Source organism: Agrobacterium tumefaciens str. B6 (genome assembly GCF_001541315.1).
GTDB classification, from domain to species: domain Bacteria; phylum Pseudomonadota; class Alphaproteobacteria; order Rhizobiales; family Rhizobiaceae; genus Agrobacterium; species Agrobacterium radiobacter.
The window spans coordinates 1-57,671 of the sequence record NZ_LMVK01000016.1 but is presented as its reverse complement, the minus strand read 5'-3'; the positions used below and the strand labels follow the sequence as shown (position 1 = coordinate 57,671).

Genomic DNA, 57,671 nt, shown 5'->3' with positions numbered 1-57,671 from the left:
CTTCCGCGAGGATTTTCTGGGCGTCACCGTAAAGCGCTTCCTGCTGGGCCGCATCCGCCGTCTTTTCAACGTTGCCGACGACCTCGTTGAAGGCCGGGTTCCTGTAATTGAAATAATAGGGATCGCGCGCATAGATATCGATATCCATCGGCTCCGCATGGGCAACGATGGTCATGTCGTAATCCGCGCCCTTCAAGACATCCGCCACCCATTTGGCCGGAAATTCGGTCGTCTCGATGGTCATCGTCACGCCGATTTCGGCAAACATCGCCTGCAGAATTTGCGAAGTGCGCTGGGCATAGGCCATCTGCGGCGCCTTGATGGTGAAGCTGAACCCGTCAGGGTAACCCGCTTCGGCAAGCAGCGCCCTCGCCTTGTCGACATCGTAGGAGTGCACTCCTGTCGTATCGATGTAACCGCGGTCATTCGGGGTGTAATGGCTGCCAATGGCCGTGCCGAAACCGGACCACGCGCCTTCGATGACCGTGCCGCGATCCACCGCCATCATCAGCGCCTGACGCACGCGCTTGTCATCAAAGGGCTTGCGGGCATTGTTCATGCCGGCCACGACCTTGAGCTCGGTATTGCCGACGAAGGTGCCAAGGCGCTTATCGCCATCAAAGGAGGTCATCAGCTCCGGCGCGCCGAATTCCGGGAAAGCATCGATATCGCCTGACTTCAGCGCCGCGGCCTGCGCCTGCGGATCGGAGACGAAACGGAAGGTCGCCTTGTCGAGCTTCACCGCCACGGCCTTGTCCCAATAGGCATCGTTCTTCTGCAACTCGACCTTGTCGCCCTTGGCCCAGTTCACGAATTTGAACGGGCCTGTGCCGACGGGCGTGGTGCGGTTATTGTCAGCACTTTTCGGCGCCACCATCACGGATGCCGGCCAGCCGAGCCAGTAGAGAAGGCTGCCGGCTGGCTGCTTCAGCTTCAGCACCAGCGTTGCGGCATCCGGGGTCTCGATACTGTCGATGGCCGCGAAGAAGCGCTTCTGCGGATTGACCGAGCTTTCGCCGCGCGCCCGATCCAGCGAAAATTTCGCAACGGAGGAATCGAAGGCCTCGCCGTCATGGAAGGTGACGCCCTTGCGCAGCTTGAATGTATAGGTCTTGCCATCAGGGGAAATTTCCCAGCTTTCGGCAAGCTGCGGCCTAACCTTGCCTTCGCGGTCGATCGTCACCAGACCTTCGAAGATATTCTGCCAGGTGACCTGGCCGATGGCGACGGGGGCGGCAATGGTCGGATCGAGCCCGGCGGGCTCGACGGCCATGCCAAGCGTCAGCGCGGTTTTCGGCGCGGCATCCGCCGCCGTTATCGAAAGCGGCAGCCAAAGCGCCGTGCCCAGTGCGAGGCTCAGCGCGGCGCGGCGCGAAAGCGTTGCCGCCTGCGAAAGATAAATGCGTGGCATCATTGTCCCCTGTCTGGCGGCCGGGGCATTTTTGCCCTTCCAAAGACCACCCGTTGCAAAAAGAGTGTCATGTTGCAGGCGCACACACAATCTCGATTTTTGTGTGCTCCGTGTAGCTGAAATGGCTACACGGAAATGCGGATGGAAATCAACCTCCCGGGCGGAAAGGCCAAACCGTCTCGCTTATCCCGCCGTCGCCTCGCGCATGAAGCGCTCGATGAAATCGGCAAGCTTGGAGGCGGCGAAGGACAATTGCCGGTCGGGAGCAACACAGAGATCGATCTGGGTGTGGATGCCCTTCTTGCCGGAGAGCGGAACGGCGACCATCTGGCCACTGCGGATTTCACGCGCCACCGAAAGCGCCGGCAACAGCGTGGCGGCGACGTGGCCCAGCACCAGTTCCTTCAGCATTTCCAGCGAGCTGGTGATGAAGACAGGGTCAAGTTCGATGCCCGCATCGGCAAACAGCGTATCGAATGCCTGACGCGCAGCAAAACTCTTGTCCGGCAGCGCAAGCGGCAGGCCCGCCAGTTCCTTCAGCGAGACTTCCGGCTGGGCGGCGAGCGCGTGGCCAGTGGGGAAGATGACATCATAACTGATGCGGGTGCGCGAACGCACCTTGACGCCTGATAGTTTTGGCGCAAACAGGCTGACGACAAGGTCCGCTTCCGCCGCACCCAGCGCCTCCATCGCCTGCCGGGCGCTGGTAATATGCACCTCGAAACGCAGTTTTGGATATTTCAGGCTGAACTGCGCCAGCACCGGCGCCAGAAGGTTCGCCACCGTGGCGCCATTGGCATAGACAGTGACCCGGCCACGCTGCAGACCTTTGAGATCGTCTATCAGCTGGTGCACATGGTCGAGTTCGCGCAACGTCTTGCCGGCGCGGGCGGCGAGCAGCTCACCCGCTGCCGTCAACTTCACGCCCCGGCTGGAGCGCTCCACCAGCGGCGAACCGAAATAATATTCGAGGTTTTCAATCTGCCGGCTCACCGCCGTCGGCGCAACATTCAGGTTCTCCGCCGCAGCGCGCATGGAATTGGTGCGGACGAGTTCGTCGAAATACATCAAGGCGCGCAATTGCATGGGGTGGGTACCTGTTGCGGAAATGCCGGTGTGGCGGTTCACCATATCATCGCAGCGCGATGAGAGAATACTTCGCCCGGGAAGATCACCTGTGGAACGAACGCGCGCCGCCTGTTTCTTCTCCCAGGCGGGGAGAAGAAACAGGCCGCACCGTCTCGCCAATCAAACGCGCTTGAAACCCTCGCTCGCCACCAACAGCTGGCGGGTATAATCCGCGCTGAATTCCCGGCTTTCCAGCGCTTCCGCCTCCAGCATTTCCACCACCTTGCCGCTCTTCATCACCGCCAGGCGATCACACATATGGCTGATGACGCCGAGATCGTGGCTGACCATGACGAAGGTAAGGTTACGATCCTTGCGGGCCTGTTCCAGAAGGTTGAGGATTTCCGCCTGAATGGAGGCATCGAGCGCCGAAGTCGGCTCATCCAGCAGCAGGATTTTAGGCTCGACGATCAGCGCACGGGCAATGGCAATGCGCTGCCGCTGGCCGCCGGAAAGCTGGTGCGAATAGCGGAAACGGAAGCCTGAACCGAGGCCGACTTCATCCAGCGCGCGGGCAATACGCTGCTCGCGATTGTCGAGACCGTGGATGACCAGCGGTTCAAGCAGCAGCGCATCCACCGTCTGGCGCGGGTGAAGGGAGCCATAAGGGTCCTGAAACACCATCTGCACGTCGCTGTAGAAGCTCTTGTCGCGGTGCTTGCTGGAATAGGAGCGCCCCGCCACCATCAACGAACCTTCGTCGAAATGGTTGAGGCCGGCAATGGCGCGCAGCAGGGTCGACTTGCCGGAACCGGACTCGCCGACGATGCCGAAGGATTCACCCTCGGCCACATCGATGCTGACGCTGTCGAGCGCGATGTAACCGTCGAAATCGACCACCATGTCTCTGATAGAAAGAGCTGTGTTCATGCGCGCCACTCCGGCTTGCGTTCCAGAACCGGCAGCGGATGCCGGTGGCCGCCAATTTCCGGCAGGCAGTTCAAAAGCCCCTGCGTATAGGGGTGTTTCGCTTCCTTCAGATTGGCGGAAAAAAGCTCTTCCACCACCTTGCCCGCATACATGACGAGAACGCGGTCACAGAAGGAGGAGACGAGCCTCAGATCATGACTGACGAAGATCAGCCCCATGCCGCGGTCGCGCACCAGCTTGTCGAGAATGTCGAGCACTTCCAGCTGAACCGTGACGTCGAGCGCCGAGGTGGGTTCGTCGGCGATCAACAGTTCCGGGCCACAGACCAGCATCATGGCAATCATAACGCGCTGGCCCATGCCGCCGGAGACCTCGTGCGGGTAAAGATCGAAGACGCGCTCGGGATCGCGGATCTGCACCGCTTCGAGCATCGCAAGCGTGCGTTGGCGCGCCTCGCTGCCGCCGATCTTTTCATGGGTGCGCAAGGTTTCCATGATCTGGCGGCCGATGGTCATGACCGGGTTCAGCGAATATTTCGGGTCCTGCAGGATCATGGCCATGCGCTTGCCGCGCATGATCCGCCGCTCCTTTGCGGACGCCTTGAGCAGGTCGATATCGCCGAAACGCAGGGCATCGGCCTCGATGCGCGCACTTTTCGGCGTCAGCCCCATGATGGCGCGGCCGGTCTGGGACTTGCCGGAGCCGGATTCGCCGACAATGCCGAGACGCTCACGCCCGAGCGTGAAGGACACGCCGCGCACGGCTTCCACCAGCCCGGTGCGGGTGGGGAAGGAAACGCGGAGATTCTGAACGGTCAGAAGCGGCGCACTCATTGGCCCGCCTCCTTGGGATCAAGCGCATCGCGCAACCCGTCGCCCAGCAGGTTAAACCCGAGGCTGACGATGAGGATCGCCACGCCGGGCATGGCCGCGACCCACCATTGGTCGAGAATGAAACGACGCCCGGAAGCGATCATCGCGCCCCATTCCGGCAGCGGCGGCTGTGCGCCGAGGCCTAGGAAGCCGAGACCGGCGGGGGGGAGGATGATGCCCGCCATATCCAGCGTGACGCGCACGATGAGCGACGACATGCAAAGCGGCATGACGTGTTTCAGGACGATGCGGAAGGGCGACGCGCCCATGAGCTTCACCGCCGCGATGAAATCGGAATTGCGGAAGGTCATGGTTTCAGCGCGCGCGATACGCGCATAGGGCGGCCAAGAGGTCACCGCGATGGCGAGCACGGCGTTTTCGATGCCCGGCCCAAGTGCGGCGACCAGCGCCAGCGCCAGAACCAGCTTTGGAAAGGCGAGGAAGATATCGGTGATGCGCATCAGAACCGCATCCCCCCAGCCGCCGGCATAACCCGAGACGGTACCGACGATGAGCCCGATGGGGGCCGCGATGATGGCCACCAGCAGCACGACAAAGAGGGTCAGCCGCGAGCCATGAATGAGACGCGAGAGAATATCACGCCCCTGATCGTCGGTGCCGAGCAGGTAACCGGCAGTACCGGGCGGCAGAAGCCGGGCATTACGCAGATCGCCCTGCACCGGATTATGCGGCGCCAGCACATTGGCAAACAGCGCAACGAACAGTAGCGCAACAATGATGCCGAGACCGAGCAGCGCCAGCCGGTTTTCCGAAAAGCGCCGCCAGATGACATAGGCCCGGCCAAGACGCGCCTGCCTGCGCGAAGCCGGCCGGTCGGAGAGCAGCCATTCGCGGCTGTAAGGTTTCAGTGTATCGGTCGAAATCGTCATCGGCTGCGCGTCCTTGGGTCGAGCGTCCGGTAAAGCAGATCGGAAAAGAGATTGATGCCGACGAAGATGGCGCCGATCACGATCGTGCCGCCAAGAACGGCATTCATATCCGCATTCTGCAGGGAATTGGTGATGTAGAGGCCAAGCCCCGGCCAGGCGAAGATGGTTTCGGTCAGCACCGAACCTTCGAGCAGACCGGCATAGGACAGCGCAATCACCGTTACCAGCGGCACGGCGGCGTTGCGCAGCGCGTGGAACCAGATGATGCGGGTTTCCGAAAGCCCCTTGGCGCGCGCCGCAACGATATATTCCTGGGCGAGCTCGTTCAGCATGAAGGAACGCGTCATGCGGCTGATATAGGCCAGCGAAAAATAACCGAGCAGAGAGGCGGGCAGGATGATGTGGCGGAACAGGTCCCACAACACGTCCCATTGCCGCTGCCAGATCGCGTCGATCAGGAAAAAGCCCGAGACCGGCGTGAAGGTGAATTCATAGACGATGTCCATGCGGCCGGGATAGGCGACCCATTGCAGCCGGGCGTAAAACACCAGCAGCGCCAGAAGGCCGAGCCAGAAGATCGGCACGGAATAGCCGATCAGGCCGATGACGCGCACCACCTGGTCGGCAAAGCTGCCGCGCTTGACGGCGGCAAGCACGCCGAGCGGTATGCCGAAGACGGCGCCGATGATGGTGCCGATCGTCGCAAGCTCTATGGTTGCCGGGAAAACCCGCTTGATATCCTCCATCACCGGATTGGTGGTGAGGACGGAGATGCCGAAATCGCCCGAAAGCGCCTGCTTCAGATAAAGAAAGAACTGCTGCCAGAGCGGCAGGTTGAGGCCCAGCTGCTCACGCACGCGCTCAACCACATGGGCAGGCGCGCGGTCGCCGACGATCGCCAATGCGGGATCGATCGGCACCACACGGCCAATGAAAAATGTGACCGCCATCAGCCCCAGAAAGGTGGTGATGACGGTGACGGCGAAGCCGAGAACGGCCTTCACACGGGCGTTGGCACGGCGTTTGCCCTGCCTCGCCCGGCTGTTCGTTTCAACGATGCTCAAGAGACCGATCCTTCCGGATCATTCCTTGGAGATCGTATAGACGTAGTTGGTGTCGAAGCTCGGCCCGAGCTTCAGGCCCTTTAGCTTGGCGGAATAACCGGCCACTTCCGTCTGCTGGAAGATGATGACGAAGGGACCCTTCGCCAGAACTTCCTTCTGCAGGTTTTCATAGATGGCGGCGCGCTTGGCGCTGTCCTTCTCCAGCAGAGCCGACTGGGTTTCCTTGGTCAGATCAGGAACATCCCAGGCATTGCGCCAGGCGAGTGTCTTGTTCTTGCCCTCATCGGAATTGTCGTAGTTGATGGTGAAGGTTTCGGCATTCGAGTTCGGATCGAAATAGTCCGAACCCCATTGGCCGATGTAGATATCATGGGTGCGGGCGCGGTACTTGGTCAGCGTCTGCTTGCCGTCGCCCGGAATGATTTCCAGCTTGATGCCAGCCTGCGCCAGCGTCTGCTGTACGCTTTCGGCAATGCCGGTCACCGGCTGCGTGTTGCGCACATCCATGGACACGGTAAAGCCGTCCTTCAGGCCGGCCTTGGCCAGAAGTTCCTTCGCCTTGGCGACGTCGAGCTTGTAGGGGTTCTCGTTGAGCGCACCCAGCTGGCCCTTCGGCAGGAAGGTCTGATGGACTTCGCCGATGCCCTTGATGATCGTCTCACCGATCGCGTCATAATCGACGAGATATTTGAACGCCTCGATGACCTCGGGCTTCTTCAGGTTCTCGTTCTTCTGGTTGAGGCTGAAGTAATAGACGGTGCCCTTTGGCGCAGAGGTGACGGCAAGGCCTTCCTTCTTGGAAACGGCCTCCATGTCGCCTGGCTCAAGGTTGCGGGCAACGTCGATATCGCCGTTTTCAAGCGCCAGGCGCTGGCCGGAGCTTTCCTTCATGTGACGATAGACAACGCGCTTCAACTTCGGCTTCTCGCCGTAATAATTCGGGTTGGCCTCCAGAATGACCGCCTCATTGGCCTTCCAGCCGAGGATTTTGTAGGGGCCGGAACCGGCATAACCCGTCTTCAGGAACTCGTTGCCGAAATCGGTGTCGTATTTGTAATCGGCGCTCGGCGTGACCGACTTCGCCTTTTCGGTGATGAGCTTCTTGTCGACCACCGACGCAACGGTTGCGGTCAGCACGTTCAGCACGAAGCTCGGCGCGTAGGGCTTGTCGACCGTCAGAACGAAGGTGTTTGCATCCGCAGCCTTCGCCTTTTCAGTGACATTGTCGCCCTTGAGGCCGAACTGCGTCAGCAGGAATGCGGGCGACTTGTCGAGCTTGACGGCGCGTTCGAAGGAGAAGGCAACGTCGTCAGCGGTGACCGGATTGCCGGAGGCGAATTTCAGGCCGGATTTCAGCTTGAACGTATAGGTCAGGCCATCCTCGGAGGTCGTCCAGCTCTCGGCGAGATCGCCGATAACCTTGGACGTGTCGTTGAGATCGATGGAAACCAGCTTGCTGTAGGTGTTGCCGGTGACTTCAGCGGCGGACAGCTCGAATGCCTCGCCCGGATCGAGCGTGATGATGTCGTCGATGGCGAAACCTTCCACCAGCGTATCGGCCGGCGTGGCGGCAAAAGCGTGCGGCGCAGACAGCATCATCAGCGACAGGGCAGCACTGGTGCTGAGAATACGCATGGATTTGTTGAGCGATTTGATCATAGGATCTCCCCTTTTGTTATAAGATTGATTTCGTTCGCTTTTATGTGTTCTCAGGCGGCCTCATGCCAGGCCTTGGATAAGACGCGCAGCCAGTTTTCCCGGCATATTTTAGCAAGTTCTCCATCACCGTAGCCCGCCGATTTCAGCGCCGCAACCAGATTGTGATTGCCGCTCGCATCAGCAACGCCGACGGGTATCGTCGCGCCGTCGAAATCCGATCCCAGCGCCACGCAATCGATGCCCATGCGCTCCACCATGTAGTCGATGTGGCGCACCATGTCGGAAAGCGGCGTGTCAGCAATGTCGCGCGCATCCGCCCTGAGCATGGTCACGGCATAGTTGAGGCCGACTAGTCCGCCGCTCTCCTTGATGGCATCCATTTGCCTGTCGGTGAGATTGCGGGCAACCGGGGTGAGCGCATGCGCGTTGGAATGGCTGGCGATCAAAGGCTGGTTAGTGGTCTTGGCCACATCCCAGAATCCCTTTTCGGTGATATGCGCGAGATCGATGAGAATGCCGAGCCGGTTGCACTCCTTAACCAGCGCAAAACCGGCATCGGTGAGGCCGGGCGCCGTATCTGGCGACATGGGGTAAGAGAAAGGAACGCCGTGGCCGAAAATATTGTGCCGGCTCCAGACCGGGCCGAGCGACCGCAGGCCGGCGGCGTAAAACACCTCCAGCGCGTCGAGATCGGCGCCGATCGCCTCACAGCCTTCCATATGCAGCACCGCAGCGAAAATATCCTCGGCAAAGGCCTTGCGAATATCGGCCGTCGAGCGGCACAGCCGCCAGGCGCCGGCGCGATCGAGCCTCAGCGCAATCGCCGCCTTCTCCATGGCGATATCCAGCGAAGGCAGGCGCTCCAGCGGAGCGGCGAGCGGCGTGTTGTAATGGCCGCTTTCATCCGGTTCCTGCAGAATGAGGTCGCCGGAAGGGATATAAATGGCGCAGATGCCGCCGCCGAGACCGCCTGCCCTTGCACGGGGCCCATCGATATGGCCTTCGCGCGTACCATTCTTGAATTCGGCCACCGGATCGGCACCGGCCTTGCTGTTGCGCCACAACCGAAGCAGCACATCATTATGACCGTCGAACACTGCATGCATGGGAAGAAATTCCAGTCATCGGAAAGAACAAAACAGGGGCGGGCAGACGCCGGGATGACACCGCGCGAAAGCAAACCGGCGCATTATTCGCCGACCGCTATTGTCTGTCGGAGCCGATCTTAGGACGATCTCTTCGAGCTTCGCAAGACACAAATTAGGCAGCGGTGAAATTATCACCACTTGCCTTTTGCCGGAATTTGCGCTTCGTCAGGCGCGCCACCCGTCTTCCGCTTTGGTGAGCAGCGGCGTGGCGAAAACGCCCCTCACCCGCTCCGGCCATTCCGGCCCGAAAGCGGCGATTTTTTCCCGCCAGCGATCCGATTGCAGCATGGCCGCACCGATAACGGCGGGCCGGATGCCGGACGCGGCGGGAAGCGCAAGACCTGATACGATGGAGCTGCCGCTGGAGATCACATCACCCACCAGCGCCACCCGCCTGTTCTCGATGAGCGGCAGCATGCGGGGATCGATATAGAGCCGTTTTTCCTGCCGGGTGGTGATGGAGGACATCGGCACCGACAGTTCCTCCAGATACCAGAATTTGCGCGAGGTGCCGAGCGGCACGTAACGGGAATGGCCGAGATGCCGAGCAACGGCGGCGGCGAGCGTCAAGCCCAGCGTCGGCAGGCCGATAACGACATCCGCATTGAAGGTCGCGAGCTTGGCGGCGAGATCGGCGGCCAGCGCCTCCAGCACCGCGAACGACGCCTGATTGACGATGAGCGATGCCAGCGCGTGCTCCCCATCCGCAAGCGGCCGGACGGGCAGGCAGATCTGCCTTCCATCATCCAGTTCCGCCGGAAAAAAGCTGGAATGCGGACCCGCCGTACCGAAGGTGGCCGGCGGAAGAATATCCTGCCAGAACTCATGCGGCGCGGCGGGAGAATGGGCGGCGGGCGATGCGGATGGCGGCATCGGTTTTCCTTTCAGGATCGGGATCGCGCAAGGCGGACGCGGTTTTCGGCCGCGCCGATCCCGTTCGGCGCATCAGGCATTTCAACAACCGCGAATATGCGGCGGGTTCATTTCATTGGCTTTTTCCGCTAGAACGGAAACAAAGCAACAGGCATTCGGACAAACCCACCTATGACGCGGGTTTTTCCCATATTCAAGGACAAGCTTCCCATGAGACTGCTGGATCGCATCGGCGAGGATCTGCCATTCCTGACGGAGCTTCGTCATGATCTGCACGCGCATCCGGAACTGGGTTTCGAAGAGGAGAGAACCAGCGCCATCGTCGCCGATCTTCTCGAGCGCGCCGGGCTGAAGGTACATCGCGGTCTTGGCGGCACCGGTGTGGTCGGCACGCTGCAGGTGGGTAATGGCACCCGCAGCATTGGCCTGCGCGCCGATATGGATGCGCTTGCCATGCCTGAGGCGCCCGACCGGCCCTATAAATCGAAATTTCCCGGCAAGATGCATGCCTGCGGACATGACGGCCATACCGCCATGCTGCTTGGCGCCGCGCGTTACCTCGCAAAGACCCGCGACTTCTCCGGCACCGTGCATTTCATCTTCCAGCCGGCCGAAGAAGGCCGTGGCGGCGCGAAGAAAATGGTGGAGGACGGGCTTTTCACGCTGTTCCCCTGCGATGCGGTCTATGGCCTGCACAATATGCCGGGGCTTGGGCTCGACGAGATGGCCGTGGTGGAAGGCCCACAGCTGGCCTCTTCAGACAGCTGGCGCGTCACCTTCAAGGGTATCGGCACCCATGGCGCCAAGCCGCATCTCGGCCGCGACCCGGTAACGGCGGCGGGCACCTTCCTCGCCTCGCTGCAAACCATCGTCGGCCGCGTGGTCGATCCGCTGCAGCCCGCCGTGGTCAGCGCCTGTTCGGTGCAGGCGGGTGACCCGAAGGCGCTCAACGTCATTCCCGATCTCGTCGAAATCGGCGGCACGGCGCGCGCCTATGCGCCCGAGGTGCGCGACCAGCTGGAAGCGGAAATCGACAGGCTGGCAAAGGGCACGGCGGCGATGTTCGGCATAGAGGCGCATTACGAATTCATCCGCCGCATTCCGCCAGTCATCAACGAGGCGGATGCGACAAAACGGGCGCTGCGCGCCGCCAAAACCGTCTTCGGCAATAAGGCCCGCACCGCCTTCCCGCCCTCGACCGCCGGCGACGATTTCGCCTTCTTCGCGGGCGAAGCTCCCGGCTGCTACGTCTGGCTCGGCAATGGTCCGGCGGTGGACGGGGCGCTGCACCACAACACCTCCTACGACTTCAACGATGCGGCCATCGTGCCGGGCGTCGCTTTCTGGGCGACGCTGGTGGAGCAGGAACTGGCGGCGGAGTGAAACCTCGGCGATGGCCGCTCAGGCGCGCCGCGCGCCCGGACTGGCAAGGCTGGCTAAAATTCCGGCAAGCGCGCAGCCGGCGGTGATGGCCATGATGCCGGGCCAGCCGGCATGGATCCAGAACCAGCCGCCGATCCAGCCGGTGATGCTCGCGCCGCAATAATAAAACAGCAGATAAAGCGCGGAAGCATGGCTTTTGGCGCTTCCCGCATTGGCGCCCACACCACTGCTGGCAGCCGAATGCCCAATGAAAAATCCGACGGTTATCGCCGCAATCCCCGCCACGATGAGGATGATGCTTGAGGCGAAGGTCAGCAGGATACCGGCAAGGATGGTGGAAAAGGCAACCACCAGCATGATCCGCCGGCTGAACCGGTCGACCAGAGCACCGCCATAGGAGGAAGCCACGATACCCAGGGCAAAGGTCAGGAAGATCATGCTAACGGCGGTGCGGCCCAATTCGTAAGGCGGCGCGACGAGGCGAAAGGCGCAATAGTTGAAAACGGTGGTGAACACGCTCGTCAGCATCGCGCCGAGGAAATAGAACCGCCGAAGTTCAGGATTTCCAAGATGTTGCGCCCATATTCTCAGATGATTTTTCAGCGGCATATGCTGCGGCCGGAAATTCCGCGAGGGCGGAAGAAGCAGCAGGAAGCCGATGGCCGCGAGGATGCAGACCGCCCCCAGCGCATACATCGCCACCTGCCATGAGGTATAGGCGGACACCAGCCCCATGCCGACACGTCCCGCCATGGAGCCGAACGCCGTGCCGCCGACATAAAGCCCCATCGCCTTGCCGAGACTGGAAGGTTCGATCTCCTCGGCAAGATAAGCCATGGCGACGGCGGGAACGCCGCCGAGCACGAAGCCTTCCAGCGCGCGGGCGGCAAGCAGCCATGCCCAACCTTCCGTGCTTGCTGCAATGATATTGGCGATGGCGGCCAGCATCATCGAAACGAACATCAGATTTCGGCGGGTGAAGAGCTGGGCAAAAGCACCGCTGAGAAGAATGGCGAATGCCAGCGTTCCCGTCGTCAGCGACAAAGCGAGCGATGCGGTTGCGGGGTTGATGCCGAATTCCGCCGGAAATTCCGGCAGCAGCGGCTGCACGCAATAAATCAGCGAAAAGCTGGCAAAGCCGGCCAGAAAGAGCGCCCAACTCGCCCGGCGAAACTGGCGGCTTCCCTGCCGGATCCAGAGCACATCCGGCGGCTCCTCCGTCATGACGATCGGCGGGGTGAAATCCTGTTTTTTGAGCTGGCGCATCGGGTTTGTCCTTTTCGCTCCCAGCTATAGCGCAGCTCTGTCTTTCATTCTAATATATGGAACGCGTTCATGCCATATCTGGATCTAATATCATGGAACTCAGGCACATCCGCTATTTTCTGGCCATCGCCCATGAAGGCAGCTTTACGCGGGCAGCAGAACATCTGGGAATCGCGCAGCCGCCGCTCAGCCAGCAGATAAAGATTCTGGAACAGGAAATCGGCGTGCGGCTATTCCGGCGTCTCGCGCATGGCGCGGAACTGACGCCTGCGGGTCATGCGTTTCGCATCGCGGTGACCCATATTCCGCATCAGGTGAGCGAAGGTATCCGGCTTGCACGCAGGGCGGCGGCCGGTGAAACCGGTATCCTGAGAATAGGCGTTACCGGCACGGCGGCGCTCAACCCTCTGGTTCCGGCCTGCATCCGCACTTACAGACGCAAATACCCTGACGTGGAACTTCAGGTGATGGAGGCAGCTGCTCTCGCGCTGACACCGGCCCTGCTTGAAGATCGGCTGGACGTGGCGCTGCTGCGCCCCTCACAATCCGACCCTGATACGTTGCTCGAGGAAGTGCTCACTGACGAACCGCTTCTGGTCGCCCTGCCGGCATCCCATCCACTCGCGCGGCGCGGAACCGCCATAGACCTGATAGAACTGCGCGAAGACCCTTTCATTCTGACGCCACGCAGCATCGGTACCAGCCTTCACGATGCATCGATAAAAGCCTGCGAGGAGGCTGGATTCACGCCGCGTCTCGGGCCGGCTGCACCACAAATCGTCTCGATATTGTCGCTGGTCGCGGCCGAACTCGGGGTTTCCCTCGTTCCGGAATCCGTCGCGCAGGTCAAAATGCACAACATCGTCCTGCTGCCCTCCAGCGGCCCGCCGCCACAGCTTTCAATATCGCTCGCCTATCGGCGCGGAACGACATCGCCCGTGGTGAAGAATTTCGTGATGGCAGCGCGCATTGCCGCGCGTGAAACACAGACGCCTGACGGGCCCAAGGTGGAATAAATCGCAGCGCGCAGATGCGAACCGCCGCTATTCGAGAACGGCAATCACCGGGCTTTCCATCACCTTGCCCGTAAGCACATCGGCAATACCCATATCCGTCTGGTGCGGGCCGATATTGCAGGCGAGCGTGGCGCCGAAGCAGGCCTTGAAGACGAGATAGGGCGGTTGCCATTCCACCACCCTGCCGACGGCGGCGCGTAATTCCGCGAAAGCCTTTGCCACGTCTTCAAGCGGCGCATCGGAAACGAGGCCGGAAAGCGGCAGCGGGAGACGTGCGGTGACCTTGCCCTTGGAGGCGACAGCCATGCCGCCGCCTGCCGTTATCACCGCATTGGCGGCGAGCGCCATGTCCTCGGCATTGCCGCCGAAGACGGTGAGGTTGTGGCTGTCATGCGAGACGGTGGTGGCGAAAGCGCCGTCCCAGTTTCCCCAGCCGGTGAGGAAGCCGGTCTTCGTGACAGGCTCGGCCTTGCCGTGACGGTGGGTAACGGAAATCATCGTTGCGCCTTCGGGCGGAACGATGAAACCGTCCTTCACATCGGCTTCCGCTTCGCCCCATTGCGTGAAGCGCGGGCGGTCGATGGTGGCGAGACGCACCTTTACACCTTCGGAAGCAACCCGAAAATCATTGACTGCGCGCAGCGGCAGCTTCATCGAACCTTCAAGCGCCGTCGCATCACAGGCGGGAACCTCGATGAGCATATGCCCGCCTTCCGCAACCGCCCTGCCCTCGGCCAGGACGTGGCGGGCGGCAAAGCCGCTCAGATCCTCGAAGACGACGATATCGGCGCGACGGCCGGCGGCGATAAGGCCGAGATCGGAACGGCCGAGCCTTTGGGCGGCATTGAGCGTTGCGGCGCGCAGCGCCCATTCCGGCTTCAGGCCATAACGGACAAGGCGGCGCACCACATCATCGAGCCCGCCGCCCTGCAACAGGTCATCGGGGAAGACATCGTCGGTGCACAGCGTCACCGTCTGCGGCAGATGGCCGAGCGTATTCAGCGCCTCGACGAATTCCGGCAGCAGATGATCGTGGGAGCCGCGCAGCTCGATGGTCATCCCGGCCCGCAGCTTCGCCATCAGGTCTTCACCCGAGACCAGCTCGTGATCGGAAGAGACGCCCGCCGCCATGAAGGCATTGAGATCGACGCCCTTCAGGCCGCGTGCATGGCCGCAGACCAGCTTTTCCGAGACAAGCCCGGCCTGCACGATGCCGCTCATGCGCGGATCACGCTCGATGACGCCGCGCATATTCATGATTTCCGCAACACCGCCAACCTGCGGCCATGACAGGATATCGGCGAGAACGGCGGCATCGAAATCCGCGCCGCTGCATTCCAGCCCCGGTGCTGACGGCACTGAGGACGGTGCGAGCAGAATGGCGCGGAGCGGCAGGTTTTCGATAGACTTCGCCGCCCATCGAACGCCATCGACACCATGCACATTGCCGAATTCATGCGGGTCCCAGACGATGGTGGTGACGCCGCGTGCGACGACCGCCGCCGCATAGGCGGCCGGTGTAACCATCGAGCTTTCGATATGCATATGCGTGTCGATCAGACCCGGCGAGACATAGGCGCCGGCCGCATCGATGATTTGCGCAGCGTCGCTGCGGCTTGCCGGTTCGTGAACACTGCCGATCAGCGGACCGACGATGCCGATATCGGCGGCGCGAAGCTCTCCCGTAACCACGTCCACCAGCGTTCCGCCAAGGATGAGGACATCAAAAGGCGCATCGCCGCGCGCGGCGGCAACCGCGCGGGTGCGCAGCGCATTGTCGTTGAGATCGCCAGGCTCGCGTGTCGGGAATTGCGCACTCATCGGGCGGCCTCCCGGCGCAGCGCCCCAAGAACCGCAGCCTTTGCCGCTTCGGCATTCACCGTCTCGGCGAAATGCGCGTTGAATCCCTTCGCCTTCTCGGCCCGTGTCTCGACCACGGTTCGTCCGCGCGTCAGCGAGGCGTAAAGTTCGACATCGATCCTTGCCTGCCGCCAGCCAAGAAACTCGGAGGTGAAGCCGACAGCGGCGACGGGATCGTAAAGCGCCATGGCCGGTCTGCCGCGTCTCGTGGCGATGCCGATGAAACCTTCCAGCAGATCGGCAATCAGGCCGGCGTTTTTACCGCCGGCATTGCGGATCGGCAGTACATCGGCCGGCGAAGCGGTGACTTTGCGGCAGGCGTCCAGATCGACCATGCGTAGCGGCAGGCCGTGGGAAAGCACGATGGCTAGCGCTTCCGGATCGGCGAAGGCATTGAATTCGGCCGAGGCCGTGTGGTTGCCGCTCGTCACGCCGCCCCCCATCCAGGTGAGGTCGGAAATTCTGGCGGCAAGATCGGGCCGGGCGAGGCAAAGTGCGGCAATATTGGTGAGCGGACCGAGTGCGAGAATGCGCTTCTCGCCTGCCCCCTCCAGCCAGCCGCACAGGGCGGCGAAAGCATCGCTCTTCGGCAATGCTGGCGCATCCGGCAGGCTTTGACCGACAGTCGGAATGCCGCTATCGCCGAGGATAGACTGGGCAGTTTCGAGCGCACCGAGCACCGGCATCTCACGACCCTGATGGATCGGCATAGACCAGCCAAAGGCAGCGACGGCCCCGGCGGCATTGAGGCAGACCGCCTGAAGCGTCGAGTTGCCGAAGACCAGCGAAATGCCGTCAATGGCAAGGCCTGCCGATTGCACCACCATGATGGCGGCGATATCGTCAAAGCCCATATCGGTATCGATCCACACACCCATGATCAGCCAAACACCTTGAGGCTTGCCGCTTTTTCGACTGGCAGGTCAAAGGCGAGCGTATCACCGATCGTATGGGCGGTCAGCGCAGCGTCGGTTTCCGCCTTGATGGCGCCAAGCGGCGTATCGAGCAGATATTCGCGAGTATTTCCGGCAAAGGATGTGCCGCGCACGGTTCCCTGGAAAGGACCTGAACCGAGGGTTACCATGCGCGGCCGCCAGGCCAGTCCAGATGCTGAAGGGACTGGTCCGGAAAGCGGTGTTGTGCCGTTTGCGGTTTTCAGCGCGCCGCCTTCCAGCGCGAAGATGTTTTCGAAGCCGACGAAGTCTGCCACGAAGGACGAAACCGGTGCGTTATAAATCTCTTCCGGCGTGCCGATCTGCTCAATCTTGCCGCCCTTCATGACGACAATGCGGTCGGCCAGCGCCAAAGCCTCGATCTGGTCATGGGTGACGAAGATCATCGTCACGCCGGTTTCCTTCTGCACGCGCTGCAATTCGGTGCGCATTTCAAGGCGCAGGCGGGCATCGAGGTTGGAGAGCGGCTCATCGAGCAAAAGCACTTTCGGCTCCATGACCATGGAGCGCGCCAACGCCACGCGCTGCTGCTGGCCGCCTGATAGTTCCGCCGGTTTGCGCGAGGCGAAGTTGGACAGGCCCACAGACTTCAGGCCGGAGGCGACCTTGTCGTCCAGCGCCTTGCCGCTCATGCCCTTGAGTTTCAGGCCGAAGGCGACGTTTTCATAGACCGTCAGATGCGGGAAGAGCGCGTAGGACTGGAACACCAGCCCGACGGCGCGCTTGTTGGCGGCCACACGGGTGATATCGACGCCATCGAGATCGATACGTCCGCCCGCCACCGGCATCAGTCCGGCAATGGCGCGCATCGTGGTGGTCTTGCCGCAGCCGGAAGGCCCGAGCAAAGCCAGAAGCTCGCCCTTGCGGATATCAAGGTCGAGATCCTTCACGGCGACATTGCCGCCATAGGCGAGCAAGACTTTTTGGAGCGAAAGGTAATTTGCGTCAGACATAACGGGAGAACCCCAGAAAACGTTCGGCCATGAAAACAATGCCGATGGAAAGGAAGGCGAGCAGCGAGGAGAGTGCGGCGACGGACGGATCGAAGACGATTTCCATATAGCCCAGCATGTCGATGGGCAGCGTGCGCACGCCGGGGCCGGACAGGAACAGCGACACCGGTACCTGGTTGAAACTCGTCACGAAACCGAGAATGAAGGCGGAAAGAATACCGCCGCGAATATTGGGCAGCACCACGCGAAAAAATGCGCCGAGCCGCGACGAGCCGAGCAGCACCGCCGCCTCCTCGATATCAGAACGCAGATTATTGAGGCTGGCCGAAACCACCCGCACCGCATAGGGCAGGATGAGCGCCGTGTGGGCGAGAAACAGGGCAAGCGTGATGCCGATGCCGAAGGGCACGACGAAATAACGTAACAGCGCCAGACCAACGATGATGCCGGGCACGATGATCGGCGCGGAGACGATGGTGCGCACCGTCTCGCTGAACGGCAGCTTGTAGCGCGACATGGCGTAGGCGGCGGGAATGCCGAGGATCAGCGCCGTGAAGGTGCCGCCGATGGCAAGGAACATCGACATCGCAAAGCTTTCGCGGAAGCTTTCCACGGTGAAGACCTTGGCGATCCATTTCAGCGAAAAACCCTGCGGCGGAAAGGCGAGCGTATCGCCAGCCGAAAACGAGGCCGCGACGATGATGAGGAACGGCCCGATCAGGAAACCGACGACAAGAAGGAGCGTGAGCGGAATGAAGAGCTGCCGGGTCATTTCTTGCTCCTTGCGGTGGCGATGCGCTTCAGCAGGATATTGGCGGCAAAGCTCATGACGATCAGGATGAAGGCGATGACGCTGGCGGCGACGAAATTGTTGGAGACCGTCACCTGCTGGTAAAGCAGGGTTTCCAGCATCAGCACCTTGGAGCCGCCAAGAATGGCGGGCGGGATATAGGCCGTCAGCGAACCGGTGAAGACCAGCGTGCCGCCGACGACCAGCCCTTCCTTGGTGAGCGGCAGGATGACCTTCCAGAACACCTGCAACCAGTTTGCGCCGAGAACGCGGGCAGCCGCGATCGTATCCTTCGGCATATTCTCCAGCGCGCTGATGAGGGAGATGATCATCAACGGCAGGAACAATTGCAGAAGGCCGATGAAGACGGCCGTTTCGGAAAACAGGATGCGGATCGGCGCGTCGCTCAACCCCACCGCCTGCAGCGCCTGGTTGACAATGCCGGTTCTGCCGAGAATGACGATCCAGGCATAGGTACGGGCGACGGGCGAGATCATCAGCGGCAGCACGACGAGATTAACGACGTGTCCCTTCGATCCCGGCGACAGGTTGACGATGGCGAAGGCCGCGGCATAACCCACCACGGCCGAAACGGCGGTGACAAGTGCGCCAAGCTTCAGTGTGCGCAGGAAAACGGTCTGGTTCAGCGGATCGGAGAAGAAATCGGCATAGGCCGACAACGTCCAGCCGTCGGCGGTGCGGAAGCCCTCCGATAAAAGCATGAAGACCGGCACGAGAAAGACCGCCGCCGCGAAAATTGCGGCGGGCAAGGCAAGCGCCAGCGCTTCGGCCCGGTTCTGAAACATGGGTTTATTCCCTGAACGGCCTGCGGGCCGGTTGTTTTTTGGCCAGACGCGCCAGCCTGCGAGATTGCGGGGTGGAAAAGCGGTCAGGGGACGACCGAACCGCTTTTCCCGGAATGGAGCCGTCCTCACGGACGTTTCGATGCCCCATTCCAAACGGTGAAAGGACTTATTGGCCGACCTTGGAATTCCACTCCGACAGCCACTTGTCGCGGTTATCAAGCGTCACGTCGGAGGGGATGAGCTGCAGGCTTTTTGCGGTTTCGTCGCCATAGGTGATGTTATTCGCCACCTCGTCGGAAACCTTGACCTCCCTGTTGGTCGGGCTGTCCACCAGCTTTTCGGCGAGCGCCTTCTGAACATCGGTCGAAAGCCAGAAATCCATGAACTGCAGCGCGAGATCTTCGTTCTTCGTACCCTTGGGCACGACGAGCACGTTCATGCCGCCGGTCTGGCCTTCCTTGGGTGTCGCCCAGGCGAGCGGCAGGTCAAGCTTGGTGAATGGCGCCCAGGAGAAGCGGCCGATCGGCGCTGCCCAGATTTCTTCCTGCTGCATGAGCTGCACCAGCTGCGAGGACTTGACGTAGAAGGTGACGATATCGTCCTTCTTTTCGCCCACGGCCTCGATGGCGCCGGAAAGATCAGGCGTGTCCTTGCCGATGGCCTTGCCGAGCATATAAAGCGCCGGCGGGCCCTGATTGGTGGTGACATTCGGGAAGGCGACGTGATCGACGATACCGTCCTTCAGGAGATCGGCCCAGCTATCGATCTTCATCTTGTCGGTACGGTAGACGATTGATGTGGCGTAGAAATTGACGCCGACGCTCATGCCGTCGCCATTCGGATCCTTGGCGATGTCATAGAGCTTTCCGATATTCGGAACCTTGGCGGCGTCGATCTTCTGGATCAGGTCCTTGCGGGTGGCGGAAAGTGCATCCGCCATGGAAACGATGGCGAGATCGACCACCGGATTGGCCTTGTTGGCCTCCATCTTGGCCAGACGCTCGACGCTGTTGCCGGTCTCGACGACCAGCTTGCAGCCGCATTGCTTTTCGAACGGCGTATAGACCAGTTCCTTGAATTCGTCCTGCGCGAAGGCGTAGACAGAGATCGTCAGCGTCTTGTCCTGCGCCTGCGCTCCGCCCATCGTCAGCATCAGGGTGGCGCCCGATGCAAGAATGATCTTTTTCATGGTGTGAGTTCTCCTGCTGTCGTTTTTTTGGCTTCAATCGCGTCATGCTTTGCCTTGCCGGTGGAACCGCGCATGATCAGCGCCATCGGTACTTTCGAGATGTCCGCCGTCACATCGACAGCGACGCCGTTTTCACCCGCGCCGTCGATTGCGCGCAACAGCGCGCCGACGGCCAAATCGGCTATGCGGCCCATATCCATGCGCATGGTCGTCAAGGGCGGGGTGACCACCGCGGAAAAAATGAGATCGTCGAAACCGGTGACGCTCGCCTCTTCCGGCACCTCGATGCCCTCACGCTGCAATTCGGTGAGCGCGCGTAGCGCATGCAGATCGGATACGGCAGCAAAGGCGGTGAACCCTTCGGAACCCCTGTCGGCAAGCCCAAGCCGGCAACCCGCGCCGTCCGCCTGTTCAATGGCGTCCACCCAGAGCGTCTGCGTCACGCATGCCTTGCCAAGACCATCGCGAATACCGCCAAGACGGTCGTTCTGCACATTGGAATCCCGGTTTTTGCCCACCAGCACCACCTTGCGATGGCCAAGCCCCGCCAGATATTCGCCAACCTGCCGGCCGCCATCCCAGTGGTCGGCGGCAACCGTGTTTCCGGGAGTCGAGGGACTGTCGATAACCGCAACAGGACAATCGACATCGGCAATGCGCGTGCCACGGCGGGGGACAACCACCATGCCATCCACACCGCGCTCGATCAGCCGGTTGATGGCATCCGTCTGCATGGCGATTTCGCCGCGCGCATCGGCAATCAGCACACCGTAACCGGCAGAGACCGCCGCCTTTTCGATGGCCTGCGCGATCTGCGGGAAAAGCGGATTGGCGATATCGGGCAGAACCAGCCCCAGAACACCTGATCTGCCGGTGCGCAGCGCCCTGCCCGCCGAACTCGGCACATAACCAAGTTCGCTTGCGGTCTTGCGGATGCGCTCCACCAGCTCCGGCGAAACACGACCCTTGCCGGACAGCGCATTGGACACGGTTGCCACCGACACGCCGAGTGCCGCTGCTATCGCGCTCAGATTGGTGGCAGGCCGTGAAGACGCCATGATGGTCCGAAGAGGCTGATTAAACGTTTAATCACGATAATCCAGCTAAGCTCTCCTGTCGAGTCCGCAAGACGGCAAAACACGGCGAAAACCTGGGCATAAAGTCTAAATGCCCGAAAAAAGTGCGATTATTTTTATGAGGCTGTCATGCTCGCCGCACGATAGGCCTCAACCTGCCGCACCAGCCAGTCGCGAAACAGCACGACCGGAACGTGATTGGCACGCGAGAGCGGTGCTACCGCATAATAAGAGCTTGGACTTTTGGCCTGATGATCGAAGGCTTTTATCAGTTGCTTCGATTTCAGCTCGTTATCGATCAGGAAAAGCGGCATCAGCGCCACACCGAGGCCGGCTATACAGGCCTGCGCCACGCTGGAAAACTGCTCGAAGCGCATGCCTTGCGGCAAGGCAAGCGACAGGCCGAGGCTTTCGAACCAGTGGCCCCACGCTCCCGGCCGCGAGGCCATGTGCAGCAAAGGCAGGGCGGCGATGTCCTCTCCCTTTTCGACGGGATGAGCGCTGAGGAATTGCGGGCTGCACACCGGCGCAACCATTTCATGCATCAGAAAGGTGCTTTCCGCCCCCGGCCAGTCCGCCTGGCCGATATGGATCGCCATATCCAGCTGCTCGCGCTCGAAATCGAACTGGCCGATGCGGGTGGCGAAATTGATGGTAATTTCGGGGTGGTTTGCGACGAAATCCGGGATACGCGGCAGAAGCCAGCGGGTGCCGAAGGTGGGCAGCATGGCGAGGTTCAGCGTATTGCCATGCGTTTTGGTCATGATCTGCAGCGATGCAGACCGTATCTCGCCGAGGGCGGAGGCAATCGATTTTGCATAAGCGCGCCCCTCCGTCGTCAACGCCACGCCGCGCGCGCCGCGTTCGAACAGGCGCACGCCAAGCTGTTCTTCCAGTGACATAACCTGCCGGCTGATCGCCCCTTGCGTCAGCGCCAACTCCTCCGCGGCAGCGGAAAAACTGCCGAGCCTTGCAACGGAATCGAAGGCGGCGAGAGCGCTGGTGGAGGGCAGAAGTTTACGGCTGAGAGACGTCATGAGCCATTACTATATGTAATGCAAAAATGAGTAAACATGGCTTGTGCGTGCGCGTTCCAATACGAATAATCCGGCCAGCAAATCCGGAGGCATAAAGTGAGTGAACACGCAGCATTCAATTGGCAGGACCCTTTTCTGCTCGAAGACCAACTGACAGACGACGAGCGGATGATCCGCGACGCCGCCGCTGCCTTCGGCAAATCGGAACTTTTGCCGCGTGTCTCCGAGGCCTATCTTTCCGAGACCACCGAACCGGAACTGTTCCGCCTGATGGGCCGGCAAGGCCTGCTCGGCGTGACCCTGCCGGAAGAATATGGCGCGGCCAATGCGAGCTACGTTGCCTATGGCCTCGTCGCCCGCGAGGTGGAGCGCATCGACAGCGGTTACCGCTCGATGATGAGCGTGCAGTCCTCGCTCGTCATCCACCCGATCTTCGCTTATGGCTCGGACGAGCAGAAGAAGAAATACCTGCCCGGCCTCGTCTCGGGTGAGCTGATCGGCTGTTTCGGCCTGACCGAGCCGGATGCCGGTTCCGATCCCGGCGGCATGAAGACCCGTGCCGAAAAGATCGCCGGCGGCTATCGCCTGCGCGGTTCGAAGATGTGGATTTCCAACGCGCCGATCGCCGATGTCTTCGTCGTCTGGGCGAAATCGGAAGCCCATGACAACCAGATCCGGGGCTTCGTGCTGGAAAAGGGCATGAAGGGCCTCTCCGCGCCCAAGATCGGCGGCAAGCTGTCGCTGCGCGCCTCCATCACCGGCGAGATCGTCATGGATGGTGTGGAAGTGGGCGAAGACGCGCTGTTGCCCAATGTTTCTGGCCTGAAAGGCCCGTTCGGCTGCCTCAACCGCGCCCGTTACGGCATTTCCTGGGGTGTGATGGGTGCTGCCGAAGATTGCTGGTTCCGCGCCCTGCAATATGGTCTCGATCGCAAGCAGTTCGGCAAGCCGCTCGCCGGCATGCAGCTTTACCAGAAGAAGCTCGCCGACATGCAGACCGAGATCGCGCTTGGCCTCCAGGCATCGCTGCGTGTCGGCCGGCTGATGGACGAGCATAAAATGGCGCCGGAAATGATCTCCATCATCAAGCGCAACAATTGCGGCAAGGCGCTGGATATCGCCCGCCAGGCCCGCGACATGCATGGCGGTAACGGCATCCAGATCGAATACCATGTGATGCGCCACGCCCAGAACCTCGAAACGGTCAATACCTATGAGGGCACGCACGACGTCCACGCGCTTATCCTCGGCCGGGCGCAGACGGGCATTCAGGCGTTTTTCTGAGGCTTTCTCGGCGTCGAGGAGTTAGGTTTTACAGAGGCATGAAACCTCTCCTTCGTCATGCTCGGGCCTGTCCCGAGCATCTGCAACCGATTGATCTAACGCTACGTGGTTGGATCCTCGAGACAAGCCCGAGGATGACGGCGAGTGTGACGGATTCTGCATCAAAAAAGGCCTTCGAAGATCGCTTCGAGAGCCTTTTGCTTTTCAACTCGGGTGACGGCTCAGAACGTGCCGCGCACGCCGATGCCGAACATGCGCGGTTCGGTCATACTGGCCTCGATGCCGCCAATACCGCGGTTTTCCTTCATCAGCGTCGGGGCGCGCTCATCGAAGACGTTCTTGACGTAGGCGTAGAACTCAAGCTCGTCCTGGAACTTGTAGCTCGCCCGCACATCCGCGATCGTATAGGGATCGATCGCATAAACGGCCTTGTTATCCGTGTCGGAATAATAACCGTCGAGATGGCGCACCTGGCCTGAAACGGTGAACTTGTCCGTCACATCCCAGCTTGCGCCAATGGTGAAGCTATAACCCGGCGACTTGGCGAATTCCTTGCCGACATAGGCGGCGTTGCTGGAAATCTCGTCGATCTTCGTCTTCAGCAGACCGGCGCTCGCCTTCAGCGTCAGATTGTCGAGAACCCGGTAATCCGCACCGATTTCCAGACCGTAAGCATGAGCTTCTTCGGCATTGACGGTGTAGGATTCGCTGATACCCGTGGAGACGACGACCGGCACGTTAAACTGGGCGTTCTTCATGTCCATGTAGAACAGGTTGCCGTTCACCGTCAGCGTATCGTCCAGCAGGCTGGCGCGGGTGAAGAGCTCGTAGTTCCAGATTGTTTCCTTGTCGAAGCTCCGCCATTTGCTGGTGGTCAGGTCGAATGCGACGCCGCCGGGGTTATAACCACGGCTGACGAGGCCGCCGACCGTCCAGTCGTCATTGATGGCATAGGCCAGCGACGCCTTGGGCAGGATTTCCGAGAAGGTTTCGTCGTAATTGACCGAGCTTCTGCTGGTGGCGCTCAGCGTCCGGTAACCGGCGCGCTGGATCTGGTCCTGCTGATAGCGCAGGCCGCCCGTCAGGGTCCACTGGTCGGTCAGGCGATAGCTCAACTCGCTGAAGAGGCCGAGATTGTCCTTGGTGTCGTTGAAGCGCGAGGTTCCGCGCAGATAAAGCACCTCGTCGGCTTTCGTATGCGCGTAATAAATGCCCGCGACACCGCTCAGCACATCCTCTTGATCGCCAAAGGTGACGCGCGTTTCGTGCGAGGTGTTCTTGAGATCGACATCCGCATCGCCGTTATTTGCAATACCAACCCGGCGTTTGGCGGTGGAGGCGGAAAACTGCGTCTGGTTGAACAGTTTCACGCCGTTCTCGAAATCGTAATTGATATCGAGAATGCCGGTATTGGTGTACTGCCTGAAATTCGGCATGGTGGTGGTGATGTGGTTGAGATCCTCGAAGGGACGCGACGCCGCCTCCTGGCTCGGCCGGTTCGAAGCATTATAGGAATAGGTCAGCTTCGTCGAAAGGCCGGGGATTTCCGACGGCTCCCACAGCAGCTTGAAGCGGCCGTTGAATTCCTTGAAATCCTGATCGGTGCCGTCATGGGCAAATGCGGAATTGATATAATCGATGAAGGTATCGCGGCCGGAATAATCGATCGCCATGCGCGCCGCCAGCTCGTCCTCGATCAACGGTCCGGAAAAGGCAAATGACGCCCGCTTCTGGTGATAATTGCCGATTTCGGCCTGATAGGAAGCCTCAGGCGTAAAGGTCGGGTCCTTGGTGTTGACGAGGATCGCGCCGGCGATGGCGTTGGCGCCCTGCGAGGTGGTCTGCGGGCCGCGGAAGACCTCGATGCTGTCGACATCCCAGATGGAACTCGCGCCATAGATGAACTCGTTATAACCGAGATAATGGCCGTCGACATTGATCGTGGCGCGCGGCACCGTGCCGGTGAAGAAGGCGATGGAGCCGGTATTCGGTCCCTGTGTATCCTGTCCGCGGATGATGGGAGCGCTGACATTATCGGTATAAACGATGTTCGGGATATCCTTGATCGCTTCCGACACGGTCGGGTCGCCGGTCTTTTCCTTCCTGATTTCCTCGGCGGTTTTGACCGAAACGGACGAAGCCGTGTTCTTCATGTCGCGCGCCACTTTTTCACCGGTCACGACGATCGGTTTCAACACGGTCGTGCCCGCCGCCTCAGCCTGCTGATCCTGACCGAGAACCGGCGTCACAAACATCGTCGCCAGCGTCAGAGCGCTGACCCCGCTCATCAAACGACCGCTAGAGCTAAACCCCATCACACACCCCTAAAAAACATGAGTATTAAAGTCATATTCAAGTAACGGAAGCGTTATCCGTTTCGCAATAGAGAATGCGTTCTGTATTGCGGACAAAAAGGCTTCCGTAACGGGATGTGCCATATTTACAACAAAGTTTAATCAGCGCCTCGTCGGCAATCACGGCGTTGCGAATGAAAGCGGCTGAAAAGTCCGCAGAAATCGATTCCGATTTTCACCCGGATGCGTTAGGCATTTCTCGACACACGGGGGAACAAGCTTGAACGCCATGGATGACGAAGCGGACGAAGCGCCCGAAAACGAGGGCGAAAAGCGCTCGGCGCTCATTCAATCCGTATCGATCGCGGCGCGTTTTCTCAACCTTCTCGCCAGATCGGATACGGCGCTTGCGCTTGGCGAACTGGCCAAACGCGCCGGCACCGGCCGTTCCACCGCCCATCGTTATATGCAGAGCCTTGTGCGGGAGGGACTGGTGACGCAGGACCCCGCAAGCGGCAGTTACGATCTTGGACCGGCGGCGCTGGGGATCGGCATCAGTGCGCTCCGGCGAATCAATCCGGTCGAAACCGCCGGTCGCCAGATGAAAGCGCTCGCCGCCCAAATCGGCGCCAGTTGCGGCGTGGCGATCTGGACCGAACGCGGCCCGACCGTGGTGCGATGGGCAAGAAGCGCCAGTTTTTCCATCAGCACCGTGGCGCTCGGCGATGTTCTGCCGCTGGATAACAGCGCCTGCGGGCTGGTCTTCCAGTCTTACCTGCCGCCGGAGACGATAGCCGTGGTGCGCAAGCTGCAACCGGCCGCCTTTCGTGGCTCCCGCCCGGATGCCAGAGTTCTGGAAACCATTCGCGAGGTGGGTGGTGCGGAACTTAATGAACATCTGTTCTCCGCCCTGACGGGTAAGGCCGCGCCGGTCTTTGACGCCCAGGGCGAACTCTGTTGCGTCGTCACCACCGTATCCTTCGTGGCCAACGCCGAAGTCGAACAGCATTTTTCCCGACTGGTCGAGGCGGCCAGACAGGCGACGGCCGAATCCGGCGGCGCATAAGCCTATTCGGCCAGATGTTCCGCGAAGGTGCAGCCGGAATAGGCCGTGCGGAACAGCCCGGCATCGGCGAGTTCCGGCAGCAACCGCTCCAGCACCAGCCGCATGGATGCCACCGAACCGCCGGGCACCGCGACAAAACCGTCAATGGCGCCGGCCGCCGCCCATTCGCGGATGGTCTCTAAAGCATCGTCAACCGTGCCGATGATCTGCCAATGGCCGGAACCCATCACCTCTGGCCGTCGCAACAAATCGGCGACGCTCAGCGTCTCCCGTTCGATCAGCCGGCGCAGCAGATTTGCGTGGGTACGGCTTCTCGGTGTCTCCGGTGGCGGCAGGTCAGATGCACTCACAATCCGCTGCAATGGCCAATCCGAAAGATCGAGGCCGGTCATATCGCGAATGGAGGCAAAGGCGCGGCCGCGGTTGGCGCGGGCATGGGTTTCCGCAAAGAGCTCCAGCGCCTCCTTGCCGCTATCCGCCAGATAAAGGCTGAGGCCCGGCATCAGCTTCACACCGTCGGGGTTGCGGCCATGGCCCTCAGCACGCCGCCGCAAATCCGCCCGGAGCTCAATGGCAGCCTGCATATCCGGCGTTGAGGCAAAGACGGCGTCCGCCACCGACGAGGCGAAATCACGGCCTTCGGGCGAAGCGCCTGCCTGCACCAGCGGAATACGGCTGGCATGGGCCGGCAGGTTGAGCGGGCCTTTCACACTGAAATGCCTGCCCTCATGCGCGACCGGATGCACCAGCGAGGAATCGGCGAACCGCCCGCTTTCCCTGTCGAGTTTAAGAGCTTCGTTTGGAAAACTCGCCCAGAGCTGCTGTACGACCTGCGTGAACTCGGCGGCGCGCTCATAGCGCTCCTGCGGTGAAGGCATCTCTCTCAGGCCGAAATTTTCGTGCCCGTCCAGCGCCGTAACGATGTTCCACCCCGCCCTGCCGCTGCTCAGCCAGTTCAGCGACTGGATCTGGCGGGCGACCACATAGGGCGGCAGAAACGTGGTCGACACGGTGGATAACAGGCCGACATGGCTGGTTTCCCGGGCGATGGCGGCGAGAAGCATGGTCGGGTCCATGCTGGCAAATCCGCCGCCGGCTTCCAGCCCCTCGGTGCGCAGGAAAAGTGTATCCGGCCTGAACACGAAATCCACATGCGCGGCTTCCGCGCGCTGCGCCAGATCGACAAAATAATCGCTGGAAAACACCCCGTTTATGCCGCTGTCGGCACGCCGCCACGCCTCGCCGCTGAGCCAGGTTGGGGCCAGCGACATGCCGACATGAAGCTTGGTCGCGACTGACATGATGCACCTCGACTGAAATAACCGGTAAGAAATTCACGCCCTGAATCGGCAAATTTCGATTTGTGGAGAGTTTTACTATAGTTTAGTGTCGCTTCAAGACCACACCGTCACCCTTGCCGGAAAGAAACACGTTTTCTGCAAGTTAGGTGTTTAAATTCAAACAGTTATAATGGCCGTTCGGCGTCTCGACGCATGGTCGCATGAATAACAGGAGTTGTATCCGGTGCTTGACGCCACGGACCTTCACGCCAGTTATGGCCATGTTCCCGTCTTGAGAGGACTGTCCGCCCGCTTCCGAGCCGGCCGCGTTACCGCGCTGGTCGGCCCCAATGGCTGCGGCAAGTCGACGCTGCTGAAGACCATCATGGGTTTCCTGCCTTTGTCATCAGGCAGGATAAGCCTGGGCGAGCGTTTGATCGGCGAGATCGGACGCCGGGACCTCGCCCGCCGCATCGCCTATCTGCCGCAGGAATGCCATTGCCCTGACTATATGACGCTTGGCGAGCTGATCGAGCTTGCCGGTTACGCCCGTTACGGTCTTGCAGGCGGCCCGACCGAACGCGACCGGGCGCTTTTTGCCGAGGCGCTGAAGACCGTCGGGCTGGAAGACAAGGCGAAAGCACAGGTCAACACGCTGTCCGGCGGCCAGCGCCAGCGCGCCTTCATCGCCATGGTGCTGGCGCAGGACACGGACGTGATCCTGATGGATGAGCCGGTCAACCATCTAGACATGAAGTACCAATATGCCGTTCTCGGCCTCGTGCGCGAACTGACCGACAGGCACGGTAAGACCGTTATCGTCGTGTTGCACGATCTCAACCTCGCCGCCACTTTCGCCGATGATGTCATCATGCTGAAGGCCGGGCGGGTTCTGGCGTCCGGGCCGGTGACGAGTACGGTCACATCAGCCAATGTCGCCGAGGTCTTCGATCTCGAAGCCGATATCTTCTCCCGTCAGGGACGGCTCATCTGCGTGCCTCGGCTGGCGCGGCAGGAACAGGCCATTTCGGCATGACCTCGAAAATGACGCTGATTTTCGCCGCCGCGCTGTTACTGGCCGCCATCCTCATCTTCAATCTTGTGGTGATGGCTGCCGAGATGCCGCTTGCCGAAATCGCGGCGACGCTCTGGCGTGGCGAGGCCGACACCTATCAGCAGTCGGTGCTTCTCTATCAGCAAATCCCACGCTCGCTGATTGCCATCTATGTGGGCGCCACCACGGCCGTCAGCGGCTGCGTGCTGCAGGGGCTTGTCCGCAATCCCCTCGCCTCGCCCGCAACGCTGGGGCTGAATGCCGGGGCGACGCTTTTTGTGATCGCCGGCGCACTGGTGTTCGATTTCTCTCCCGAGGTGCAGGGGCTTGCGGCGCTTGCGGGCGCCGGTTTCGGCTTTGCCGCCTGCTTTTTTGTCGCGCGCCTCGCCGGACGATCAAACGATCCGCGCGGCCTGTCGCTCATTCTTGCCGGCGCGCTGGTTTCCATGCTGCTGATCGGCGTGACCAATGCCCTGCTTCTCTCCAACCCCACGCGCCGCGCCGAATTCCTGAGCTGGGTGGGCGGCAATATCAACCATGTCTATGCTGAGCGCCTGTTCGATTTCTGGTGGATCGGCGCGATTGCGCTGGTGATATTGTGGGCGGTCGCCCGGCCGCTGACGCTTGTTCTGCTGGGCGCGGAAAAGGCCGCTTCCGCCGGTGTGAATGTCACGCGTATTTCCCGGGTTACGCTTTTCGCCACCATGCTGGCCTCAGGCTCGGCGGCGGCGATCTGCGGCCCGATCGGGTTCGTCGGCCTCATCGTGCCGCCTATGATCCGGCCGCTGGTGGGTGGGAACTTCACGCTCGCCTTGCCGGCGTCCGCCCTTGTCGGGGCAGGCCTCTGCGTGCTGGCCGATCTTGGTGCGCAAAAACTGTTTGCGCCCTATGTGGTCAATACCGGGCTGTTCATGGACCTGCTTGGCGGCCTCGTTTTCATCGTCATCGTCAAACGCTTCTATCTTTCGCCCTCGGCAAGGGGGCTTTCATGAAACGGCATTTCGCCACCGACGGCAAAGCGGTGCTGCGGCTGCCGAGCGGCCTGCAGATCGGCATCGGCAATCTGAAAGCCGGCCTTGTCTTGATTGCGCTGGTGCTTGTGCTCGCCGCCCTGTCCGCCAGCCTCGGCAATACCGAAACCGGCCTCATCGATCTACTCCGCGGCCTTGCCGGCGGGCATCTCAGCGACGATCAGGCCTATGCGCTGTGGACGGTGCGGCTGCCGCGCATTCTGCTCGGTTTCATGGCCGGCTGGAGCGTGGCGCTGGCAGGCGCGATGCTGCAATCCGTCGCCCGCAATCCGCTGGCCGATCCCGGCCTCTTCGGTCTGAGCCAGGGGTCAATGACCACCATCATGCTGCTTCTGGTGCTGGTGCCGGCCGCCCCCAAGACCCTGGTGGCGCTTGCGGCTATTGGCGGCGGTCTTGCCGTGGCCTTTCTTCTCATCGCACTCGTCGGGCGCGAACGCTCGAGCGGTCTAGCCATATTGCTGATGGGGATTGCAATCGAATCAGCGCTTTCCTCCGTCTCATCGGTGCTTCTTCTCTATACGCCGGCCGAAACCTCGCTGGCCCTGGCGGACTGGATGGCGGGTTCGCTGTTTCAGGCAAGCTGGCCGACCATCCTCGTTTTCGCACCCCTCTTCGGTGCAAGTCTTTTGGGTATTTTTCTCATCGGCCGGGCGCTCGCCGTTTTCGACCTCGGCAATGAAATGGCCATGGCGCTGGGTGAAACGGTCAGGCATTCGCGCCCGCTCGTCATTGTTTTTGCAGTCATCCTCAGCGCCTCCTCCGTTACCGCCGTCGGCCCGCTGACCTTTCTCGGTGTCATCGCCCCGCATCTCGCCACCTTCGTTTCGCCGGCAGTCGGCCGCGCCAGGCTTTTCCTCTCGGGGCTTACCGGCGGCATATTGGTAGTAACCGCCGATACGCTGTCGCGAGGGCTGGTGGCCGATACGCCGATGCCGATCGGCCTTGCGCTGACGCTGATCGGCGTGCCGCTTTTCATCCTCACGCTGCGCCTGCAGGCGCTTCGCAGAAACAACAGCCACTGAAAAAATCAATAAAGGGAATGCCATGCGAATTGCCATCCTCATCGCCGCCCTTCTGGCCGCCGGAACCAGCCTCGCCGCTGAGCGAACCGTGACCGGTGCCGCCGGCCGCACCGTCTCCGTTCCGGAAAAGCCGCAGCGCATCGTCGTCATGCACGAGCCGCTCTTGGGAGTGCCGCTGATGGATCTCGACGCCAATGTGGTTGGCGCCTATGGCCGCAACAGCGACGGCAAATTCGCAACCGCCGTCGATTTCATCGATACGGTTCTCGGCGAGGGCCGCACGAAACCCAAGGGGTTTGGCGCTGTCGGCCAGATCGATCTCGAGAAGCTTCGGGCGCTGCAACCGGACCTGATCGTTGCCACCGAAATGGATAGCGGCAAGGCCGCGCAGCTTTCCACCGTCGCACCCGTCTATCTGCAAAAGGCAAGCGCCGGCAAAGCCTATGGCTTCAGCGTGGAGGAGGACCTTGCCGGTCTGGTCGGGCGAAGCGATGTGTTCGCGGAGCGCCGGAAGACCTATGACACGAAGCTTGCCACGGTCAAAAAGGCGCTGGGCGAAGAGGCGAAAGGCAAGACCTATCTGGCGATCCTGCTGACCGACCAGATCAACGCGGTGGGTGACATGTCCGGCGCGGTGCAGGCGCTGGAGGATCTGGGATATGCCCGCCTGAAGATCGACAATGCCGCCTCTTCGGGCGGAATGGGCTCGACCCTGGTGATACCGCTCAGCGCCGATGCCTTCGGCAAGCTCAATCCCGATCTGCTTGTCGTGATGAACAGCTATCCCAGCCCCGCCCGCGGCGAGGCGGGAACGCGCGCCGCACTTGAAAAGATCATTCCCGGCTGGGAACGCTTCGTGAAGCCGGCCCGCGAGGGCAGGATCGTTTTCCTCGATTCCACCAGGGTGACGACGCCTTCCATTCCGAGCGCACTGCACACATTGGATGAGGTGGAAAGCTGGGCCAACCGCCGCTGATCGACCAGCGGCAATTCAGCACAAACCGGCGGCGATATAAACTTGAGTTTTTGAAGAAAGTTATATTGCAGCAGCGAAAACTGCCTGTTATGGTTCGCGCATCTTGACGCAACAAGGCCGGATCGCTCGCCGGAAAATTCCGACGCGCGATCGTCCGGCCCGCCGATCCGGGACTGCGACACCGCCGACCCCATCGGCAATATCCCAGGAAAGACAACAGTATGAGCATGCCAGAAACGATAGGTTCCGCAGCACCGGACCGCACGCCCAAACGCCATCGCCACGCCGTCGCGCTACGCGCACTCAATGTCACGCGTGTCGAAAAGCTCAGCCGGTCCATGGTGCGCATCGTCCTGACGGGGCCGGAACTGGAGGGTTTTGTGAGCCTCGGTTTCGACGACCACGTCAAGATGTTCTTTGCCCAGCCCGGTGAAACCGAACCGAGCCTGCCGGTAATCGGCCCGAACGGCATTGAATTCCCGGAGGGCGCGCCGCGCCCGCGGGCGCGTGACTACACGCCGCGCAGCTTCGAAGCCGAAAAAGGCGACCTCGCCACCGATTCCGCCCCCCATCACGCCGGCCCCGCCAGCAACTGGGCGAAAGCCGCAAAGGTGGGTGACAAGGCGTGGATCGCCGGTCCGCGCGGCTCCTTCACCGTTCCCTTCACCTATGACTGGCATCTGCTGATTGCCGACGATACCGGCCTTCCCGCGCTGGCGCGGCGACTGGAGGAAATGCCCGAGGGCACCCGTATCGTGGCGCTGATCGAGGTCGAGACGGATGCGGATCGGCTGGAACTTACGACGAAGGCGGACGCCTCGATTGTCTGGGTAACGCAGAAGACAGAGAGCGGAACCGATCCCGACGCATTGGCTGGCGCGCTGCGCAAGCTGGAGCTGCCGAAGGGCGATTTCTCCAGCTGGGTCGCCTGCGAATCGAAGACCGCCAAGGAGGTTCGCGCCCTTCTGGTCGAGGAGCTCGGCGCCAATCCCAAATGGACCCGCGCTTCCGGCTACTGGCGTCGCGGCGCCAGCGGCGTTCACGATCATTTCGATGAATGAACCGGTAATCGCGGCGGGTGCCATGCTGGAAGCGAAAACGATGATGATGGAACTCAAGGCCCTTCTCGCCAGGGTTCTCGATGATGAGGGGCGCGATATCGAACCGGGGGACAACCTGTTCGGCCGCGGCCTTCATTCGCTTGCACTCATGCGCCTCATCCCGCCGCTTTCGCAGCTTGCAGGAGTGCGGCTGGAATACGACAATCTGGCCCGACAGCCCACGCTTGCCGCCTGGCAGGCGCTCATCGAACGGTCGCGCGCGGGGCATTGATCCCGCCAAACAGATCAGCCGCTTCCCCAGGGCGGCAGCCGAATATTTCCAAGGAGAGGACCATGGCAGCAGACAATATAGGTGTGCTCGCACGTCGCATCGAAGAAACCTTCGACAAGGCGGATGCAGCCCCGCCGAGCCAATACGAAGAAAGGGTCTGGTTCGAGCAGTTTCAGGATCCCGATCAGGTCTTCCGGCAGCTTCTGGCCTATCGCATCGGTGAAGAATGCGATCTGCTGCGCCTGACCTCGGCGCTGAAGACGGTTTGCGAGGGCTGGCCCGAGCTTCGTGCACGCTTCGCCTTCGGCGAGGACGGCACGCTTGCCAAGAGCATCGAAGCCCCGTCCGCATCCATCGTGCAATTGCTGCATGTTCCCTCTGCAGGCGAGGCCCTCACCTTGCTGCACGACCTTCAGGCAAGACCCTTCGATGCCGAAATCGACCCGCCGTTTCAGGCCGTCGTGCTTTTAAGCGAAGGAGAAATCCTGCTGGCGTTTCTGGTTCACGGCCTGCTCGGCGAAGTCCTCTCGCCACAAATCCTGCTGGAAGGCATCGCGGCGGCCTATGCCGGTGAGACGCCGAAACCGCTTTCGCCGCGTGCGATCGAAAGTGGCAGCATCGACCCGCTTCCGCTCGGCTGGCTGCAACGTCCGGCCTCCGGCTCGACCGTCGTGGCGTTGCAGCAAAACGGGATCGACAGGCCGGCAAGCCACAGCCACGGCGTCGATCTTCCCGCAATCCTGCTCGGCCTCAACGGTTCCACGGCGGCGAATGCGCTTCTGGCCCGCGCCGGATCGCGTTTTGCCCTTTTCCTCGCAAAAAACGGTGGTCGGGAGACAGTGACCCTGCGCCTGCAACCGAGCGTAGCCATGCCAATTTCAGCCGAGGCGGCAGCACAGGTGGCGATCTCCTGCGACCAATCGCCCGAACAGGCTGAAAATGCCGTGCTGACAGGGCTGGAACAGCGAAATGACAATGAAGGTGGAACCGCCGCCTTCACGCTGCACGCGCTTGCGACACCCGCTCAGGCCGTATCCGAGCATGGCCTCCAGTTTGAGCATCTGCCCCTGCCCTCCCTGCAGTCCGGTCTCGGCCTGACCCTTGCTGCCGGTCCGACCTCGACTGGCGATATCCGCCTCGAACTGACAGGCGGCAAGGAGACATCGCCGCACGCGACGGCCTTCCTCTTGGAGCGTTTCGTCAGCCATCTTGAAGGCGGCGCGGATTTTTCCGGCATCGTCCCTCAAAACGCCTCGCCAGCGTCGGAGCATGCAGCCCTTTCGCCTGCCGCGTCCGGTCAGAACGACGACACCGCCGCGACGATCCTTGCCGAATTCCGCGAAGCGCTTGCTTCGCCGGACATGGGACCGGATGATGATTTCTTCGATTTTGGCGGCCATTCGCTGATCGCCACCCGCATCATCGGGCGTCTTCTCGCCAATCACGGCATCGAGTTGCGCTTCAACGATCTCTTCAGCTACCCGACCGCCGCCTCGCTCGCAAAACAGGCGACCCGGCTTGAAACCGAGGCGCCCGCGCAGGCCGAGGCTACGGCGAACGGCTCGCTGACTGCGCCGCTTTCGCTGGCGCAGATGTCGCTCTGGAAGGCCTATGCCGCCTTCGGTTTCGGCGAAATCTTCAACATTCCCTTCGCGCTCGATTTCCTTAATCCCGTGGATGAGAATGCCTTCGAATGCGCCTTCCTCGATATCATCGAGCGCCATCCCGGCCTGCGGACCCATTTCTACGTCGAAAACGATACGGTTCTGCAAAAGATCGTGCCGATGCATGATCTGCCCGGTTACAAATGGTTCTGGACCAGTAAAGAAAGCCAAGGTGTTGATCGGAATGCGGAGGCCGGCTGGCGCTTCGATCTTGCGCGTGAACTGCCGATGCGGCTGCGCTTCCTTAAGGATGCACAGACCGGCCGCCAGGTGCTTTCCTTCCTCTTCCATCACATCGTGCTGGACGAATGGTCGGTGAACCTGATGATGGACGAGCTGACCGAGGCCTACCGGGCAAGGGCCGCGGGCAAGGCCCCGGTCTTTGCGACCAGACCGGCACCCTTCCATGAATTTGCAAGAAAACAGGTGGCGTCAGGTGTGAATGCCGGCCATCTTGCCTACTGGACGGACATGCTGCGGGATGCGCCGAAAGGCCTTACCCTCAACGGACAGGATGGAACGCCGCACGAGGCGTCGCAGGATGAAGCCCCGGCAGGCGGCTGGATCGAGTTCAAGCTGAAAAAACATGTCAGCGACGGGCTTTACGCCATTGCCAGGCAGAACAGCGCTTCGCTGTTCAACGTGGTCTATGCCGCAATTGCCGCATCGCTGCGCCATCTCGGCGGGTTGAGCGATCTTGTGGTCGGCACCTCGGCTTCGGGCCGCACGGACAGCGGTTATTTCGATACGATCGGTTATTTCACCACTGTCGTTGCCCATCGCGTGCGTTTCGGCGAGACCATGACCATCGGCGAACTGATTTCTTCGGTGAAGAACACCATCAACGGTTCGCTGGAACACAGCGAAATCCCGATCGATCTCGTCGAGGAAGCGCTGGGCATGACGCCGGGCCGTGATCATCTGTTCGAGGTCTTCATCCAGATCCACGCCAAGAACAAGCTGAACGGCACCCTCGCCGGGCCGGATGGCAAGCCGGTGGAGTTCCGCCAGATCGACCCTGACAAGCACGAATCCATGCTGGGACTGCAATTCGAGGTGATGGAAGAGACGATAGGCGGCGAGCGCTCCATTCGCGTGCTGATGAGCTACCGTTCGGACCGTTACGGCCCTGACGATGTCGAGCGGCTGCGCAACACCACCAGCGGCGTCTTCAGCCGTTTTGCCGAAGCAGGCGCTTCGAGCCGCGTGCTGACGACACTCGCCTGAACCGGACTTGGGCAAGGAAAATCCGGTTTCGCCTGGTGGAGCCGGGTTATTTTTACCTATGAGTGCTGCTGAGAATGTATTGGCGCGCGCCCTGCATTCGCACGCCGTTACCCCGGGCGTGGTCCGGGGTCCAGTGCGATCAAGTCCTTGATCGCGAAAGAGTCCTTTCACGGCGCAGACGCGCCGTGGCCGGATGCCGGATCTAGTCCGGCATGACGGAACACGGATTTTTCGTCATTATCGATAACGCATGTCCAGCCTCACGCCCCGAAGCCGGCCTGGAATCCGCCCACAGTCCCCCCTCAGACCGCCAGACGGAATGCCGTGGACGCCTCCGCCGCCGCAAGCGTCAGCGCCTCCTCGCGCAGCATGGCATCGAGGAACAATGGCAGTTCCTCACGGTAGCGGGCGAAATCCTCCTCTTGCGTCAGCGCCGAATCCGCATCGATATGCAGGTTCAGTTCGCTGCCGTCATCTTCGCCGCGGAAGGTAAGATTGAACCCGTCGCCGGGACCATTGGCAAGAATGTGCCTGATAACGGCGAGCCCGGCAAAGACCGGTGCGCTGAAGGGAAGGACATTGATGAGCGGCGAGAAGAAGAAGCGCCGGCCCTTCGGGATTTCCCGATCGGCGGCGATCTGCTCGATGCGGTAGCGGCCATGCAGACGCTGCTTGCGCAGATTGGTGGCGTTGCGCCTCAGAAATGGACCGAGGCTCTCGCCCGGCTCGATGGTGAGATGGAAGGGGAGGATATTGACAAGCATCGCCGGCATATGCGCGCCGACGCTGCCCCAGCGGCTCATGAAAGGCAGCCACAAGGTCAGCACATTGCGATCCGGACGCGGCAGGACACGGTGGAGATAAAGGCCTGAGAGCAGCACCAGAAGATCCGGCCAGCCGATCTCAATTGCACCCGCCACCTGCTGCAACCGCGTGCTGAACCCCTGCGGCAAGGCCGCATCGGCATGCAGACCGCCGCCGCCATAGTCCTCGCAATCCTTGTCCAGCACCGGCAGATCGGCGGGTGCGGCGAGATAGGCCGCCCAGAAATCACGGTCCTTCTCGAAACGCCGGCTTTGCTTATAGGCATCCTCTTCGGCAAGGAAATCACCGAAGGGGTGGAAATCCGGACCCGCTTCGCCCTTGCCGCAATAGTGCCCGTAAAGCTGTCCGCAGCGCTGCTCGACCAGCGTCAGGCCATAACCATCCACGACGATATGATGGGCGCGGATGTACCAGAGATAGCGGTCATCGGCGATGCGATAGAGCAGCTGCGCAGAGAGCCTGTCGGTTCTGAGATCGAGCCTTGCTTCCACATCCGCGTTCATGCGCCGCAGCGCCTCTTCCAGGGGAGCGGGACTGGTGCGCAGATCGACCATTTCCACCACCGGGGCATGGCTTGGATCGAAGCATTGCTGCGGCGTCTCGCCATCCTCCCCAATGCGAAAACGGATCGACAGGACTTCGGACTCGCGCACGGTGCGTGTAATTGCCTGAAGGAGCGCGCTTTCGTTCACCGCGCCGGAAAGATCGATGTAGTGGGCGACGGTGGAAACCGGCTCGTCGGGATGGAAGGAAAACTCCTCCCAGAAATCGAGTTGCGGCTGCGTCAGTGGAAGCCAGTCGCCGGCAGGATCGATATGCGCCATCTGTTTTTCCTTGAACAATTCCTGTTATCGGGCGCGAAATCCCGCCCGAAATGATTTGGGTTCACGCCGCCCGGGCGGCCAAAAGCGAGGTCACCTGTCTGGCGCTGCGGCACCGCAGAAGCTGCTGCGGCGTCAGTTCCACGCCGAAGGCAGTGCGGATTTCAGCCGAAACGATCTTCAGATGCGAAGGCAAAAGACCGAGCGCCAGCAGGTCGCTGTTCGCATCCACATTCGCCGGTTTTTTACCCAGCACGCCGAGATAGATATCCAGCACCCGGCGGTCGCCCTGATCGGCGGCGGGAGCCACAGGGGCGGAGATTCTTGCCGGTTCCGCAGAACTGGTCAGCAATTCACGGGCGCGACGGCGATCCGGCTTGCCATTGGCCGAAAGCGGCAGATCGTCGACCTTGAGAAACCGGCCGGGCACATGCGATTCCGGCAGATGGCCACGGGCAAAATTGCGCAGATCGACGGTGGAGAGTTCGAGGCCGGGCGCAACGACGTAGAGCACACCGATGGCGGCCTCGCCCTTTTGCTCGATACCGTAATCCACCACCAGAACGCGCTGGATGGAAGGATGGCGGATAAGCTCGTTTTCCACATCCGGCAGCGAAACGCGCACGCCGCGCACCTTGACGTAACCATTGACGCGGCTCGCAAACATGATCTTGCCATCCGGCCGGTAGCGGCCACGGTCTCCGGTGCGGAAGGCGCGCACGGGCTTTCCCTCGGGATCGGCAACCGTCACGAAATCCGTCTGGGTAATCGCGCCATCTTCGAGATAGCCGATCGCCACATTCACGCCGGCCGTGTGGATGCGGCCAACGACGCCAGCCGGGCAATGGTCGCCTCGATCGTTAAGGACGAAATATCGATTGGCGGGCAGCGGGTGGCCATAGGGCACGGCTGCGACATCTTCCGCAACGATCTCGTGCCAGATGCTCCAGATCGTCGTTTCCGTCGGCCCGCCGAGCGATATCAGCCGCAGATCGGCCTTCAGCCCGCGAAGCTCTTCGATAATCACGGGCTTGATGTAATCGCCGCCCTGCGCCACGAGCCGGAGCGAAGAGAGCTGGTTACCACGGCGGCAGGAGAGAAGCATTTCGAGGATGGCCGGCACCGAGCACCAGAGCGTGACGCCATGTTCGGCCACCAGCTCGTTCCAGCGCACCGCGTCCTTTTCCTCGCCCGGTTCCGGCAGCACCAGCGTCGCCCCTGCGACAAGCGCGCCGAAGACATCGAAGACGGACATATCGTGATGCAGCGGCGTGACTGACATGAACACGTCACTGCCTGTCACCGCCCATTCCGCAAGCGTGCTGCCGATGACATTGGCGGTGGCGCGGTTGGAAAGCACGACGCATTTCGGCTTGCCTGTCGTACCCGACGTATAGAGATAATAGGCAGGCTCCTCGTTTAGGGAAAGCGCTGCCATCTCCGCTACGGTAACGGGCGCACCAGCCGGCGCGGGCGCGGACAGAAGCGCCGCCGGATCGACAGCCTCAAAACCCTGCGGGACGCTGCGGGCGACGATGACGGCCGGGCGGCAATTGGTCAGCAGGTAGTGCAGGCGATCTTCCGGCGAGCCGGCATCGACCGGCACCCAGACCGCTCCCATAAATGCTGCGGCGAGCGTGATGGCCGTATGTTCCGGGCTGCGCGGCAGGCAAACAGCCACGACATCGCCCCGGCCGATGCTGCGCGCCTTAAGGCCCGCCATCGCCCCGGCCACCATCTCTCCCAGCTCCCCATAGCCGATGCGCCGCTTGCCGCTGACGAGCGCCGTGCGTGACGGGTCACCCTCGAAAAGATGGCCGGCGATCCGCTCCAGAAATGGCGGGCAGACGAAGCTGCGCTCGTCACCATTCAGCCTGTAATGGGACAGGTCGACAATATCGCGTCTATTGAAGGAGAAAGCGCCGCTATCCGCGATCCCGGCAATCGCACGCTCGATGGCTGCGAGAATATCCGCCACCATCGCCGCATCGATCGCCTGCTCCGCATAGTCTATATCGAGGACAAGATCGCCCTGCGGATTCTGCGAAAAGCGGAAATCCAACGCCACCTGCGGCGTCTGCGTAAGCCCGCCGGTCCATCGCATCTCCGATTCGGGTGAGAGCGTCGGCCAGGTCAGACCGTTGGTAATCACGACGGGCAAGGCGAGCCCGCCCGGATTGGCATTGAGAAGCACGCGATTGAGATCGATGCCCGAAAAAGCCAGATGGTTCAGGCCATCAAGCACATCCGTCTGGAGGCCTGCCGCCCGCTCCGCAAAGCTGCCTTTGGCCGCATCCCATTGGACGGCGATGAAGCTCGAGCGGTTGGCGAAGGCCCCTTCCACCTGCGGCGCAACAGGAATGCCGACGACAAGAGCGCCTTCATTGAGCCAGAGTGAGAGCACATCGAGGATCACTGCCGTCAGCGCCGAGTTCTTGAACAGCCGCTCTTTTGCACCGATCCGCGAAAAGGCGGTAAAGCGCTGCTTTTCGACGAGCAGGCTCTGGCGGCCGTAACGCGACGTGGCAATGGTTTCGAGCGGCGCTTTCCAGGGTAGTTGCGAGGGCACCTCGGCATCTTTCAGCTTGTCCGCCCAATAGGCAGCGTCCAAGGCGCGGGCCGCCGAGATATCCTCCTTCGGCGTTCCGGTCACAGCGGCGGTTTGCGGCGGCAGGAGGCCGGCGAAGAGTTCCGCCGCAAGGCTGGCAATGGCCCGCCCATCAAGGATAAGCGCATCGAAACGCAGGAAAACGACAACTTTATGCCCCGCCGGCCCGGTATCCGGCATATGGAAGATCGTGACTTGCCATGGCGAGGCTGTGAGATCGAAATGTGCATGGGAAAAATCCCGTCGCGCCGCCGCGATCCTTGCCTCGGCTTCCGGAACAGACAGGGCCGAAAGATCGACACTATCGAGATTGATCTTCGGCTCGTCGGAGACCATCTGCGCCAGACGCCGCTCATCGATGCGGGTACGCAGGCTTTCATGTCTCCCGACCATTGCGGCAAGGCGCGACTGCAACAGCTCCAGGTCGATATTGCCGCGATATTCGCGGAACTCCTGCATCGCCACGCCGCTGAGCGGCAGATGGGTGCCGCGCCCGAGCAGATAGGCCTGTTGCAGCGGTGAGAGTGGACGTTCCATGGGTTTTCCTTTTGCCTCGGCTGCCGCTTCCGGCTGCCGTGCGACCAATCGCTTCACGCTTGCAGAAGTAAGATCGGGGTTTTCCGCGAGCCGGCGGAGAAGAGCGACGTAGGTCTCGAACAAAGCGCGCAGCCAGTTTTCCGGCAGCGCATCAAGCCGAACATCCCAGTTGATCAGCAGGCCGCCATCCACAGCCGCCACCTGCGCATCCAGCGCGACGCCCGGCCCCTGCGAGACGGTGTGGACCATCGGGCCGAACAACCGCCCGACGCGTTCCGAAAACAGCTCTCCGCCCGGAAGATCGACCCCGGCGGTAAAGACTACCGGCGAGGTCTGCCAAGCACCGCGCTGGCGGGAAAGATCGCGCATGACGCTGACGCCCGGATAGGACTGGTGCGCGAGAAGGCCGTTCATTTCATCGAACAGCCGGCCGAGCAGCGCCTCGACGCTTTCTTCAGGCCTGATTTCCACGCCGAGCACGAGCACGTTGGAAAATTCGCCGACGATCTCATCGACCCCTTCCACCAACGGCGCGCGCCAGAAACCCGGCACGGAAAGCCGGAATTTCTCCGCCCCCGCCGCCTGCGACAGAGCCACCGCGAAAACGCCGAGCAGAAGCGTCGACGGCGTCACGGAGCAGCGCTGCGCCATCCGCTCCAGACTGCCGCGCTCAGCCGCTGAAAGCAGCGTGGCGAGCCGGTCCGTGCGAACGGCGCGCGAGGGGTCATCGGGCAGAAACGGCAGCGGCGGAGCGTCCGGAACATCGGCAAGCCGTTGCCGCCACCATAAACGGTCCCTTTCGCGCCGGCCCCTCAAGTCAGGATCGGACGCAAGACGCTCCGCCCAGTCGAAAAACGACGGGGGCACTGATTCGAACGTCGGGGTTTCGTCTACGCCTGCCGCCGTCTCGTAGAAGCGGGCAAGGTCTTCCATCACGATCCGCACGCTGGCCGGATCGACGGCCAGCATATCGGTGTCCACATGCAGACGGCAACGCCCTTCCGGCAACAGGCTGAGCGAAAGCGCCGCCGGTGCGGCAACACGAAGATCGGCCCGGCGATGGCTCCACTCCTCGCGTTTCGTCTCAAGACGGCGAGCAAGCGCCTCCGAATCAAGCGCGGTCATATCTTCCACATCGAGGCGGAGCCGCCGACCGACGGGATCGACAGACTGACACCCTTCGGCGTCGATCCGGAGGCTCAGCATCGGGTGACGCCGGCAGAGCCTTTCAACGGCAACGGCCAGTTTTTCCGCATCCACGGCTTGGCCGTCGAATTCGAGGTAGAGATGTGGCGTAACTTTCCCGAGTATTCCATCCGCCTCACGGCCGACCCAATAGGCCACCTGCATCGGGGTTAAATTTAGCATGTGAGTTTGAACCGGTTGACAAAACATGATTAACATACTCAAGTATAAGCCATCGTCAACCACTCGCACAGGAGGCATCCCATGAAAACGGGAGCACTCAGGACGAATGACGTCGAATCCGACGAAATTACTGAATTTAATAGAGAATTTCTGTTTACTTCCGGCAGCGGGCAATTGCGCGCCAAGGGCATTCGCGAAAGGATCGCGATTCCCGCCCGGGGCGGCGAAGACATATCGAGCCCGCTGCAGCAGGCACTTGCCGGCGCCTTCGAGCGTGCGCAGCGGGAGGGACAGGAGAACCCCATCGCCATCGGCGCTATCCCCTTCGATGTCAGCGAACCTTCATGCCTGTATATTCCATACAACCATGAATGGAATTCAAGGGATGCCGCGCCGATCGTCGCCGATTCGGCCATGCCCGCACTTGTCGGCCAGAACAGCCTGCCGGACGAGAGCGGTTTCAAGCACGCCGTCGAACATGCCATCGTCAATTTCCGCCATTCCGAAGTCCGCAAGGCGGTGCTTTCCGTCATGCGTGAACTGACTTTCGCCTCCGAGGTCAATGTCGAAAGATTGCTGGCGAGCCTCGCCAAGCAGAACCGCGAAGGTTACCAGTTCCGCATTCCGCTTCCCGACGGCGGCGACCTGATCGGCGTCAGCCCGGAACTCCTGATCCGCAAGCAGGGCGGGAAAATCATCACGAACCCGCTGGCGGGATCGGCAAAACGCATGGTCGATCCGGCAGCGGACAAGGCCAATGCGGATCGGCTCTCGGCTTCCGAAAAGGACCATTACGAGCACAGCCTGGTGATCGAGGATATCCGCTCGCTGCTTTCGCCGGTCTGCGCCGAACTCGATGTTCCCGACAAACCCTCCCTCATCAACACCGCCGCACTCTGGCATCTTTCAACGCGTATCGAAGGCCGCCTTGCCGATCCCGAGACCAATGCGCTGCAGCTTGCTTGCCTGCTGCACCCCACACCGGCCGTCTGCGGCTTCCCCACCGAGCGCGCCCATCGCCTCATCCGCTTTGTCGAGCCTTTCGAGCGCGGCCTCTTCACCGGCATGGTCGGCTGGACGGATTCTGAAGGCAATGGCGAATGGGTTGTGACCATCCGTTGCGGCACCGTGCAGCGCGAAACCGTGCGGCTCTTCGCCGGCGCCGGCATCGTGGAGGCCTCGGAGCCCGAATCCGAGTGGGCCGAGGTGCAGACCAAACTCAAGACCATGCTGAACGCCTGCGGTCTTTCTGCCTAATTTTCCCAGGAACGAATCATGACAATCGAATTTGAACGCTGGCCCGACGATCTCGTTCGCCGATACCGCGAACGCGGTTACTGGATCGACCGGCCGCTGAGCGGCATCCTTACTGAGCAGGTGGAGCGTCGGCCGGACGCGACGGCGCTGGTCTGCGGCGACCGCCGCTTCAGCTATGCCGATCTCGACCGGCAATCCTCCAATCTTGCCGGCCATCTCTCCGCCGCGGGCATTGGCAAGGGTGACACCGCGCTGGTGCAATTGCCTAACATCGCCGAGTTTTATCTCGTCTTTTTCGCGCTGATGAAAATCGGCGCCGCCCCCGTCAACGCACTTTTCAGCCATCGCCGGCTGGAAATGACCTCCTATGCGGAGCAGATTGCACCGAAGCTGGTAATTGCCTCCCGCAGCCACGAGCTTTTCGCCGATGACGCATTTGTGGACGCAGTGAAGACGGCCTCCCCCAAGCTCGCCGTGACCCTGCTGCTTGGCGAAGCGGATCCGCAGCGCAGCCTTGAGCGGATGCTTGCCAATCCCGCCGAAAACCCACCCGCCTACGCCCCTTCGGCGTCAGACGAGGTGGCGTTGTTCCAGCTTTCCGGCGGCAGCACCGGAACCCCGAAACTGATCCCCCGGACACACAACGACTATGATTACAGCGCCCGGGCCAGCGCGGAGATTTGCGAACTCTCGCCTGAGACCCGTTTCCTTTGCGCCATTCCGGTGGCGCATAATTACCCGATGAGCTCGCCCGGCGCGCTCGGCGTTTTCCACGCCGGCGGCACCGTGGTCATGGCCGCCAATCCGGAGCCGCTTGCCTGCTTCAATCTCATCGAAAAACACGAGATCGACATGGTGCCGCTGGTGCCGCCGGCCGTGGCGCTGTGGCTGCAGGCTGCACCCGCCCATCGTGAACGGCTGAAATCGCTCAAGCTCCTGCAGGTCGGCGGCGCAAGCTTTGCCGAAGCCCTGGCCCGCCAGGTGCCAGAAGTGCTGGGCTGCGACCTGCAGCAGGTATTCGGCATGGCGGAAGGGCTGGTGAACTACACCCGCGCCGGTGATCCCGACCATATCGTTTTCACCACGCAAGGGAGGCCGATCAGCCCGGATGACGAGATCCACATCGTCGACGAGGACGGCAACGATGTGCCCGAGGGCGAAGCCGGCATGCTGGCGACCCGTGGCCCCTATACGTTCCGGGGCTATTACCGCGCGCCCGAACATAGCGCCCGGGTCTTCGACAGGGATGGGTTCTATTATTCCGGCGATGTCGTGCAGCGCACGCCCGAAGGTTATCTCCGTGTCGTTGGCCGGGTGAAGGACCAGATCAATCGCGGTGGCGAAAAGGTCGCTTCGGAGGAGGTCGAAAACCTCATTCTGCGACATCCAGACGTCACCCATGCAGCACTCGTGGCGATGCAGGACGAACTGCTCGGCGAAAAGAGCTGCGTCTTCGTCGTTTCCCGCAATCCCGCGCTCAAGGCGCCGGCCATCCGCCAGCATCTCGCCGGTCTTGGCGTCGCGGATTACAAGTTGCCGGATCGCGTCCGTTTCATCGAGGCCATGCCGCTCACCGCCGTTGGCAAGATCGACAAGAAACGTCTGCGCGACCTGCTTGTGACACCCGTCGCCATCAGCGCCTGACACGCAGCACAAAACAAAGGGGACGCTCAAAAAAAAGCGCCCCGAAACCAGAGATTAAGCGCCCCCTGGCGCAGCAAACCATCGAGGTCATCATGACGATCCCCAGCATTTCCGACTATCCGATGCCGGTCGCCGCAAGCTTTCCGGCCAACAAGACAAAATGGCAGCCTGACGCAAAACGCGCCGTGCTCCTCATCCACGACATGCAGCGTTATTTCCTGCGGTTCTACGAGGCCGACGGCAAGCTGATGACGACCCTCATCGACAATCTCGCAAAGGTGAAGGCTTGGGCGGTTCAGAACAGCGTACCTGTTATCTACACCGCCCAGCCGCATGACCAGCCGCCAGGCGACCGTGCGCTCCTGAACGACATGTGGGGACCGGGTCTCACCGTCGTCGATCCCGAACTGCAAAAGGTGGTGGACAAGCTCGCCCCGACACCTCAGGACGTGGTGCTGACCAAATGGCGTTACAGCGCCTTCCAGCGCTCCGACCTTACTGAGCGCATGAAGGGCTGGGGCCGTGACCAGATCATCGTCGGTGGCGTTTACGCCCATATCGGCTGCATGATGACGGCGGTGGAAGCCTTCATGAAGGATATTCAGCCCTTCATGATCGGTGACGGCGTTGCCGATTTCTCGGAAGCCGAACACCGCATGGCGCTGCAATATGTGGCGACACGCTGCGGCGTGGTGATCGACACCGCAAGCCTTGTCGGCGCGGGAGAGGCCACCGATATCAGCGAATGGCTGAAAGCCCGCGTCCTGCAAATGGTGGAGGATGAAAGCGATATCGACCCCGACGAGAACCTGATCTTCTACGGGCTGGATTCGCTGCAGGTGATGAAGCTTGCCGGCGAGCTGAAGGAACGCGGTGTCACCGTCGGTTTTGACGAGCTTGCGCGTGTACCCACACTTTCCGCCTGGTGGGCGCTGATCGAAGAAAAGCGGCTCGCAGCCTGAACGGACGAAAAAGATGACGCAACAGAGATTTACCGGGCGGCGTGTGCTGGTGACGGGCACGGCCCAGGGCATCGGCCGCCGCATCGCCGAACGTTTCATCGAGGAAGGGGCCGAGGTCATCGGCCTCGACCTTCTGGCCGGGACGGCAGAAGCTCCCTTCCGCCAAATCCCGCTCGACATCACCGACGCGACGGCGGTGGAGACGGCCTGCAAGGCAATCGAAAGCGAATGGGGCGGGCTCGATATCCTGGTCAACGCCGCCGGCATCCTGCGGCTCGGCGACAGCGAAAGCCTGACGCCTGCGGACTGGAAAGCCTGCATGGACGTCAATGCAGCGGGACCGTTTTATATGCTGCGGCAATGGAGCGGCATCTTCAAACGGCAGCGGCGCGGTGCGATCGTCAATATCGGCTCCAATGCCGCCGTCGTGCCGCGCATCGGCATGATGGCCTATTGCGCCTCCAAGGCGGCGCTGGTCAGCCTCAGCCATTGCGCCGCCCTTGAGCTTGCACCCTATGGCGTGCGCTGCAACGTCGTTTCACCGGGCTCCACCGATACGCCGATGCTTGCCGGCATGTTGAGCGATCCCGCCGGCAAGGAACGGCTGGTCGCCGGCCTGCCCGAGCAGTTCAAGCTCGGCATTCCGCTCGGCAAGATCGCAAGGCCTGATGATATCGCCGATACGGTGCTGTTTCTCGCCTCCGATCAGGCCGGGCATGTGACGATGCAGCAGATCGTGGTTGATGGCGGCGCCACGCTTGCGGCTTAAATTCGAGCCGTTGGATTGAAGGTGAAGAATATGGCCGTCGCAACGGCGTTTCATCGCGAAGCCGTCTCCGGCGATCCACCGGAGGCCATCTGGCCTTGGCCGGACGACAGCGGCGATTGCCATTGCCTCACCCTTCGTTACAGCGCCGAAGAAGGCGGCGGCGGCGAGGTCCCTCCCTTGCCGCAGCAGCTTTTAAATGCCGTGCAGAGACGCAAGGCGGAATTCATCGCCGGCCGCAGATGCGCGGCGGAAGCCACGCGCCGCCTCACCGGCTACGCCGTTTTTCCCGGTATGGGTGAGGATCGCGCCCCGATCTGGCCCGAGGGCGTCATCGGCGCGATTTCCCACAGCCATGGGCGGGCGATTGCGCTCGCCGGCTCCTCCCAGCGATTTCGCGGCATCGGCATCGATATCGAAAGGCTGCTGACCGAAGAGGAGGCCCGCGATATCGCCCCGCAGGCCTTGACCGCGAATGAGCGCCACAACCTCGGCAACGATATCGATCCCTTCATGACCGGGTTGGTTTTTTCGGCCAAGGAAAGCCTGTTCAAGGCGCTTTATCCGACAGTGAAACGGCTTTTCTTTTTCGAGGCGGCCGAATTATACAGATTCGACGCAAACGGCTCCGCATCATTGCGCCTGACGGCCGACCTCGGCGAAGACTGGCGCCGCGGAACGGAGGTTCCCTTCCGTTTCTGCCGCTTCGAAGGTCTGCTGCTCACTCGCATCCTTCTCCCGCATTAAGGGAAAAATGGTAGATTCATAACTGAGAAGATCATATTTTAAACCCGTCTTCCCGTCATCCGGGTGAAACACTCGGAAGGTACGCAGCCTGTTGGAATGATTCCAAACATTGAACGGTGGAGACAGACTATGACCGACATCGATACGAGCAAATTGTCCTGGGACGAGTGGGACGAATTGCAGAACCCGCCGCCGGCCGAAACCGATTTCGACCGCGTGGTTGAAACCGCGATTTCCCGCCGCGGCTTTCTCGGCGGCGTGCTGGCCTTCGGTTCGGCTGCGGCCGCCATGGGCACGCTCGGCAACCTGTTGAGCAGCACCTCCGCCGAGGCGCAGGAAACCGCCGCCGGCCGTTTCCCGTTCAAGCCGGTTGCCGCCGCAACCGACCACACCATCCATGTCCCGGAAGGCTATAACTGGAAGCCGCTGGCGAAATGGGGCCAGCCGCTATTCTCCAACGTTCCCGATCTCGACCCCGCCAAGGGCGTCAGCGTTGAAAATTCCGACAAGGTCTTCGGCGAGAACACCGACGGTATGGAACTTTTCGTGGTCGGCAGCCATCAACTGATCGCCGTCAACCACGAATACGTGAACCCGGAAACCAACCTGCCGCACGCTGAAAAAGGCAACCCGAAGACGGCCGACGATGTGAAGATCCTGCAGAACATGCAGGGCGTCACCGTCATGGAAGTTGCGGAAGACAAGGATGGCTGGAAGATCGTTCTCGACAGCCCCTTCAACCGCCGTATCCACCACAACACACCGATGAAGCTTTCCGGCCCGGCCGCAGGCTCCGATCTCGTCAAGACCGCCGCCGACCCTGATGGTATCGACTGTCTCGGGACCTTCAACAATTGCGGCGCCGGCCGCACGCCGTGGGGCACCTACCTCACCTGCGAAGAGAACTTCAACGGCTATTTCGGTACCACCGACGCCGCCTTCAAGCTGCCTGACGACTACAAGCGCTACGGTATCGTGGCCGAAACCCGCTACGCCTATGAGAAGTTCGACGCGCGTTTCGACGTCGCCAAGAACCCCAACGAGCCGCGCCGCGCCGGTTACGTGGTCGAGATCGATCCTTCGGACGCCAAGTCCACCCCGATCAAGCGCACCGCGCTTGGCCGCATCAAGCATGAAAATGCCGCCGTGGTAATCGCGCGTGACGGCCGTGTCGTTGTTTACATGGGTGACGACGAGCGTGGCGAATTCCTCTATAAATTCGTCTCCAACGGCATCTACGTGCCGGGCGGCGACACCTCCAAGCTGCTTGACGAAGGCACGCTTTACGTCGCCAAGTTCTCCGATGACGGCGCCGGCGAGTGGCTGGCCCTGACCCCTGAAACCACGGGCATGAAGATCGACGAAATCTGCGTCTTCACCCGACAGGCCGCTTCCAAGGTCGGTGCAACGACGATGGACCGCCCGGAATGGGTCGCCATCAACCCGGTCGCCATCGAAGCTTATTGCGCGCTGACCAACAACAGCCGCCGCGGCGAAATGAAGGACGGCAAGCTGCGCGCCAATGCCGGCAGCGACGCCATGGCGATCAATGCCGCCAACCCGCGCGAGAAGAACGAATACGGCCAGATCGTGCGCTGGTATCCGGAAAATGACGACCATGCGGACGGCAAGTTCAAGTGGGACCTGTTCTGCATGGCCGGCAATCCCACCGTCCACAAGGACGCCTATGCGGGTTCTTCGAACATCAACGAAGGCAACATGTTCAACTCGCCTGACGGCATGATGTTCGATAGCACTGGTCTGCTCTGGATCCAGACCGACGGCGAGGATAGCAATGAAGGCAACTTCGCCGGCCAGGGCAACAACCAGATGCTGGCGGGCGACCCGGCCACCGGCCGCATCGAGCGCTTCCTGACTGCCCCGAAGGGTTCCGAAGTCACCGGCCAGACCTGGTCCGGCGACAAGCGCACCCACTTCGTCGGTATCCAGCACCCCGACGCCCCCTTCCCGGATGGCGAAGGCAAGCTGCCACGCTCGGCTCTAATCGCCATCAAGCGCGACGACAATGTGAAGATCGGCTGACGCATGGCTGAAGCAAACCCGGCCGCGACTAACCCGCGGTCCGGTTTAATAAATGGAAACGCCGTGCATCCGGAAGGCTGCACGGCGTTTTGTTTTGCCAGACAGATCAGAAAACGTTCCGATGCACATCCGTCATCGCGCGCCTCAGGTCGTCCACCGCAGAGGCTGTCGGCCCCGGTTGATCGTCGAGTGCTGGTGGCATTTTCCAGCCGGGATCGATGCCTTCCATATTCGGCAATTCATGGGCGATGCCCTTGTGGCAATCGATGCAGGTGGCCTTGCCCGTCAGCAGGTATTTGGAATGGATATCAGCCGCGCGCTGCGTCTGTTTGGTAAAATCCATGGCGGCGGAGGAATGGCAGTTGCGGCATTCCAGGCTGTCATTGGCCTTCAGGCGCGACCATTCGTGCTGGGCAAGCTCCAGACGCTTGTCGAGGAACTTCTTGCGCGTATCGATGGTGCCGAAAATCTTGCCCCAGACCTCCTTGGAGGCCTGCATCTTGCGGGCGATCTTGTCCGTCCATTCATGCGGCACATGGCAATCCGGACAGGAGGCGCGCACGCCGGAACGGTTGGAGAAATGCACCGTCCGCGTCAGTTCCTCATAAACATTCGCGCGCATCTCATGACAGGAAATGCAGAAGGCTTCCTTGTTGGTCATCTCAAGCGCGGTGTTGAAGGCGCCCCAGAACATCACCCCGCCGACGAAGCCGCCAAGCGTCAGGAAGGCAAGGCTGAGCGTACCGGCCGGCGTCGTCAGAACCGCCCAGAGCCAGGCGAGAAGTTTTTTCACTCGGGCGATCATCATTCGCTACCCGCCGGTTTGACGCCCATTTCGCTCATGTCCTGAAACGTGTTGGGCACGAGCGGTCGCGTATCAGCCTGCGGCACATGGCAGGCGGTGCAGAAATAACGGCGCGGCGAAACATCCGCCAGCATCTGGCCTTCGCGCGTCATGTAATGCGTCACGCTGATCATCGGCGCGCCGGAATCCTGCGTGAATTCGCGCTTGTGACAGGACAGACAGCGGTTGGCATTGACCGAAAGCTGGTAGCCATCGATCGAATGCGGAATGACCGGCGGCTGTTCCGGATAGGCGCGCATGCGCCTGAAGTCGTCGATCACCCACTTCGGCAGAGGTTTGGCGGGCTCGGTGCGCATAGCGTCGCCGCGCGGGCCGGACAATTCCGGCACCATCTGCGCAACGGCACCCGTCGCCACCGCGACCACCAGAAGCGTGGCGACCATCCACCCGTGTTTCCTGATCATGCGACTGGCTCTATCTTGACTGCGCATTTCTTGAAATCCGTCTGCTTGGAGATGGGATCGGTTGCGTCGAGCGTCACCTTGTTGATGAGCTGGCTCGCATCGAACCAGGGAACGAAGATGACGCCGGGCGGCATGCGGTTGCGACCGCGTGTTTCCACCCGCGAGCGGATTTCGCCACGGCGCGAGACGATGCGGATTTCCGCGCCCTGATTGAGCCCGCGCCTGCGCGCATCATCGGCATTCATGAAACAGCGGGCGCCAGGGAAAGCCTTGTAGAGTTCCGGCACGCGCATGGTCATGGAACCGGAATGCCAGTGCTCCAGCACGCGGCCCGTCACCAGCCAGGTATCGAATTCGTCGTCGGGGGATTCGGCCGGCGGCTCATAGGGCACGGCGATGATGACCGCCTTGCCGTCCTTGTTGCCGTAGAATTTCACGCCCTCGCCGGGTTTGACATAGGGGTCGTAACCCTCGCGGTAACGCCACAGCGTTTCCTTGCCGTCCACCACAGGCCAGCGCATGCCGCGCACCTCGTGATAGGCATCGTAAGGCGCAAGATCATGGCCGTGGCCGCGCCCGAAGGCGGCATATTCCTCGAAGAGGCCCTTCTGCAGATAGAAACCGAAATCCTTGGATTCCTGGTTCTGGTAATCCGCGTTGATCTCGCTCAGCGGGAACTTGCCGACATCGCTGTCCTTGAAGAGAACCTCATAAAGCGTCTTGCCGCGATAGGCGGGATTGGCGTCGAGTATCTCCGCCGGCCACACTTCATCGGTGGTGAAGCGCTTGGAAAATTCCACCAGCTGCCAGAGATCGGAGCGCGCCTCACCCGAGGCCTCGACCAGCTGGTGCCAGACATGGGTGCGCCGCTCGGCATTGCCATAGGCGCCCTCCTTTTCCACCCACATGGCGGCGGGCAGGATGAGGTCGGCGCTCATGGCCGTGATGGTCGGATAGGCATCCGAGACCACGATGAAGTTTTCGGGGTTGCGATACCCCTGATAGGTCTCGTTCTTGGTGTTGGGACCTGCCTGTACGTTGTTATTGACCTGCACCCAGTAGAAATTCAGCTTGCCGTCATGCAGCATGCGGTCCTGCTGCACGGCGTGATAACCCGGCTTTTCCGGGATGATGCCGTGCGGTATGCGCCAGATTTCTTCGGCATGTTTGCGGTGCTCGGGGTTGGTCACCGTCATGTCGGCAGGCAGGCGATGGGCGAAGGTTCCGACCTCACGCGCCGTGCCGCAGGCCGAGGGCTGGCCGGTGAGCGAGAACGGGCTGTTACCCGGCTCGGAAATCTTGCCCGTCAGCAGATGGATGTTATAGACCATCTGGTTGGCCCAGACGCCGCGAACATGCTGGTTGAAACCCATGGTCCAGAGCGACATGACCTTGCGTTTCGGGTCGGCATAAAGCTCGGCCAGCTCCTCCAGAAAACCGGCTTCAACACCGGTCATGGCCGCGGTCTTTTCCAGCGTGTATTCGGAGACGAATTCCTTGAAGGTTTCGAAATCGATCGCTTCGGTCTTGGTCGGATCAGCGGAATTGGCGGCATTCATCTCCACCGGATTGTCCGGCCGCAGGCCGTAACCGATATCGGTGACGCCGCGCACGAATTTCGTGTGGTTCCTCACGAAGTCTTCGTTGACGCGCCCGGTCTTGATGATGTGGTTAGCGATATAATTGAGGATGACGAGATCCGTACCCGGCTTGAAGACCATGGGGATATCGGCCAGATCCATGCTGCGATGGGTAAAGGTCGAAAGCACCGCTACCTTCACATGGTCGAACCCCAGACGCCGGTCGGCGATGCGCGTCCACAAAATGGGGTGCATTTCCGCCATGTTGGAACCCCAGAGCACAAAGGCATCGGCATGTTCGAAATCGTCGTAACAGCCCATCGGCTCATCCATGCCGAAGGTGCGCATGAAGGCATAGGCAGCAGACGCCATGCAGTGGCGGGCATTGGGATCGAGATTGTTGGAGCGGAAGCCGGCGCGCATCAGTTTGGTCGCGGCATAACCCTCGAAGATCGTCCACTGGCCGGAACCGAACATGCCGACGGCCGTCGGTCCCTTTTCCTTCAGCACCCGCTTGCACTGCTCGGCCATGACGTCGAAGGCCTCGTCCCAGCTTACCGGCTCGAACTCGCCATCCTTGGCGTAGACGCCGTTCTTCTTGCGCAGCAACGGGGTCTGCAGGCGGTCCTTGCCATACATGATCTTGGACAGGAAATAGCCCTTGATGCAGTTGAGGCCGCGATTGACCTCCGCCTGCATGTCGCCGTGGGTGGCGACGACCTTGCCTTCCTTGACGCCGACCATGACGCCGCAGCCCGTGCCGCAGAAACGACAGGGCGCCTTGGACCATTTGATCTGCAAGGCGGAAACGCCGCCCGGCACCGGCTGGGCCGCGGCCGGCAGCGCAATGCCCGCCGCTGCCGCCGCAATGCCGGCGGCCTGCGCCTTCAATAGATCACGCCGCGTCAGTTCGCTGCTCATCGCCGCTTGTCTCCTCTGTATCGACGTGTTCGAAAACCATGTTGGCGGCAATCACACCGTCGAGTGTCGAAATATAAGTGAGCGTATCGCCCAGCATGCCGGTGCTCGTGCCATCGATGACGATGACGATCTTGCCGTTGCCCTCGCCATGAACCTCGACATTGTCGAGCGTTAAAAGCGTTGCGAGCACGGCATCGCGCATCTGCGGCATCACCGCCACCACGGCGCTTGAAACATGATACCGCCCTGTATTTTCAGGCATATTGCATCTCCGTGGTTGCTTCCTTGATCTCGATCACACCGGCCGGGCAGACGGACACGCAGGCCCCGCAGCCGGTGCAGGCTTGTTCGATAAGTTCAGGCACGAAGGGACCGCCGCGGCGGGGACGAAACCGGATGGCCTCGGTCGGGCAGGCATCGCGGCAGGCCTGGCAATCAATATCGCCGAAGGCGAGACAGCCCTCGCCGATCGCCATGACATGATCGAAGCGTTGCGCGGCGGGGGCGGCAAACACCGGTTCCGGACAGGCTTCGGCGCATTTGCCGCAAAAGGTGCATTCCCCGCTGGAAAAATCCACCGAAGGCAAGCCGCCCACCATGGCAATGATGCCGGTGGGACAGGCTTCGACACATTTTGCACAACCGCTACAAGCGGTGAGGTCGCTCAACGCGACCCCGGGGGGACAGATGCGTGGTCTATGTTTTTGCCCGCCGCGCAGCAAATCGCGCCGGCTGAGAGAGGCTTCCATCATCATGGCGCCCTCAATGACCGGGCGGCCCCGGAGGGCCGTAAATGATCTGGAACATCCAGACGATAAAGCCATAAGCCCCGACAAATCCGACCGCCAGAACGGGCCAGATTCCAAAGGCCAGAACGGCGAAGGTCACAAGTTCCCTCGTCCGGCCGGGCTTTTCATCTGTGTGTTGAGGTGCGACTATTTTAGGCATATTCGCGTTTCCTATTCGTTTCGAGTCATCATCGGCTAAAAGACGGAAATATTCAACTATTTGATTTTATTGATTATTTATTAGAACTAACATTCATCAAGACGGCTCGCCTAAGTCACTGATTTCGCATTGTGCTTTTGCTGAAAAAATAAACAGTCGACGTAAAATGGGTTGAATGCCCGACCGTCGGAGCTGCCGGAAGCTCTCATCCGCAGGCTCCCTTATCGTCCATGCCCGGCGCGCGCATGAAGGGGAGAAAGCCCTGCAGCCAGGCGCCGAAACTCGCCGCCCAGAGCATTGCACTGAGGCCGTGATGATAGGGTGACAGGATCACGGCGAAATCGAACTCAGGCAGGATGCGGATCAGCCCGGCCGCCACCATCAGGGCCGCCGCCGCATGGGCCTGCCAGGGCAGAGACGCCAGATTGCGGCCCGTGTGCCGAAGCCCAGCGAGGAGGAAAACCGCCAGGACAGCGCATCCAAGCGCACCGACCGAAAGGAGATGCAGCCCTGCGGCGGGCGTGACGGAAAAACCGAGCCGTGTCGCCCCGAGCGCCAGAAAACCCGCGCCGGCAAAGGCGTTGCCAAGCCCGAGCAGCAGCACCTCGGTCCTGAAGACCGCGCGCCCGATGAACCATTCGGCCAGCCGGTCGAAAAACGCCGCACCGGCCGCAAGCGCCAGCCAGGCGCAGACATCACTTTGCGGAAAGGCGAGCCTCGCCGCCATATAAATCGTCACCATGCCGCCCGCCATGTGCTGGCGGCCGGGATGCGGCCGGTAAGGCGTGGTCTCTCCGCTTGGATCGAGCGCCAGATTGATGACGACCACATTGATGCGGGCTGCCGAGAGCGAAAACAGCACGGTAAAGATGCACAACGCCCCCTCCAGACAACGGGATGCGAATGCGAGATCGCCGGCCCACCAGCCATAACGCACCCCCGCTTCCGCCGCAGCGAAAAGAAGAAGCCAGATGAGGAATGTCAGGTGCTTCACCGTACGCCGCGCCAGCATCGCCCTGCCGATGAGGGCAGAGAGCGCCAGCAGAAAAGCCATATCGAAAAAGCCGGCCAGCAGGCTCCACGCATCAGCCCCCAAGAAACCGATGATGCGGCCCGGCAGCCAGAGGCAGGCAAGATGGCCCAGCGCTCTTCCCTGCGCCGGTTTCGTATCCGTCCATTCCGGCACCGCCGAACCGAGGAAACCCGCAAGCGCCATGCCATAGGTGCCAAAAATCATCTCATGGGCGTGCCATTGCGAGGCAGGCACGGCATCGGCGAAAGGCAGGCCATAACCGCCGATAACCACCCACAAAAACGGCCAGACTGCGCCATGCAGGGCGGCCAGAGGAAAAAACAGCCGCAGGGCTTCGGAAAGGATCGGCGGCGGCCTCATCTGACCCGCTCCCTCGCCGAAAACAGTTCGGCAAAGGCCGGGCTCTCGGCCAGGCGTTCCGCTTCGTCGAACACCGCCCGCGCCATGCGCCCGCCCGGCGAACCGGAAGGCTTGTGAGTGGCAACCACGCGGCCGTCCATGCCTGAAAGCACGATCAGCCTGTCGGCCACCATCAGCGCTTCATGAAGATCATGGGTGACAAGAAGGGTGGAGAAACCGCGCCTGCGGGCGGCGCCCACCAGAAGCTCCTGCAAATGGCGGCGCAGGCCGACATCGACGGCGCTGAAAGGTTCGTCCAGAAACAGCATGTCCGGCTCCACCGCCAGCGCCCGCGCCACACCGGCGCGCTGGCGCATGCCGCCGGAAAGCTCGACCGGATATTTGCCGAAATCCGTTTCTTCCAGCCCGACTTCGAGCGCAAAACCCCCAGCTCTTTCACGGCGTTCCCGTTTCGGCATGCCGGTGGCCGCAAGGCCGTAGGCGATATTGTCGATCAGCGTCATCCATGGCAGCAGCCGCGGTTCCTGAAAGACCAGACCCTGCCGGCGATATCGACGATGCACGCGGCCGCGAACGGGATCGATGATACCAGCCGCGATCTGCAGGATCGTCGTCTTGCCGCTGCCGGAAGGGCCAAGCAGCGCCACGGTTTCCCCCGGCGCGATGCTCAGGTCGAAATTCTCGAAAAGGCTGCGACCTAAAAAGGCGTGGCCGACATGTTCGAAACGCAGGTTGGAATGATCGCTCATCGTTTGACACCCCATGGCAGCCCGGCGGCGCGCCAGCGTTCCAGCGCTTCGCGCAGCAGATGCAGCAGGCCGTAATCGGTGAGCAGCGCCAGCGCGACGGTGATGGTGAGCCAGGCGCTGACCTGCGCAATGTCGAACAGCGCGCGTGCGGTGGCCAGTTCGCCGCCAATGCCGCCGGAATTCGACAGAAGCTCGGCCATGACAGTTACTTTCCACGCACTGCCGGCCGTCGTGGTCCAGGCGGGAAAGAGATAGGAAAGCACATGCGGCATTGTGACGGTCCGCAACCGGTAAAACCATGGAGCACCGAAGGCCTGCGCCATCACCTCCAGCTGACGATCCCGCTTGGCGACACCTTCCAATGCACCGGCAAAGGAAACGGGAGCCGATGCGATGACAACGGTCATGACGGCAGTGCCGCCGGAGGAACCGAACCAGATCAGCGCCAGCACGATCCAGCCTATGGGCGGAACGCCGAGCAGGACGGTGACAACAGGCTTCATCAGCCGCATGGCCGCGAAGGAGTAACCCGCCATCACGCCGGCGACGGTGCCGATTCCCGCCGCAATGGTGAAACCGGTCAGGGCCCTGACGGCGCTCTGCGACAGGATCGCGAAGAAATCCGGCCTCGTCGCAAGCACTCCGATAGCCGTGAAGGTCTCACCCGGCGAAGGCAGGATGAAGGAGCCATAAATTTCATGCCCGGCCTGCCAGGCGGCGGGGAAGCGGAAAAAACCCGAAAACCCCGCCCAGCCCGCC

Annotated in this window: 48 protein-coding genes (1 of these 48 running past the window's edge); 17 read left to right on the top strand and 31 right to left on the bottom strand. The window is 61.4% G+C overall.

The window, feature by feature from the left end; translation table 11 throughout:
- The 9 genes from ASB65_RS14785 to ASB65_RS14745 form a co-directional block, all read right to left on the bottom strand.
- Positions 1–1,411, bottom strand: partial view of an ABC transporter substrate-binding protein gene (locus tag ASB65_RS14785; RefSeq protein WP_080868694.1) — the 5' portion only. 125 nt of this gene lie to the left of the window's left edge; only the first 1,411 of its 1,536 coding nucleotides appear in the window; it begins with the start codon at positions 1,409–1,411; its stop codon lies off the left edge, out of view.
- Positions 1,412–1,594: 183 nt separating this feature from the next.
- On the bottom strand, positions 1,595–2,497 hold the full coding sequence (locus ASB65_RS14780) for a LysR substrate-binding domain-containing protein (protein ID WP_060724445.1): 903 nt from the start codon (positions 2,495–2,497) through the stop codon (positions 1,595–1,597).
- Between the two features lie 162 nt (positions 2,498–2,659).
- Positions 2,660–3,409, bottom strand: a complete 750-nt coding sequence (locus ASB65_RS14775; RefSeq protein WP_060724444.1) for an ABC transporter ATP-binding protein — start codon at positions 3,407–3,409, stop codon at positions 2,660–2,662.
- Positions 3,406–4,242, bottom strand: coding sequence for an ABC transporter ATP-binding protein (locus ASB65_RS14770; protein WP_060724429.1), 837 nt, complete (start codon positions 4,240–4,242; stop codon positions 3,406–3,408). The genes ASB65_RS14775 and ASB65_RS14770 overlap by 4 nt, the downstream gene beginning before the upstream one ends.
- Positions 4,239–5,171 carry an ABC transporter permease gene (locus ASB65_RS14765; RefSeq protein WP_060724428.1) on the bottom strand — a complete coding sequence of 311 codons (933 nt, stop codon included), beginning with the start codon at positions 5,169–5,171 and terminating at the stop codon, positions 4,239–4,241. Before ASB65_RS14765 ends, ASB65_RS14770 begins: the two co-directional genes overlap by 4 nt.
- Positions 5,168–6,235 carry an ABC transporter permease gene (locus ASB65_RS14760; RefSeq protein ID WP_060724427.1) on the bottom strand — a complete coding sequence of 356 codons (1,068 nt, stop codon included), beginning with the start codon at positions 6,233–6,235 and terminating at the stop codon, positions 5,168–5,170. The genes ASB65_RS14765 and ASB65_RS14760 overlap by 4 nt, the downstream gene beginning before the upstream one ends.
- Before the next feature lie 18 nt (positions 6,236–6,253).
- The gene (locus ASB65_RS14755; RefSeq protein WP_060724426.1) at positions 6,254–7,894 is read right to left on the bottom strand and encodes an ABC transporter substrate-binding protein; all 1,641 of its coding nucleotides are present in this window, start codon (positions 7,892–7,894) and stop codon (positions 6,254–6,256) included.
- A gap of 50 nt (positions 7,895–7,944) precedes the next feature.
- Positions 7,945–9,000, bottom strand: coding sequence for a dipeptidase (locus ASB65_RS14750; RefSeq protein WP_060724425.1), 1,056 nt, complete (start codon positions 8,998–9,000; stop codon positions 7,945–7,947).
- Positions 9,001–9,207: 207 nt separating this feature from the next.
- Positions 9,208–9,915: a phosphoribosyltransferase gene (locus ASB65_RS14745; RefSeq protein ID WP_060724424.1), complete on the bottom strand. Its 708-nt coding sequence runs from the start codon at positions 9,913–9,915 to the stop codon at positions 9,208–9,210.
- A gap of 210 nt (positions 9,916–10,125) precedes the next feature.
- Between ASB65_RS14745 and ASB65_RS14740 the strand changes: the two genes are divergently transcribed.
- On the top strand, positions 10,126–11,298 hold the full coding sequence (locus ASB65_RS14740) for a M20 aminoacylase family protein (protein WP_060724443.1): 1,173 nt from the start codon (positions 10,126–10,128) through the stop codon (positions 11,296–11,298).
- Positions 11,299–11,316: 18 nt separating this feature from the next.
- On the opposite strand, the gene ASB65_RS14735 is transcribed toward ASB65_RS14740, so the two are convergent.
- Complete coding sequence (locus ASB65_RS14735) at positions 11,317–12,564, bottom strand: MFS transporter (RefSeq protein WP_060724423.1); 1,248 nt, start codon at positions 12,562–12,564, stop codon at positions 11,317–11,319.
- 92 nt (positions 12,565–12,656) lie between these two features.
- Here ASB65_RS14735 and ASB65_RS14730 point away from each other — a divergent pair, with 92 nt between their 5' ends.
- On the top strand, positions 12,657–13,580 hold the full coding sequence (locus tag ASB65_RS14730) for a LysR family transcriptional regulator (RefSeq protein ID WP_060724422.1): 924 nt from the start codon (positions 12,657–12,659) through the stop codon (positions 13,578–13,580).
- Positions 13,581–13,607: 27 nt separating this feature from the next.
- Here the strand turns inward: ASB65_RS14730 and ASB65_RS14725 are convergent, their stop codons facing one another.
- The 8 genes from ASB65_RS14725 to ASB65_RS14690 all read right to left on the bottom strand — a co-directional run bounded on the left by ASB65_RS14725 (position 13,608) and on the right by ASB65_RS14690 (position 22,244).
- Entirely contained in the window at positions 13,608–15,401 is a 1,794-nt protein-coding gene (locus ASB65_RS14725; protein ID WP_060724421.1) for an adenine deaminase, read from the bottom strand.
- Positions 15,398–16,318, bottom strand: coding sequence for a nucleoside hydrolase (locus ASB65_RS14720; protein ID WP_060724420.1), 921 nt, complete (start codon positions 16,316–16,318; stop codon positions 15,398–15,400). The genes ASB65_RS14725 and ASB65_RS14720 overlap by 4 nt, the downstream gene beginning before the upstream one ends.
- Before the next feature lie 2 nt (positions 16,319–16,320).
- Entirely contained in the window at positions 16,321–17,346 is a 1,026-nt protein-coding gene (locus ASB65_RS14715) for an ABC transporter ATP-binding protein (RefSeq protein WP_060724419.1), read from the bottom strand.
- Entirely contained in the window at positions 17,339–18,118 is a 780-nt protein-coding gene (locus ASB65_RS14710; protein WP_060724418.1) for an ABC transporter permease, read from the bottom strand. The genes ASB65_RS14715 and ASB65_RS14710 overlap by 8 nt, the downstream gene beginning before the upstream one ends.
- Positions 18,115–18,942 (bottom strand): ABC transporter permease, encoded by an 828-nt coding sequence (locus ASB65_RS14705; RefSeq protein WP_060724417.1) that lies wholly within the window; start codon positions 18,940–18,942, stop codon positions 18,115–18,117. Before ASB65_RS14705 ends, ASB65_RS14710 begins: the two co-directional genes overlap by 4 nt.
- Before the next feature lie 166 nt (positions 18,943–19,108).
- Complete coding sequence (locus tag ASB65_RS14700) at positions 19,109–20,131, bottom strand: ABC transporter substrate-binding protein (protein ID WP_060724416.1); 1,023 nt, start codon at positions 20,129–20,131, stop codon at positions 19,109–19,111.
- The gene (locus ASB65_RS14695) at positions 20,128–21,189 is read right to left on the bottom strand and encodes a LacI family DNA-binding transcriptional regulator (protein WP_060724415.1); all 1,062 of its coding nucleotides are present in this window, start codon (positions 21,187–21,189) and stop codon (positions 20,128–20,130) included. The genes ASB65_RS14700 and ASB65_RS14695 overlap by 4 nt, the downstream gene beginning before the upstream one ends.
- Positions 21,190–21,323: 134 nt before the next feature.
- On the bottom strand, positions 21,324–22,244 hold the full coding sequence (locus ASB65_RS14690) for a LysR family transcriptional regulator (protein ID WP_060724414.1): 921 nt from the start codon (positions 22,242–22,244) through the stop codon (positions 21,324–21,326).
- Positions 22,245–22,340: 96 nt separating this feature from the next.
- On the opposite strand from ASB65_RS14690, the gene ASB65_RS14685 reads away from it, so the two are divergent.
- Positions 22,341–23,528, top strand: coding sequence for an acyl-CoA dehydrogenase (locus ASB65_RS14685; protein WP_020010356.1), 1,188 nt, complete (start codon positions 22,341–22,343; stop codon positions 23,526–23,528).
- Between the two features lie 221 nt (positions 23,529–23,749).
- Here ASB65_RS14685 and ASB65_RS14680 read toward each other — a convergent pair whose 3' ends face one another.
- A complete protein-coding gene (locus ASB65_RS14680) occupies positions 23,750–25,816 on the bottom strand; it encodes a TonB-dependent receptor (RefSeq protein WP_077998773.1) in 2,067 nt (688 codons plus the stop codon).
- A 295-nt stretch (positions 25,817–26,111) separates the two neighbouring features.
- Between ASB65_RS14680 and ASB65_RS14675 the strand changes: the two genes are divergently transcribed.
- Positions 26,112–26,888 (top strand): IclR family transcriptional regulator, encoded by a 777-nt coding sequence (locus ASB65_RS14675; protein ID WP_060724413.1) that lies wholly within the window; start codon positions 26,112–26,114, stop codon positions 26,886–26,888.
- A gap of 2 nt (positions 26,889–26,890) precedes the next feature.
- Here ASB65_RS14675 and ASB65_RS14670 read toward each other — a convergent pair whose 3' ends face one another.
- Positions 26,891–28,189 (bottom strand): NtaA/DmoA family FMN-dependent monooxygenase, encoded by a 1,299-nt coding sequence (locus ASB65_RS14670; RefSeq protein WP_060724412.1) that lies wholly within the window; start codon positions 28,187–28,189, stop codon positions 26,891–26,893.
- 214 nt (positions 28,190–28,403) lie between these two features.
- Between ASB65_RS14670 and ASB65_RS14665 the strand changes: the two genes are divergently transcribed.
- The 7 genes from ASB65_RS14665 (at position 28,404) to ASB65_RS14635 (ending at position 36,474) form a co-directional block, all read left to right on the top strand.
- Positions 28,404–29,204 carry an ABC transporter ATP-binding protein gene (locus ASB65_RS14665; protein ID WP_060724411.1) on the top strand — a complete coding sequence of 267 codons (801 nt, stop codon included), beginning with the start codon at positions 28,404–28,406 and terminating at the stop codon, positions 29,202–29,204.
- Entirely contained in the window at positions 29,201–30,214 is a 1,014-nt protein-coding gene (locus ASB65_RS14660; protein WP_060724410.1) for a FecCD family ABC transporter permease, read from the top strand. The genes ASB65_RS14665 and ASB65_RS14660 overlap by 4 nt, the downstream gene beginning before the upstream one ends.
- Complete coding sequence (locus ASB65_RS14655; RefSeq protein ID WP_060724409.1) at positions 30,211–31,275, top strand: FecCD family ABC transporter permease; 1,065 nt, start codon at positions 30,211–30,213, stop codon at positions 31,273–31,275. Before ASB65_RS14660 ends, ASB65_RS14655 begins: the two co-directional genes overlap by 4 nt.
- Before the next feature lie 22 nt (positions 31,276–31,297).
- Positions 31,298–32,251 carry an ABC transporter substrate-binding protein gene (locus tag ASB65_RS14650; protein WP_060724408.1) on the top strand — a complete coding sequence of 318 codons (954 nt, stop codon included), beginning with the start codon at positions 31,298–31,300 and terminating at the stop codon, positions 32,249–32,251.
- A gap of 221 nt (positions 32,252–32,472) precedes the next feature.
- On the top strand, positions 32,473–33,312 hold the full coding sequence (locus ASB65_RS14645; protein ID WP_060724407.1) for a siderophore-interacting protein: 840 nt from the start codon (positions 32,473–32,475) through the stop codon (positions 33,310–33,312).
- Positions 33,305–33,583 (top strand): phosphopantetheine-binding protein, encoded by a 279-nt coding sequence (locus ASB65_RS14640; RefSeq protein WP_060724406.1) that lies wholly within the window; start codon positions 33,305–33,307, stop codon positions 33,581–33,583. Before ASB65_RS14645 ends, ASB65_RS14640 begins: the two co-directional genes overlap by 8 nt.
- A 62-nt stretch (positions 33,584–33,645) precedes the next feature.
- The gene (locus ASB65_RS14635) at positions 33,646–36,474 is read left to right on the top strand and encodes a condensation domain-containing protein (RefSeq protein ID WP_060724405.1); all 2,829 of its coding nucleotides are present in this window, start codon (positions 33,646–33,648) and stop codon (positions 36,472–36,474) included.
- A 302-nt stretch (positions 36,475–36,776) separates the two neighbouring features.
- Here the strand turns inward: ASB65_RS14635 and ASB65_RS14630 are convergent, their stop codons facing one another.
- Both ASB65_RS14630 and ASB65_RS14625 read right to left on the bottom strand, forming a co-directional pair.
- Positions 36,777–38,123: a condensation domain-containing protein gene (locus ASB65_RS14630; RefSeq protein WP_060724404.1), complete on the bottom strand. Its 1,347-nt coding sequence runs from the start codon at positions 38,121–38,123 to the stop codon at positions 36,777–36,779.
- Positions 38,124–38,184: 61 nt separating this feature from the next.
- Entirely contained in the window at positions 38,185–42,633 is a 4,449-nt protein-coding gene (locus ASB65_RS14625; RefSeq protein ID WP_081088436.1) for an amino acid adenylation domain-containing protein, read from the bottom strand.
- A gap of 81 nt (positions 42,634–42,714) precedes the next feature.
- On the opposite strand from ASB65_RS14625, the gene ASB65_RS28210 reads away from it, so the two are divergent.
- The 6 genes from ASB65_RS28210 (at position 42,715) to ASB65_RS14595 (ending at position 50,052) form a co-directional block, all read left to right on the top strand.
- Entirely contained in the window at positions 42,715–43,890 is a 1,176-nt protein-coding gene (locus ASB65_RS28210) for an isochorismate synthase (protein WP_060724402.1), read from the top strand.
- A gap of 18 nt (positions 43,891–43,908) precedes the next feature.
- Positions 43,909–45,534: a (2,3-dihydroxybenzoyl)adenylate synthase gene (locus tag ASB65_RS14615; protein ID WP_060724401.1), complete on the top strand. Its 1,626-nt coding sequence runs from the start codon at positions 43,909–43,911 to the stop codon at positions 45,532–45,534.
- A gap of 92 nt (positions 45,535–45,626) precedes the next feature.
- Positions 45,627–46,496 (top strand): isochorismatase, encoded by an 870-nt coding sequence (locus ASB65_RS14610; protein ID WP_060724400.1) that lies wholly within the window; start codon positions 45,627–45,629, stop codon positions 46,494–46,496.
- A gap of 13 nt (positions 46,497–46,509) precedes the next feature.
- The gene (dhbA, locus tag ASB65_RS14605; protein WP_060724399.1) at positions 46,510–47,265 is read left to right on the top strand and encodes a 2,3-dihydro-2,3-dihydroxybenzoate dehydrogenase; all 756 of its coding nucleotides are present in this window, start codon (positions 46,510–46,512) and stop codon (positions 47,263–47,265) included.
- 30 nt (positions 47,266–47,295) lie between these two features.
- Positions 47,296–48,009 (top strand): 4'-phosphopantetheinyl transferase family protein, encoded by a 714-nt coding sequence (locus ASB65_RS14600; RefSeq protein ID WP_060724398.1) that lies wholly within the window; start codon positions 47,296–47,298, stop codon positions 48,007–48,009.
- Positions 48,010–48,138: 129 nt separating this feature from the next.
- Positions 48,139–50,052, top strand: a complete 1,914-nt coding sequence (locus ASB65_RS14595) for a PhoX family protein (protein ID WP_060724397.1) — start codon at positions 48,139–48,141, stop codon at positions 50,050–50,052.
- A 106-nt stretch (positions 50,053–50,158) separates the two neighbouring features.
- Here ASB65_RS14595 and ASB65_RS14590 read toward each other — a convergent pair whose 3' ends face one another.
- From ASB65_RS14590 to ASB65_RS14550, 9 genes are all read right to left on the bottom strand, one after another.
- Positions 50,159–50,854, bottom strand: coding sequence for a cytochrome c3 family protein (locus ASB65_RS14590; RefSeq protein WP_272870511.1), 696 nt, complete (start codon positions 50,852–50,854; stop codon positions 50,159–50,161).
- A 2-nt stretch (positions 50,855–50,856) separates the two neighbouring features.
- Positions 50,857–51,348 carry a nitrate reductase cytochrome c-type subunit gene (locus ASB65_RS14585; protein ID WP_080814697.1) on the bottom strand — a complete coding sequence of 164 codons (492 nt, stop codon included), beginning with the start codon at positions 51,346–51,348 and terminating at the stop codon, positions 50,857–50,859.
- Positions 51,318–53,822, bottom strand: a complete 2,505-nt coding sequence (gene napA, locus ASB65_RS14580) for a periplasmic nitrate reductase subunit alpha (protein WP_060724396.1) — start codon at positions 53,820–53,822, stop codon at positions 51,318–51,320. Before napA ends, ASB65_RS14585 begins: the two co-directional genes overlap by 31 nt.
- On the bottom strand, positions 53,797–54,084 hold the full coding sequence (locus ASB65_RS14575; protein WP_060724395.1) for a chaperone NapD: 288 nt from the start codon (positions 54,082–54,084) through the stop codon (positions 53,797–53,799). The genes napA and ASB65_RS14575 overlap by 26 nt, the downstream gene beginning before the upstream one ends.
- Positions 54,077–54,577 (bottom strand): ferredoxin-type protein NapF, encoded by a 501-nt coding sequence (locus tag ASB65_RS14570; RefSeq protein WP_060724394.1) that lies wholly within the window; start codon positions 54,575–54,577, stop codon positions 54,077–54,079. The genes ASB65_RS14575 and ASB65_RS14570 overlap by 8 nt, the downstream gene beginning before the upstream one ends.
- Before the next feature lie 7 nt (positions 54,578–54,584).
- Complete coding sequence (gene napE / locus ASB65_RS14565) at positions 54,585–54,770, bottom strand: periplasmic nitrate reductase, NapE protein (RefSeq protein WP_003504689.1); 186 nt, start codon at positions 54,768–54,770, stop codon at positions 54,585–54,587.
- Between the two features lie 205 nt (positions 54,771–54,975).
- Positions 54,976–56,163: an NnrS family protein gene (locus tag ASB65_RS14560; RefSeq protein ID WP_060724393.1), complete on the bottom strand. Its 1,188-nt coding sequence runs from the start codon at positions 56,161–56,163 to the stop codon at positions 54,976–54,978.
- Complete coding sequence (locus ASB65_RS14555; RefSeq protein WP_060724392.1) at positions 56,160–56,912, bottom strand: ATP-binding cassette domain-containing protein; 753 nt, start codon at positions 56,910–56,912, stop codon at positions 56,160–56,162. Before ASB65_RS14555 ends, ASB65_RS14560 begins: the two co-directional genes overlap by 4 nt.
- Positions 56,909–57,671: ABC transporter permease (locus ASB65_RS14550; RefSeq protein WP_060724391.1), on the bottom strand; the 763-nt coding region annotated here is incomplete at its 5' end. The genes ASB65_RS14555 and ASB65_RS14550, both read right to left, overlap by 4 nt.

What these genes read in the sequence shown, in the direction of transcription:
- ASB65_RS14730 (WP_060724422.1), top strand. Translation starts at nt 12,657, where the DNA reads ATGGAACTCAGGCACATCCGCTATTTTCTGGCCATCGCCCATGAAGGC.
- ASB65_RS14695 (WP_060724415.1), bottom strand. Translation starts at nt 21,189, where the DNA reads ATGGCGTCTTCACGGCCTGCCACCAATCTGAGCGCGATAGCAGCGGCA.
- ASB65_RS14720 (WP_060724420.1), bottom strand. Translation starts at nt 16,318, where the DNA reads ATGGGTGTGTGGATCGATACCGATATGGGCTTTGACGATATCGCCGCC.
- ASB65_RS14770 (WP_060724429.1), bottom strand. Translation starts at nt 4,242, where the DNA reads ATGAGTGCGCCGCTTCTGACCGTTCAGAATCTCCGCGTTTCCTTCCCC.
- ASB65_RS14755 (WP_060724426.1), bottom strand. Translation starts at nt 7,894, where the DNA reads ATGATCAAATCGCTCAACAAATCCATGCGTATTCTCAGCACCAGTGCT.
- ASB65_RS14655 (WP_060724409.1), top strand. Translation starts at nt 30,211, where the DNA reads ATGAAACGGCATTTCGCCACCGACGGCAAAGCGGTGCTGCGGCTGCCG.
- ASB65_RS14710 (WP_060724418.1), bottom strand. Translation starts at nt 18,118, where the DNA reads ATGACCCGGCAGCTCTTCATTCCGCTCACGCTCCTTCTTGTCGTCGGT.
- ASB65_RS14715 (WP_060724419.1), bottom strand. Translation starts at nt 17,346, where the DNA reads ATGTCTGACGCAAATTACCTTTCGCTCCAAAAAGTCTTGCTCGCCTAT.
- ASB65_RS14555 (WP_060724392.1), bottom strand. Translation starts at nt 56,912, where the DNA reads ATGAGCGATCATTCCAACCTGCGTTTCGAACATGTCGGCCACGCCTTT.
- ASB65_RS14610 (WP_060724400.1), top strand. Translation starts at nt 45,627, where the DNA reads ATGACGATCCCCAGCATTTCCGACTATCCGATGCCGGTCGCCGCAAGC.
- napA (WP_060724396.1), bottom strand. Translation starts at nt 53,822, where the DNA reads ATGAGCAGCGAACTGACGCGGCGTGATCTATTGAAGGCGCAGGCCGCC.
- ASB65_RS14625 (WP_081088436.1), bottom strand. Translation starts at nt 42,633, where the DNA reads ATGCTAAATTTAACCCCGATGCAGGTGGCCTATTGGGTCGGCCGTGAG.
- ASB65_RS14680 (WP_077998773.1), bottom strand. Translation starts at nt 25,816, where the DNA reads ATGAGCGGGGTCAGCGCTCTGACGCTGGCGACGATGTTTGTGACGCCG.
- ASB65_RS14740 (WP_060724443.1), top strand. Translation starts at nt 10,126, where the DNA reads ATGAGACTGCTGGATCGCATCGGCGAGGATCTGCCATTCCTGACGGAG.
- ASB65_RS14615 (WP_060724401.1), top strand. Translation starts at nt 43,909, where the DNA reads ATGACAATCGAATTTGAACGCTGGCCCGACGATCTCGTTCGCCGATAC.
- ASB65_RS14570 (WP_060724394.1), bottom strand. Translation starts at nt 54,577, where the DNA reads ATGATGATGGAAGCCTCTCTCAGCCGGCGCGATTTGCTGCGCGGCGGG.
- ASB65_RS14635 (WP_060724405.1), top strand. Translation starts at nt 33,646, where the DNA reads ATGGCAGCAGACAATATAGGTGTGCTCGCACGTCGCATCGAAGAAACC.
- dhbA (WP_060724399.1), top strand. Translation starts at nt 46,510, where the DNA reads ATGACGCAACAGAGATTTACCGGGCGGCGTGTGCTGGTGACGGGCACG.
- ASB65_RS14585 (WP_080814697.1), bottom strand. Translation starts at nt 51,348, where the DNA reads ATGCGCAGTCAAGATAGAGCCAGTCGCATGATCAGGAAACACGGGTGG.
- ASB65_RS14660 (WP_060724410.1), top strand. Translation starts at nt 29,201, where the DNA reads ATGACCTCGAAAATGACGCTGATTTTCGCCGCCGCGCTGTTACTGGCC.
- ASB65_RS14765 (WP_060724428.1), bottom strand. Translation starts at nt 5,171, where the DNA reads ATGACGATTTCGACCGATACACTGAAACCTTACAGCCGCGAATGGCTG.
- ASB65_RS14690 (WP_060724414.1), bottom strand. Translation starts at nt 22,244, where the DNA reads ATGACGTCTCTCAGCCGTAAACTTCTGCCCTCCACCAGCGCTCTCGCC.
- ASB65_RS14640 (WP_060724406.1), top strand. Translation starts at nt 33,305, where the DNA reads ATGAATGAACCGGTAATCGCGGCGGGTGCCATGCTGGAAGCGAAAACG.
- ASB65_RS14705 (WP_060724417.1), bottom strand. Translation starts at nt 18,942, where the DNA reads ATGTTTCAGAACCGGGCCGAAGCGCTGGCGCTTGCCTTGCCCGCCGCA.
- ASB65_RS14735 (WP_060724423.1), bottom strand. Translation starts at nt 12,564, where the DNA reads ATGCGCCAGCTCAAAAAACAGGATTTCACCCCGCCGATCGTCATGACG.
- ASB65_RS14575 (WP_060724395.1), bottom strand. Translation starts at nt 54,084, where the DNA reads ATGCCTGAAAATACAGGGCGGTATCATGTTTCAAGCGCCGTGGTGGCG.
- ASB65_RS14645 (WP_060724407.1), top strand. Translation starts at nt 32,473, where the DNA reads ATGAGCATGCCAGAAACGATAGGTTCCGCAGCACCGGACCGCACGCCC.
- ASB65_RS14700 (WP_060724416.1), bottom strand. Translation starts at nt 20,131, where the DNA reads ATGAAAAAGATCATTCTTGCATCGGGCGCCACCCTGATGCTGACGATG.
- ASB65_RS14745 (WP_060724424.1), bottom strand. Translation starts at nt 9,915, where the DNA reads ATGCCGCCATCCGCATCGCCCGCCGCCCATTCTCCCGCCGCGCCGCAT.
- ASB65_RS14560 (WP_060724393.1), bottom strand. Translation starts at nt 56,163, where the DNA reads ATGAGGCCGCCGCCGATCCTTTCCGAAGCCCTGCGGCTGTTTTTTCCT.
- ASB65_RS14725 (WP_060724421.1), bottom strand. Translation starts at nt 15,401, where the DNA reads ATGAGTGCGCAATTCCCGACACGCGAGCCTGGCGATCTCAACGACAAT.
- ASB65_RS14600 (WP_060724398.1), top strand. Translation starts at nt 47,296, where the DNA reads ATGGCCGTCGCAACGGCGTTTCATCGCGAAGCCGTCTCCGGCGATCCA.
- ASB65_RS14775 (WP_060724444.1), bottom strand. Translation starts at nt 3,409, where the DNA reads ATGAACACAGCTCTTTCTATCAGAGACATGGTGGTCGATTTCGACGGT.
- napE (WP_003504689.1), bottom strand. Translation starts at nt 54,770, where the DNA reads ATGCCTAAAATAGTCGCACCTCAACACACAGATGAAAAGCCCGGCCGG.
- ASB65_RS28210 (WP_060724402.1), top strand. Translation starts at nt 42,715, where the DNA reads ATGAAAACGGGAGCACTCAGGACGAATGACGTCGAATCCGACGAAATT.
- ASB65_RS14650 (WP_060724408.1), top strand. Translation starts at nt 31,298, where the DNA reads ATGCGAATTGCCATCCTCATCGCCGCCCTTCTGGCCGCCGGAACCAGC.
- ASB65_RS14670 (WP_060724412.1), bottom strand. Translation starts at nt 28,189, where the DNA reads ATGTCAGTCGCGACCAAGCTTCATGTCGGCATGTCGCTGGCCCCAACC.
- ASB65_RS14780 (WP_060724445.1), bottom strand. Translation starts at nt 2,497, where the DNA reads ATGCAATTGCGCGCCTTGATGTATTTCGACGAACTCGTCCGCACCAAT.
- ASB65_RS14630 (WP_060724404.1), bottom strand. Translation starts at nt 38,123, where the DNA reads ATGGCGCATATCGATCCTGCCGGCGACTGGCTTCCACTGACGCAGCCG.
- ASB65_RS14595 (WP_060724397.1), top strand. Translation starts at nt 48,139, where the DNA reads ATGACCGACATCGATACGAGCAAATTGTCCTGGGACGAGTGGGACGAA.
- ASB65_RS14750 (WP_060724425.1), bottom strand. Translation starts at nt 9,000, where the DNA reads ATGCATGCAGTGTTCGACGGTCATAATGATGTGCTGCTTCGGTTGTGG.
- ASB65_RS14675 (WP_060724413.1), top strand. Translation starts at nt 26,112, where the DNA reads ATGGATGACGAAGCGGACGAAGCGCCCGAAAACGAGGGCGAAAAGCGC.